The organism is Paenibacillus filicis (assembly GCF_038070315.1).
GTDB classification, from domain to species: domain Bacteria; phylum Bacillota; class Bacilli; order Paenibacillales; family NBRC-103111; genus Paenibacillus_G; species Paenibacillus_G filicis.
Genome location: NZ_JBBPCC010000026.1, coordinates 1 through 56124, shown reverse-complemented (window position 1 = coordinate 56124; position 56124 = coordinate 1). Strand labels below are relative to the sequence as shown.

Genomic DNA, 56124 nt, shown 5'->3' with positions numbered 1-56124 from the left:
ACCGGTTCCCCCCTCATCCTGCAGCGGCTAACTTGAGGCCGCTTCATCCTATTCAATTGTACCAAAAACAGTCCTTTTCTCATAGAAGCGTTTCTTTCATACGTAAGAATTCGAATTATTAGGTCATAAATATAATCATATTTCATATATTGCGCATTAATTACTTATTAAGTATACTATATTAAGATTAATAGAACCAATTATATAGATGCGAGGAGTGGGGATCGATGGAACGGGAACTGGCACTGGAGATCGTCAGAGTGACGGAGCTGGCCGCCTTGTCGGCAGCCGCCTGGATGGGCCGCGGAGACAAGCATCAGGCGGATGGAGCGGCTACCGCGGCGATGAGAGCGATGTTCGACTCTGTTTCCGTGAGAGGCACGGTCGTGATCGGAGAAGGCGAGATGGACGAAGCGCCCATGCTATACATAGGAGAAGCCGTCGGCAACGGCCAGGGGCCTGAGGTAGATGTAGCCGTCGATCCGCTGGAGGGCACCGAGCTGGTTGCCAAGGGGCTCAACAATGCGCTGGCCGTCATCGCGATAGCCGGCAAGGGTCAACTCCTGCATGCGCCCGATATGTATATGGAAAAGCTCGCCGTTGGCCCAGCCCTGACCGGCAAGCTAAGCTTGGACGATCCGCTGGAGACAACGCTCCATAAGGCGGCCGCTATCCTGGATAAGCCGCTCCGCAACTTGACGGTCATGATCCTAGACCGGGACCGGCACCGCGAACAGATCGAGACCTTGCGCCGCGTCGGGGTCCGGATCAAGCTCCTGAGCGATGGCGATGTGGCCGGCGCCATGGCCCCCGCTTTGTCCGAGTCGGGCATCGACCTGTATGTAGGGTCAGGAGGCGCCCCCGAGGGCGTATTAGCCGCCGCTGCGCTGCGCTGCCTGGGGGGCGAGCTGCTCGGCAAGCTGCTGCCGGCGGATGAGGACGAACTGGCACGCTGCCAGGCCATGGGCATCCATGATCCGTCCAGGCTGCTCAGCATGGACGATATGGTCGGTACCGGTGATGTGATTTTCGCGGCGACAGGCATTACACCCGGCGAATTTCTCAGCGGCGTCCGGTATACGCCGGACCATCGTGCCGATACACATTCCATCGTCATGCGGGCAAAAACCCGCACAATCCGCTTCATCCAATCCAGCCATTACTTGCCTCATAAACTGCTATTGAACGATATTCTAGAGCTCCAGCATTGATCTTGACCGTTCCTGTGTTAATATTTAGGTTAGTGAATTATTGACCAGGAAGAAGGTTAACCTCATGAGCATTTTATTTTTCACGGCAGTCGGTCTGTTCGCTGCCACCTTCGGCAGCCTAGTCGGATTGGGCGGAGGCGTCATTATTGTGCCGGCGCTTGTCTATCTCGGTCCTTTATTCGTGGGACAGACGATATCTGTCTCCACCGCAGTCGGCACGTCGCTGGCCGTCCTGATCTTTACGGCTCTGTCCTCGACCTTGACCTTCGTCAAGCAGAAGCGCGTAGACTTCAAGAGCGGCTGGCTGTTCATCATCACCTGCGCTCCAGGAGCGATGCTCGGCTCTTATGTGACCCAGTTTGTCAATGCCGATTCGTTCCAGCTCAGCTTCGGTATCTTCATGCTGCTGATGGCCATTCTGCTGATCGTGAAAGGGTACATCAAGCCGCTCAAAGTGCAGTGGAGCGTCAACCGTACCTATACCGATGGTAAAGGCGAGACTTACGAGTACGGATACAGCCTGCTGCCCGCGCTCACGATCGGTCTGGCGGTCGGATTTCTCTCCGGTCTATTCGGGATCGGCGGGGGCTCTCTTTTCGTCCCGGCAATGGTGCTGCTGTTCCGGTTTCCTCCCCATGTCGCGACGGCAACTTCCATGTTCGTCATTCTGCTGTCTTCCCTGATGGGTACGTTCACCAAGATCTCGCTGGGCCAGGTCGATTACTGGATGATGATTTGCCTCGCGCCCACCGCTATCATAGGCGGCTGGCTGGGTGCCAAAATTGCCAGCAAGCTGAGCAGCGACAAGCTCCTCTGGGTGCTGCGTATCTCCTTTGTCATCATCGCGGTCAAGATGATTTTGGAGGGACTTCATATTTTGTGACCGTATAAAACTCCCCTTCCTCTTCCACACTAAGAAAAACACTGGAGGAATGGGGGAGTTTTTTTGTTGCCACGAGCATTGAAGCGCTGGGCCTGCATCGTCGCGGGCTGCCTGCTGCTTACCGCCTGCACATCCCTTCCCGCGCCTTCAGGAGCGCCTCTGCCCGCTTCTCCAGATGCAGCGGCTGCTCCACTCGAAGAGCGATTGTCACGCAGTCAAGCCGTTCCTGACGAGCGCCAAGCCGGTTCCGCTCTTGAGCAGCCGAGCGCCCACCAGCCGGCTCCTCCTACAGGTGAATCCAAAGGCCGCTCCAGCTCCGCATCAGAGTCGCTCACGCTGATCGGCCCTCCGCTGCCCGCCGGGGGAGGGGCCAAGTCGCTGCAGACCCCAGAGACGGCTCAGCTTCCGCTGTCTCCCGAGCCGCCTTCTGCTCCTGTCCCAGAGCCGGAAGCATCGGTCTCCAAGATTTCGGCTTCCAAGGGCATCAAGCAGGCCGCACAGAAAAGCTCCAAGTCCCAGGGCCTGACCTTGTCCCAGCTGGCCCGGAAATACCCGGAGTTTCTGCTGCTCCATGGGCGCTCCAGCAACCGGCAAATCGCGCTGACCTTTGACGATGCGCCTGACGCTACGTATACGCCACAAATCTTGGATGTTCTAAAGGCTCATAAGATTCGCGCCACCTTCTTCCTGATCGGCTCCCAGGCCGAGAAGCATCCGGCCATCGTAAAGCGGATTGTGCAGGAAGGCCATGTGATTGGCAATCATTCGTATTCTCATCCTTTGTTTACCAAGCTGTCACAGGATAGCTTCCAGCAGCAGATCACCAGAAGCGAGTCCATCCTGAATCCGCTCATCGGCTATACGCCCAAGCTAATCCGACCGCCTTACGGTGAAATTAGCGAAAGCCAGCTGCTCTGGGCCTCGGAGCACGGGTATCTGGTAGTCAACTGGAATGTCGATTCGCTGGACTGGAAGCAGCTGAGCGAGGCGCAAGTCATGCGCAACATTCTCGATCATGCCAAAGCCGGCTCCATCGTGCTTCAGCATTCTGGCGGAGGCCACTCTCAGAATCTAAGCGGTACGGTTCAGGCGCTGCCTAAGGTCATCGAGAAGCTGCAAGGCCAGGGCTACCGGATCGTCACGCTGCCCGAGCTGCTCCGCGTCACGAAGGGGAAAAAGTAGCGTTAGGCAGCTTCAAGCGGAGCTTTCAACGGCAAGAAGCACAGAGGCGGCTGAACCGCTCTGTGCTTCTTGTGACTCATGGGAGGATGATGATTTTTAGTATCGATTTCATTATCCACGAATACGCAAAATTTAATTTCATCGCTCGCACAACCGGTAAAGAAGACGTGGCGATGCCAGATTCAGACGGCCACAGATCGTTTTCTGGGGATTACGGCCAGATGGCTGTGAACCCCGCCCTGGGCTTTAGCCCACAGGCTTCTGGTCCATACCTGGTGTCATCCGGTACCAGCACCAGGTGAACAGCAGAGTCTGACTGAAGCCGCCCCCGGCCCAGGCTGCGCCGCTCGATCCCTTCAGCGATCACACCAGCCTGCCGGTTACCCGAGAGATTGACAACCCTATTAGTTGTAACTATAATGATTACAACAGAGAGGTGGTACCATGCAGATCAGCAGCAGGTTTTCCATTGGAGTCCATATCCTCTCCTTGCTGGCAATCAACCCAGCTGAGCACAATACCTCGGAGTGGATCGCGGGCAGTGTAGGCACGAATCCGGTTATTATTCGCCGTGTACTGGGTCAGCTCAAGAAAGCCGGGCTTGCGAATGTCCGGGCTGGCAGCGGAGGCGCCACCTTGGCGCGAGAGCTCGAAGAGATCTCCCTGCTGGATGTTTATCGCGCGGTTGATGTGGTGGAGGAAGGGAATTTGTTTCACATCCACAATCACCCGAATCCGGCCTGTGAGGTGGGTGCCAACATCGAGCAGGTGCTGCGGCTGCTGCTTTTCAAAGCGCAAGATGCGATGGAAGGCGTGCTGGCCGCGGTGACGCTGAGGGAGCTTGTAGATGTGTTGGCTCTGGAAATTAAAAAGAAGAACGCGGCCCATTAAGCGTTCTTCTCCGCCCTCGTTGTAACATATACAGTTACAACGAGTCTTGATTTGAATAATCCCCTCTCTTGTTGGTAAGTCTACATCCTATTCCATTGGAGGTTTTCGTCATGAAAATTGGAGTTATCGGAGCAAGCGGCAAAGCAGGCCGCGTCATCGCCCAGGAAGCCGCGTCCAGAGGACATGAAGTAACGGCTATCGTACGTCAAGCTGCGTCCGTAGCAGATATAGGACTGAAAGTGCTGGAGAAGGATGTCTTTCAATTGACCGCGCAGGACCTTAGCGTCTTCGACGCCGTGGTGAACGCATTCGGCGCCGCTCCAGGACAGGAGCATCTGCACGTGGAAGCCGGGCGTTCCCTGATCGCCGCGCTGCAAGGCGCCCCGCATACCCGGCTGCTGGTCGTTGGCGGAGCGGGCAGCCTCTATGTCGACGAAGCCAAAACCGTCCGTGTTGTCGATACACCCGAATTTCCGGAGCTGTACAAGGCTACGGCGCTTAACCAGGCCCAGAACCTGCAGGATCTGAAACAGAGCGAGGGCATCCGCTGGACCTTCGTAAGTCCGTCAGCCTTCTTCAATCCCGAAGGCCGGCGCACAGGCGCTTACCGGACGGGGCTGGACCATCTGTTGGTCAACTCCGGCGGAGACAGCTACGTCAGCTACGCCGATTATGCCATCGCGATTGTGGACGAGATCGAGAAACCGCAGCACGAGCAGGCTCGCTTCACGGTCGTCTCCGAAGCGTAAGCCGACTTACTGTCAGTGTAGGTTATAACAAAAACACCGCTCTAGCACCAATGAGCTGCACCTCCAATTGTTAGTTATGTCTAACAATTGGAGGTGCAGCTCGTCATGCTCCAGCGGTTTTTTGGCGATTAAGGATGCTGCTTGCTCTCTTGCTTGGTTCGACAAGCTACCGTGAACAACCTCTATCGATGCCCGCCCGTCCGACAGCTACTGCGTTATCCCCTCGCTAAGATGAGCGGCTCAGGCTCGCCGCTACATCAACGATCAGGTCCTCCTGCCCACCGACGGCCTTGCGGCGGCCCAGCTCCAGCAGGATGTCGCGCGGATCGACGCCGAAGCGCTTGCCCGCCCGCTCCGCGTGCAGCAGGAAGCTGGAGTAGACGCCGGCATAGCCCATCGCCAGGCTGCCCTTGTTGATCTCCGGCACCCGGTGCATGACCGGGGCCACCTTGTCCTCGGCGAGATCCATCAGCTTGTACAGATCGATGCCCAGGTCGACGCCCATGCGGTCAAGCACCGCCACCAGCGCTTCGGTCTGCGTATTGCCTGCGCCCGCACCGAGGCAGCGTACGCTGCCGTCGATCCGCGTCGCGCCTTCCTCGATCGCGATCAGCGTATTGGCCACCGCCAGCGACAGGTTGTTATGCGCGTGGAAGCCGATCTCGCAGGACAAAGCGCCGCGCAGCGCCTTCACGCGCTCGCGCACCTGCTCCGGCAGCAGAGCACCGGCGGAATCGGTTACGTACACCGCCTGCGCGCCGTAGCTTTCCATGAGCCTCGCCTGCTCCACCAGCACCTCGACCGGCGCCGAATGGGCCATCATCAGGAAGCCAAGCGCTTCCATGCCCAGCTCCCGGGCTGCATACAGATGCTGCGCCGACACGTCGGCCTCAGTCACATGGGTCGCAACCCGCACAAGCCCTGCGCCGAGCGCATGCGCCTGCTTCAGCTCCTGTACCGTGCCGATGCCCGGGAGCAGCAGTACCGCGATTCTCGCCTGTGTGCACGCGGCGACAGCCGCTTCGATCAGCTTCATCTCATCCACAAGTGAGCGGCCGTACTGGATCGTCGATCCGCCAAGTCCGTCGCCGTGGCTGACTTCGATATCATGAACACCGGCCTCGTCCAGGGCTCGGGTAATTGTGCTCACTTGCTCCACCGTGAATTGGTGGGCGACGGCATGGCTGCCATCCCGAAGACATACCTCCGTGATGCGAATCGGTTCGCTGCTGTTTCGCTTCATCAAATCCGCTCTCCTTCCCCCGCTTGAGCTGTGGTGAGCCGGCTGCGAGCAAACTCTTCGCCGACCTTCACCGCCGTTGCCGTCATAATATCGAGATTGCCGGCATAGGGCTCGAAGTAATCGCCAGCCCCCTCCACCTCAAGGAAAATCGTCACCCGATCCTCATCGAACAAAGGCTCCTGCTTGAGCCGGTAGCCCGGCACATAGGCCTTCACCTTGGCTGCCATCTCATGGATGGCGGCAGAGATCGCATCCCTGTCCATCCGGCGCACCTGGCAGTAGACGGTATTGCGCATCATAATCGGAGGATCGGCCGGATTGAGGATAATGATCGCCTTGCCCCGGTCCGCCCCGCCAACCTCCTCCAGCCCGCGCCGCGTCGTGGACGTGAACTCGTCGATATTGGCCCTTGTGCCAGGCCCGGCGCTGCGGCTGGAGATCGTCGCTACGATCTCTGCATAGGTCACATCCGCCACTTCATTCACCGCGTGCACCATTGGGATCGTCGCCTGTCCGCCGCAGGTGATCAGATTGACATTGGGGGCGTCCAGATGGGCGCTGAGATTGACGAGCGGACTGATGAACGGACCCCGCGCCGCCGGGGTCAGGTCGATCGCCAGCTTGCCCAGCTCCTTCAGTACCTTGGCATGGCGCACATGCGCCTTGGCTGAGGTCGCGTCGAAGACGATATCGGCTATCCCGGGATTCTCCACGATGGCTTCTATGCCGTTCGCATAAGTGGCATACCCGCGGGAGCATGCCCGCTCCAGTCCTTCGGAGGCCGGATCAATCCCAATCATCGCCGTCAGCTCGAGCAGCCCGCTCCGCTCCAATTTATACATCAGGTCCGTGCCAATATTGCCTGAGCCGAGAATGGCCGCTTTGACTTTGCTCATAGAACGTCTCTCCCTCCTGCCGTCAGAACGTAGGGCCGATGCGGTTAATGCCGAAGTCGTACTGCTTCAGAATCTCCGCCTTGGTCCTCTTGCCGTTTGCCACATCGAGCACTTCCTCATAGATGCGGTTCCCGACCTGCTCAATCGATTCTTTGCCTTCGATGATCGTGCCTGCGTTCATGTCCATATTGTCAGCCATCGTTTCGAACATACGCGAATTCGTCGCAATCTTGATCACCGGGGCGATCGGAGAGCCCGTCGGCGTGCCGCGGCCGCTCGTGAACAGCACGACCTGCGCGCCACCGGCAACCATGCCGGTCAACTGCTCGATATCCTGTCCAGGCGTATCCATCCATACGAGGCCCTTCTTCCCGGGGCGCTCCGCATAATCGATCAGCTCCTGCAGCGGACGGGTCCCGGCCTTCGCAGCCGCACCCAGCGACTTCTCCTCTAGCGAGCTGAGGCCGCCCTTGATATTGCCTGGCGTCGGGTTGCCCGTGCGGATATCGACGCCCATCATGATCGCTTTCGCTTCCATGGCCTGAATGACCTCATACACCCGCTTGCGCACCCGGTCGTCTACCGCGCGGTTCGCCAGCAGATGCTCGGCTCCGATAATCTCCGACGTCTCGGCGAGGATCGCCGTGCCGCCCCGGTCTACGAGCAGGTCGCTGACCGCTCCGACTGCCGGATTCGCCGACAGGCCGGAGCAGGCGTCCGACCCACCGCATTCCGTCGCAACGATCAGCTCGGAGATATCGCACTCCACGCGGCGCTGCATCGAAGCCGCCTGCACCATGCGAGCCGCCACCTGCGCCCCGCGGGCGATTGTCATCAGCGTGCCTCCGTTTTCCTGGATGGAGACCAGCTCGACGGGCTTGCCCGTCTGCTTCGCAATCTCATCAGCGACGCTGCGGCCCTGATGCGTCTCACAGCCCAGTCCCAGCACGACAACTCCGTAGACGTTGGGATTGCTGCCGATGCCCACATAAGTGCGGAACGTCTGCTCATAATCCACGCCTACCTGGGCACAGCCATGCTGATGAATAAATGATACCGTCCCCTGCACCAGATCCGTAATTCGTACCGCCGATTGCGTCGCACAGACGATCGTCGGCAGAATCAGCACGTGATTGCGCACCCCGACCCGACCATCCTGGCGCCGGTAGCCCCAAAACTTCGTATTAAGCTCCAACTTGATCCCCCCGTCCCCGTTTGCCATCCAGATTATGGACATGGACATGCTCTCCCGGCTGTATAGCGCGGTTCGCCATCCCGATCACTTCCGCATACTTGAGAATATCCTCGCCCTCTGCAATCGTTCTTACGGCGAATTTATGGCCGAATGCGATCGGTTCACGCAGAATCACGGTGAGATTCATTCCCTCTGTCTGCAGCTCTACAGCAGCCTCCGCCGGAATATCCTCCAGCGCCGTCGCCACATTGTCCTTCTGCTTCATCAGAATAGCCCGGTAGTTGTTATCCGTTGTACTCATGCTTCTCCGCCTCCAATCCCTCTCCAGCTTCTTCGTAATGTGCTGCTTATTCCATTTCTCGGTTTCAAGATTCTGCCGGTCTTAAGCTGTCCCACTATCTGCGGCGGGACCGTCATCGCCCAGCCCGCTCGCCTAGCTGCCGACGCTCCGGGTTCCGGGCATCACGCCCGGAGGCTCTGTGATCAGCACCTCCTGGAGAAAATGCACCGCCTTCCCAAAGCCCTCATCCAGCGACATCAGCCCGTCCTCATGCTCGATGCTGATGGCTCCGGCATAGCCGGTCATCCGCAGCGCGCTGATGATCGCCTTCCAGGTCTCGGGCCCGTTGCCGTAGCCCACTGTGCGGAACGCCCAGGAGCGCTCAGCCAGCTCCTTGTACGGCTTCGTATCGAGCACGCCGTTCAGCCGGTTATACCGGTGATGAATGGCCGTATCCTTCGCATGAAAATGATAGATCAACTTGCCGAGATGCAGGATGCACTCGACCGGGTCCATCCCCTGCCAGAACAGATGGCTTGGATCGAAATTGATCCCGACGCCCTCTCCGGCCGCTTCGCACAGACGCAGCGCCGTCTCCGTGTTGTACACCACAAAGCCCGGATGCGGCTCGATCGCGATGCGGACTCCCTGCTCCCGAGCGAAGCTCCCCATCTCCTGCCAATACGGGATGACCTTCTGCTCCCACTGCCACGTCAATGTATCGAGAAACTCCGTCGGCCATGGGCACGTGATCCAGACGGATCGCTGCGACGTTTCGGATTCGCCCGGACAGCCGGAGAAGTTTACGACTGTATCGACACCCAGCTCCTTGGCCAGCAGAATGCTGTTCACAAAGTCCTCATGATGCGCCTCAGCTATCTCCGGGTTCGGGTGCAGCGGATTGCCATGACAGCTTAACGCACTGATCGTCAGGCCGTGCCGCCTCAAGGTATCCTGAATCCTCGCGATTTCCTCCGAGTTGCCCAACACTTCCTTCGGGTTGATATGATGAGCGCCGACAAAGCCGCCCGTGGCAATCTCGACCGTCTGGATGCCCTGCTTGGCTACGTGCGCCAGCGCATCCTCCAGTGAATAAGTTCGAAACAGCTTCAAAAACAAGCCGAGCTGCATGCTTACACATCCTTTGTCATCCGTATAGTCGAGCCTGACGCGCAGCTCGCTCGTTCGTCGATTCCTTGTCCCGGAACGGGCAGGCGGGTTCGGCTCCTGCCTGGCCCGATTCAATAACTCGGTTGGGCGCGCCTTCCCACGCCTTATCCTTGATGAACGCCCAGCAGCTCACTCACCGCAAGCTTTCGTCCTCCCGCTCGGGACGACTCCACGGCGGCGCAGGTCAGGGCGAAGCTCTTGATATTATCCGCGAGCGAAGTAAGCGGCTCGCGCCCGTCGCGTACGGCTTCCATGACATCGTTCAGCGACGACTCGCGGTCGCCGTACGCCGCCTCCGGCAGCTCGACCTCGGATGACGCTTCCGCTCCCTCCGGCCACAGCAGCAGCCGGTCGTCGCTCAGCTCAAGCATCCCACGCTCCCCGTAGACGCGGATATCACCATTCCAGGTCGTTTCCCGGCCCCGGCTCACCCAGCTGCCGAAGTAATTCACCTGCACGTCATCCTCGAACCCGATGATGACGCTGGCTGACGGATTGCCGTTGAACCAGCTCCAGTGCGGCCGGAAGCCCTGGGCGTACACATCGAGCGGCTCCTTGTTCAGCACAAACCGCATCAGGTCAAAATGATGGAGCGACATATCCTCCAGCAGTACCTCATCCATCTCGTTACGCCAGCCAGCTACCTGATGAGCCCGTCGAAACGCATACTCGATATAGCCGACCCGGCCGATGGCCTGCTCCTGCAGCAGCTTCCGCAGCGTCTGGATACACGGCCTCCAGCGGTAATTCTGGCTGACCGCTATCTTGCGGTCGTATTGCCGGCTACGCTCATAGAGCTCGGCCGCCTCGCTGAACGTATGCGTCACCGGCTTCTCCAATAGCACATGCAGTCCCGCCTCCAGCGCCTGCAGCGCGAGCGCCTTATGCGTCGACGGCGGAGTGACGATCAGCGCGATATCCGCTTGCACCGCCTGCAATGCGCTTTCCAGACTAGCGAACAGCCGATCCTCAGGCAGGCCGGTGATAGCTGCTGCCGCCACAAGATTATCCGGTACCACATCGACGACTCCGGCTAGCTCGGCCTGCCCGCTGCCCAGCAGCACCTTCAGCCATGACTGCCCAAAGCGTCCTGCTCCGATCTGAATAACCTGAATTTTACCCATACCGTTGCCTCCCTCTTGCTGTTGAACTTCCCTGTTGAACTTCCTTCTTGAACTCGTTATATAAAAACACCGCGCTCGTCGAACTTCATCTCCTCCAGCTCGCCGGTCACTTCCACATGCTCCAGCTCCACAATTTCCGGCAGCAGTGCCTCCGATACATACATGTGCTCGATATGCAGCGTATTGGCGATGCGGATGACCCGCGCCTGCTCCGGCACGACGCCCCAGCTGCAGCGCAGCGCCGTCTTCATCGCCTCCAGGTCGCTCGCCACGACGATCGGGATCATCGCCCGGTGAAGGAACGTGCTCGTGATCACATTTTCATTGGTCTTGTGAAAATCGATCTTGTCGAACAACCGCTTCGTCGTCAGATCGGCCAAGCCGATGCCAAGCGCGTTGCCCTGCGTCTCCTCGCTCAGATCACCGGCGACGATATAGCGGATCGCGGGCGTCTTGGGCTCCTGCTCCCCGAGGATGCGCATCCGGCCGATAATATTCGTATCCATGCCGGTGCCGCTGTAGCTTTTGCCGATGCGGTCGACATGCAGCACATCCAGCTGCTGAACCGGCAGCTTCGGCATCAGCGAGGCCGACAGCTTGAGCAGCTCGCGCTCCCGCTCCTCGATCTGCGGAGTCGGCACCGCCTCGATCTTCGCCGTCTGCTCGTAGGCATTCTCCACGATGCCGATACCGCACAGAATGTTCGCCTTGGCAAATACGACCCGGGACACCTCCGGCATATAATCGCGGATCCCCCGTATCCCGTAATCATGCAGAGCCAGCGCCTGCTTATGCTTGCCCAGGCCGATGGCAGCCATCTTCATAATGCCGCTCTCGATGCCGATCGGCGACTTGAAGTCCGTGTGCACCTTCACCCGGCCAATCACGATAATGCCGTCGCCCTCCGATGCGTGGCGGTCGATATAGACCGGGATACCCCGCTCCGTCTCGCCGATCTGCACGACCTCCATCGACGAGAGGATCGGCACCTCGCAGTACGCCTCGGTGACCCCGAGGCTGGCCAGCACCTTTACCTGGCCCTCTGCCGTCGCCCCGCCGTGGCTGCCCATCGCCGGGATGATGAAGGGCTCTGCGCCGAGCGACTTCAGCTTGTCGGCTGTCGCCTTAAGGATCAGCGCGATATTCGCGATCCCCCGGCTTCCCGCGGTCAGCGCGATCCGCATACCCGGCCACACCGCCAGTGCGATGCCCGCACGGTCCAGCTGTGCGCTGACCTCACCCTCGATATCCGTCAGCGCCGGACCTTCGAACCGCTGACGGATCGGCGCCATTTTAGGCAGCTTCATCTTCGCTTCCTCCTTCCGTATTGACCCTGCCGTCCTACAGTCCGATCAGCTTGACAGCCAGCTTCATCGCATGCTCCATCGCGCCCGGATCGGCCGTTCCCCTGCCAGCGATATCGAAGGCCGTTCCATGCGCCGGAGTCGCGATCACGACCGGCAGCCCTCCGCTGACGGTGACGCCTCGGTAGAAGCCCATCAGCTTCATCCCCGTCTGCGCCTGGTCATGATACATCCCGACGAGGCAGTCGAACAGGTCCGTCTTCAGCCGCAGGAAGATCGTATCCGCAGGATATGGGCCTTCCGCCCGAATGCCCTGCTCCCGGGCCTCCTGCACCGCAGGACGAATCTCCTCGATCTCCTCCATCCCCATCAGGCCGCCGTCTCCGGCATGCGGATTGAGCGCGGCGACCGCGATACGCGGATTGTCGATGCCCGCCTTGGTCAAGGTGCGGTGCGCGAAGCGGATGATCTGACCGACGCGTTCCTGGGTCACCAGGCCGCTAACGTCCTTGAGCGGAATATGCGAGGTGACCCGCGTCACCCATAGATCATCCATCACATTGATCTCGCTGAAGCCCTCCTTGCAGCCGAGCAGCGATGCGAAGAAATGCAGCTCGTCCTGGAAGTGGAAGCCGCCCTTATGCAGCGCCTCCTTGTTGATCGGCGCGTAGATGACACCGTCCAGCTTCTTCTGCTGCGCCTGCTCGAGCGCATAGATCAGCGTCTCCCCCGTCGCCTGACCGGACCGTAGCGACAACTGCCCCGGCGTGTACTCCTCAGGGGACAGGTTGCCCAAGTCGATGAAGCTAAGCTCCTCCGGCGCTTCAGCCGCCTGGGCTGCATCCGTAATCGTGCGGTATGGCAAAGCCTCCCCGGCAACCTCCTGCCCTTGCTTCAGCACGCGCTCATCCCCGATCAGCACCCAGGTGGCGAGTTCGCGTATTGCAGGGTTATGCAGCGCCTTGACGGCCAGCTCCGGGCCGATCCCCGCCGCATCGCCCAGAGTAACTCCTATGACCGGTTTCGTTTTCATATCCATCACGGCTCCTTCGTGTTCTTGCGAATGATCCAACTTCATCGGATTTATGTGTACCGTCTGTATCCCTCGGATAGCTAAAGCAGCCCCATACCATACCTACCCATCCTATATTTAACCTTTGACCGCCCCGGCTGTAATGCCTTGAATGATATATCGCTGCATCGCCAGGAAGAAGACGATCACGGGTACAATCGCCATCGTGAGCGCTGCGAGCGCCAGATGCCATTGGTTCGTATATTCGCCGAAGTAGACGTAGGTCGCGAGCGGAATCGTCTGATTCGCCTTACCTGTCAGCATAATGAACGGCAGCAGGAAGTCATTCCAGATCCACAACGTATGCAGAATCGCAATCGTCGTCGTAATCGGCACAAGCAGCGGTAGCAGGATACGGAAGAACACGCCCACTGTACCGCTTCCGTCGATGGTGGCCGCTTCCTCCAGCTCCAGCGGAATCCCCTTGATAAAACCGTGGTACAGAAACAAAGCGAGCGGAATGCCGAAGCCCCAATACATCACCACCATACCGGGCAGCGAGTTAATCAGGTTCAAATCCCGGGCGACCCTCACCAGCGGAATCATCATCGTCTGGAACGGAATGACCAGCGAGGAGAGAATCAGCAGGAAGATCACATGACTCACGACCCCTGGACGCCGGACCAGCTGATAAGCGGCTGCCGAGCTGATGAGCAGAATCCCGAGCACGCTGCCGACCGTGATAATCAGGGAGTTGGCGAAGACCCCAGGAAAGTTGACCTGCTTCCAGACGATCGAGAAATTATGAAAGCTAAAGTGCTTCGGCAGCGCAGCCGTAGACGCCAGCACCTCGTTGTAGTCCTTGAACCCGTTCACGAAGGTCAAGTACAGCGGGAAGAAGAACAAGACGCCCAGTGCGATCATCGCCAGCTCGAGCAAGAATTTGCTGCCATTGTAGCGGGTGTTCATTACATCTCCACCTCCTTGCGCTTCATAACGAACACCTGGACGACCGTAATCGAGGCCAGCACGACGAAGAACACAACGGCTTTGGCTGAAGCATACGTATATTCATTTTTGGTGAAGGCGTCCAGATAAATATGCAGTGCGAGCGATTCTGTCGATCCGAACGGCCCGCCCTTCGTCAGGGCGAAGTTCAGGTCGAACACCTTGAAGCCATGTGAGATGCCGAGAAACAGGCACACCGTCATCGCAGGCATGATCAGCGGAAGAATGATGCTGCGCAGCCGGTACCAGCGGCCTGCCCCGTCAATTTGCGCCGCTTCCAGCAAATCTGCCGGTATCCCCTGCAGCGCTGCCAGGTAAATGACCATCAAGTAACCCGCGTAATGCCACACGCTGACGAGAATGAGCGCCCAGAAGGCATAGTCCGGCAGGCTGAGCCAGTTTTTCTGGAAGATCTCGATGCCGGTGATGCTGGCGATTTGGGGAAAGCCCTGCGTGATAATAAATTGAAAAATAAATCCGATAATCAACGAGCCCACGACATGCGGCAAAAAGAATACCGTTCTCAATAGGTTTTTGGTTTTGAGCGCCATATTCAAGATAAAAGCAAGCGCAAAGCCGGCAACATTCGCGAGAATCGTACTGACGAGCACATATTTCAGCGTAAAGGAGAAGGATTTCATAAACTCCGTATCGGTGAGCAGCCGCTCGTAATTCCGCCAGCCGGCCCATTTGATCGTGCTGCTGATCCCGTTCCAATCCTGGAACGAAAACACAATCGCTCTCAGAAACGGCCAGATGATAAACAAAGCGAAAAACAAGACAGCCGGGGAGACAAAGGCGATATAGATCAACAGCTTTCTAGTTTGCGTTCGTGACATGAATATACTCCTTTTCCCCGTTATCCACGCTGTGCCGCTGCCGCCCGCTGGGGCTGACACCAGCGGCGCAGCGGCTAGCCTGCGTAGCTCTTACTTTTTCAACGCGGTATTCCACGATTTCTGTACTTCCTCGAGCGCCTTCTCTCTCGTTAATTGCCCGCCGACATAGGCCTGCAGCGCCTTGGTGAACTGGACATCCATGCCGGACGGCCAGAGTGCGTACGCCCAAGGAATCGTCTGGTTGTTCTCCACATACACGCTCATATCCGTAGCCAGTGGACCGAGCTCCTTGGTCGCCTTCAGATCCTTGAAGGCTGGGATCAGATGCATGGACTCTACGAGGTACTTCTGTCCGTTCTTATGCAGCCAGGTGAGAAATTTCTTCGCTTCCTCCAGCTGCTTGGAATCCTTGTTGATCACGTAGTAAGTCGGAATATCCACCGGCAGCTTCGTGTCGCTCGGGTTATCGGTCAACGGCACCGCGAACATGCCGAAGTTGAGGTTCGGGTTCGCTTTATTAATCAGATCGATCGTCCAGACGCCCTGTTGCATCATCGCCGTCTTGCCTGCTGCAAAATCCGCCACCTGATTATCGTAGCTGACACCGACTGATTCGGCGCCCCGGCCGTACTTGGCGGTCATGTCCAGCAAGTCGAAGAAGTTATTCATCAGCGGCACATCCTGCACCTTGGCCGTTCCCCCGCTGATATTGCCGATCAGGCCGGTCGGGTCCTTCGCATAAGCGAACGGCAGGTTAAACAGATTGCGTCCCAGCACGAAGTATTCCTTGTACGCTTCGGAGTATGATTGGATCCCCGCCGCCTTCAGCTTCTCATTCGTTTCCTTGAGCGCGGTGAGCGTCGTAGGCACCTTATCGATACCGGCCTTGGCGAACAGATCCTTGTTATAAATAAATCCGTAGCCCTCCAGCGCCGTCGGGAAACCCAGCTTCTTGCCGTTAATCGTCATGCCTGGAAGCGCGTAATCCATCACCTGGCTCATCCAGGGCTCATTGGACAGATCAAGCAGCCGCTCGCTCCAGTCCCGGATGCCGCTGAAGCTCTTGGTGAAGAAAATATCCGGCTCGTCCCCGGAGGCGAATCTCGTCTTCAGCGCCGTGTCGAGGTCGCGGACGACTTGGACTTCAATATTGACGTTCGGATGCTCCTTCGTGTAATCCGCTGCCATCTGCTTCACTTGGTCCGTAACCTCAATCTTGCCCTGAACCAGCTTAAGATTGACCTTCGGCGGAGCCGATGGGGCGGATGAAGCGCCTTTATCCGCCGGAGCGGGGGCTGGCTGTCCGCCGCCCGCACAGCCGGACAGCATCGAAAGCGTTACCAAAACAGAGGCTGCTAGAAACATGCTCTTCTTCATGGATGATCCTCCTACAGGGTTGAGTGGGTGACTGGCTATGTCTTTATTGTAGAGAATCGGGCCTTGGAACGGCATGGAATATCCTCGCCAAAACAAGGAATTATTTCGCCTCATGAAGTTTGCGGTACGGTGAGGGAGACACCCCCACCTGCTTCTTGAACACCTTGCTGAAATAATTCTCATCCTCGTAGCCGAGCTGATTCGCAATCTCGGCGACGGAAAGACTTGTACCGGACAGCATCGACTTGGCCCGCTCGATCTTCAGATCGGTCAAGTACATCACGATCGTTTTCTGATAGGTATCCTTGAATTTCTTGGATATATACTGGGGGCTGAAGTGGAACTGCTCCGCAAGCAGCGTCAACGTAATTTCTTCATAGAAATGCTGATCCAAATAATCCTTGATCTCTTCGATACTATGACTGGCGCCGGACTTCTGATAGAGGCTGTCCATCAGCAGATGCATCTGGCTGATGAGCACCCGTCTCCATTCATCCAGGTCGTTGATCCACAGCGGGAGGGACAGAGACTGCGGGGGCAGGCTGGATTCGGAAGCCAACCGGCTCCAACGCCCGAGCAGCAGATTGGCCTCCATCGTGCATTCCTGCAGCTCCCTCAGGCGCAGCGAGCCCCTCCGCCGCAGCGCGTCCGCATGCTTATTCACCAATTCCGCCGCAAAGGCCTTGTTACAGGCTTCAATCGCCTTGCGGAGCAGGAACTGCTCGCTCGCCAGATGAGGGAGTTCACCGCTCGGCGCCCCTCCATTCCGGCTACTGCCGGTCAGCACATCGCTGTCCAGCAGACCCCGCCTCGCTTCGCCGATGACGGTATGGATCTCCTCCAGCCCGGCCACCGCCGGGGTCGTTCCGACCAGCATCTCCAGGCGCAGCGTGTGCCGCCAGGCCTGCTTCAGCCGCTCCAGGTAAAAGGAATGGCCAGCTCCCTGCAGCCCCGCAGCCGTTCCTTCCATGAACAGCAGCCACTGGTAATCGTCCAGCCGGCACAGATAGCTCGGCACGTCGCTTCCAAGCGCGTACAGCGCGATATTTTCCAATGCGAACGAGAACAGCTCGTCATCCATCATGAACCGCTCGTTTAACACCTCCAGCCGGTTCTTGGGCAGCAGCAGCACCGCCCTCAGCGGCTTGCCTCCCAGCCCACACTTCTCCGCCGTGCTGCGAATCGAGGAGGTCAGCGGCACCTCGCCCCGGAAATACGCCGCCAGCTTCTTCTCGCCAAGCACCGCCTCCGCCCTGCGCACGAGGAAGTTGCGGTCGACATCAACCTGCTTCAGGTCCGCCGCCTCCCGCCACGCCTGGATCGCCTTCTGCAGCGCCTCCTCCACATCCTTGCGCCGGAACGGCTTCAGAATATAATCCACGCCGTTGGCCCGGATCGTCGCCCGGGTGTATTCGAAATCCCCGTACCCGCTGATGACGATGACCTGAGTATCCAGCCCTTCCTCACGGATTTTCTCCAGCAGCTCCAGCCCACCCATCAGCGGCATCTTCATATCGCAGAACATCACGGCGGGCTGACTGCGCTTCAGCAGCTCCAGAGCTTCCAGGCCGTTCGCCGCCATCAGCCGCTCCGTCACGCCGTAGCTCTCCCAAGACACAGACAGATCGATACCCTCCCGGACATGCGCTTCGTCGTCGACTATCAGAACCTTCATGCTAATTCCCCTCCTGAGATGAAATGACAAGTACAATTTCCGTTTGTTCATAAGGCCGGCTGACAATCTCCCAGGTGAACGCCTCCCGGTACTTGAGCCTAAGCCGCTGCAGCACATTAATCAATCCGATGCCCTCCTGCTCCCCTGGCGGCGACAGCTCCTTCTCGAACCGCTGCTTGAGGTGCTGGATGGTGGATGGATCAATCCCCTTCCCATTGTCGATAATCCGGATCACCAGCGAATCTTCCAGCGTAATGTCCAGCCAGATGGAGCCTTGCCCGCTCCCGTCCTCGATACCATGCACGATGCTGTTCTCAACCAGCGGCTGAAGAATCATTTTCGGTACGAGCACCTGAGCTGCGGCCGGCTCGCATTGAATCGTATACGTCAGATGGTCCTTAAACCGAGTCTCCTGCAAGGACAGATAATCCTGAATATGATCGATTTCCATCTGCAGCGTGACGGTTTCGGTATCCAGATCCATGCTGTAGCGGAGGATCGCGCCGAGCTGCGAGATTTTATCATTGATTTCGACGATCTGATGGCGGAGCGCCTCGGTCCCGATCCATTGCAGCGTGTTGTACAGAAAATGCGGGTTGATCTGCGCCTGCAGCATCTTGAGCTGAGCCGTCGACAGCTCGATCCGCTGCTGGTATTCACGGATGATCATCTCCTTGAGATTCCGTACCATCGTCTGGAACCTCAGCTCTAGAATGCCGAGCTCGTCTTCACGCGTCTTGAACCGCTCGACATCGAACTGGCCGATTTCTACACGGATCATATTGCGGATGAGCCGCTTGATCGGGGCAATGGTCGAATACGTGAGGATGAACGTAAATAGAATGACGAACGCCACCGCTATGAACTGAATCGCGATCGAGCGGTCGAGCGTTTGCCTCGCGGTCTGGTTGATGAATGAGGACGGGATGAACTTGACGATGGTGAGCGGTGTACCGAGATAGCTGTCGGTGACGGCCAGAAATACGCCCGGCTTTCCTTGAAACTCTCCGTACCAGTGGCCTCTGGGCTCTCCGCTCTCGGACCGACGAAGACTCGTGCCCAGCGAACGCGCATCAACCGTCTCATCGGACGTGTAGATCATCTGCCCGTCTCCCAGGAGCATGAATAATTGCTCATGCGTCTGGTCAAGGAGCTGCGCACCGATCCGGCTTATTTCCTCCATAGAGAAGCAGATCGACAGCAGCCCCAGCACCGTGGACTTCGGATAATCGATCAGCTTGCGGTGGACGATCAGAAAAGCGCTTCCATTCAAGCGCTGCGTCTCGTAGCTCGGCAGAACACCCCAGTCCTCCTGACTGCGGGAAGGAAGCTTAAGCTGGGGGGACACACCCCAGACAGCAGGGTTTAATTTGACATACTGCTGGCCGCTCATCGCACTGAAGTAATTCACCAGCTTGATCTCCGGCCGGCTGTAATATAAGGAATCGACCTGCCGGTCGATGTACACCGTATGTTCGGCCCCGGGCTTCTCCAGCCACATGTAGCTGATCAGGCTCTGATCGTAGTACCAGGAGACGGACGTTTGATTCAGCTCCTGCAGGTACCGCTTCAGGTTATCCAGGCCGATATTCATCGTCTTGCGGTTCAACTCGATCAGATTCTCCTCTAGCGCAGCGGACGTCGAGCGGTATGAGATCAGATTCGAGCAGATAAAGGGAATGACGGTAGCAAGCAGAATCCATACGAGCATTTTGACTAGCAAGCTGCGCTTATACATGTTGGCCACCCATTCCAAGTTAGTTTTGAAAGCGTTTTAATATTATAGCAAACTCGTTTCATCAAAGTTAATGTAAAATATATGCTGCAATCTGGATTATTTTAATTAGTTATGAAAATAAGAACAGTCTGTCTTTTAATTCGATATTGACACTCTCTCTTTGTTATCCTTACAATATAATGAACCATACAACCGCTGCAAGTTAAGGAGGGGATTATCATCCGAAAAGGTGAGAAGACCAAGCAGTTTGTCATCGAAAAAACAGCTCTGCTGTTGAACCAACGCGGCTTTTTGTCCACCTCTTTGGCCGAAATTACGGATGCCACCGGCCTGCAAAAGGGCGGACTCTATAATCATTTCAAAGATAAAGAAGAGCTGATGCTCGAATCGTTCAAGCACTGCTGCGCGCTGGTGAATGAACAGATGGAACCGGTCATGGCCTCCCAGCCGACATCGCTCGGGCAGCTTACTGCGTTCATCGATTTTTATTGCGGCCTGGACTTCCCTGGAGGCTGTCCGATCGTAAACGCCACGGTGGAAGCACATGCGGTATCGCCCCCGCTGTATGAGCAGGCTGGGCAGGCTATGGATAATCTGTTGGCGTTTATCGGCGAGATTATCCAATCAGGCATATCCTCGGGCGAGATTCGCGCGCAAGTGATTCCTAAGGATGCTGCCCTGTTCATCCTCTCCGCCGTGGAGGGAGGCTTAGTGATGCACAAGCTCTATCCGGGCAACTCCTCGATCACAACGGTGAGAGAGCAGCTTTTCCGCTACATTGAGAGCGAGCTGAAAAAATAGAATTGGACTGATCTTGAAAATAAAGCAGCAGCTGTCTTGGACGAGAAAATAAAGTCCTAAACTGCTGCTGTTTTTTTAGCCTATTGTATCCGTTAGCTTAACAGGAAATCTTCCCCATTAATATATTTTATAAAATAATCTTGAATAACTGTTGGAAAACTTTCTGCCAAAGATTGTTGTTCGATTGGATTTAAAGAATGGAATGCGAAAGTCCTTATTATTGACCATATAAAAAAAGCATCTAATAGCTCTAAATAATTTTCTTGTAGTTTATTTACTTTGCTATATGATGCAATAAATATTTTCCTATTTTCAACTGAAAGATGCAGAAATGTTTCAGCAATATCAAATAAATAAAAGCCATAACCACAATTCGAAAAATCTATTGGCCGAGGAATATCTCCATGAAACACATAGTTACTCTCATGAAGGTCAGAATGAATAACTCCCCAGTTACTCTGTAATCGTTCATGACTTTGTATCACATTTGCTATTTTATGTGCTGACTCTTCCACATAGACAAACGCTTCGCTTGACATAAGTTCTAGATTTACCAACTGTTTTAATTGATTGAGTGATGAAAATAAATGATCAGAATTATATATTGGTCTATTAAAGCCTTCAGGTACATTCCACTGCATAGAATGTTTATGTAGAGCCGCCATTAAAAGAGCCAAATTTGCAGTTTCACTTCTTGTTGGCTCCCTGTTAAGCACTTCGCCATTAACCCAATGATGAATAGTCACAATCAATTTATTATCGCTATGATCAGTTGATATATCTATTACCAGATCACCGTCAAGATTTCTTACAGGAGAAGGTACTACGAGATCTGTATCTCCATCTAAAGCTTCGAGCCAAATGAGTTCTGATTCGATATTTCCCTTTGATTTAATGGAACTCGTCGAGATATGGATTTTGAGAAGAAACTTTCGATTATCATCATTTGTATGAATTCGGAATGTAACATTATCACTTTTCCCAAGGTAAACAAGTTTCTCACAAATGATCGGGTATTGAATTAACGCTTCTTTCGCAACCTTCGTATACTCTTCTTCAGAAAGCATAGTATTCACTCCAATTGCCATCATTTTATTTCATAATATTACCAGAAAAATTCCTTGTATCGTGACCTAGATTGATTATAAATAAACATTACTGCCTGTTAGTTGAACGACAAACCAGACATATATATCAAATAACTTATTTTTAGATTATGTAACCAAGGCAGCGACCAAAACCGAAAGGGCACTCGACTGGCAAGGACTTGCTGAACAGCTACATCAAGGTTTAGATCGGGGAACGCGGCAACATCCATATCGTCTACTGATGCATTGCGAAATCGAATTCGGGAGTAGGCCAAAATAAGGCTAAAACGCTACTGACATACTGTTGTCAGTAGCGTTTTTTTTAAATCGGAATAAGTAAACATAAAGGAGCGGAAGATAAGTACGAAGTATTCTGGCCCAAAATGATAGGATACGGTATTGTATTATTTATTATTTGGAAGAATGATATCTCGTGAATTTTGCTTCTGTACGCATCATTACCGACAACGTGGATCGTCTCGTCGAGTTCTATGAGAAAGTCCTAGGTGTTTCGGCGGAACGCCCCGCGCCCGTCTTTGCCGAACTCGTTGTGCCATCGTGCACCCTGGCGATCGGCCACTCCCAGACGGTGCAACTGTTCGGCGCTGGTTCCGCAGTGGCCAACAATCACACTATCATCATCGAGTTCCGCATCGACGATGTCGATGCCGAATACGAGCGCTTGCAGCCGTTTATCAACGAGTGGGTAAAGGAACCAACCACGATGCCATGGGGGAACCGTGCTGTGCTGTTTCGCGATCCCGACGGCAATCTGGTTAACCTCTTCGCGCCGGTGACCGAGGAAGCGATCAAACGGTTCAGCGGTAGGCATTGACAGACAGCTGAAGTGAGTTTGGCCTCAATTTGGGGAGTGGCAACAAGTCGTATGAACCCGAATGGGGCAACACGACTACCCAGGTGTATATACTTATGGTAGGAACTACTCCAATTTGTGATCATTATCATTTAGTCTGTAACAATTTTCATGGGCAAGTCAAAGGAGCTGCCGCGGCAGCTCCTTGATCGTATATATAGAGTGCATCAATCAACCTTATTCCCAAAGGACCCAGACATTAAAATCCAAGTTTAGTTACTATCTGTTTGTTCACTTAATTGCTTATTGACCTGCAAATCTTCGAGTAGGTTGTTTAACTTTTGGTTTGCCCGCTGGTAGGCGTCAGATCCTAAAAATAAGCAAGTTGGCGGGTTGTCCGATTCCACCAACTCGATAAAAACTTCGGCAGCTTTTTCTGGATCACCAATTGCTTGCCATGTTTCGCTTCAAATTTTTTTATTTCATCATGGAGAGAAAAATAATCGGCGATTTTATGATCCGCTACAACCAGGGATTCGGCTGTATTAAATTCGGTTCTAAATCCCCCCGGCGCAACAACCGTTACATGGATTCCCATCGATTTAACATCTTGGGCTAAAGCATCTGACAAACCAATAAGAGCCGATTTGGTGGCAGCATAAATACTCCATCCCGTGTGCGGAGCAAGTCCAGCGATAGATGAAATATTAATGATGTGACCATAGCGTTTCTTCCTCATGTAGGGCAAAACACTTTGGATCACGTAAATGCTGCCAAACACGTTAACTTCGAAGCTTGCTAGGATATCCTGTTCGGAAAGCTCTTCGATAGCTCCACCAATTCCGTATCCAGCGTTATTGACCGCTACATCTATTTGTCCAAAATGCTCGTAGGCCAATTCCATGGATTGAGCAATGGAAGCGGAATTTTTCAAATCAACTTTAAGCGGCAAAAAACGTTCCTCTGAAACCTGACCAACAGCTTGTTTTACTGAAAAAGATGGGGACCATCACACATTAATTCCTTCACTTCATCTCATTCAAGATTCCAATGCCACAGTCCCTATATGCAGAATTCAAAAGCCCTCCTTATGTATAGTTGCTCAAGGAGAAAAAATAGTGATTTTGGGCAACGAAAGTTATACATACGGCGTTTGCGATTATTTGGCTGTTTCTTTAGATGTGCCGATATCCGGACAAGCGATCAAGCCTTCATCGGAAGCTCCCTTTTTGTCAATCCGACTTGACCTTGACGCAGGTGAAATCTTTGAAGTCATGAAGGAGACCCATCTGTTTCCCGAAAGTATAGAAAATTATCCAAAAAGCTTATTTGTTGGGAAAATGAACAATAGTCTTCTGGATGCAGTGATTCGGCTAGTAAGACTATTGGAAACTCCAAGAGATATATCAGCATTAGCGCCATTAATCATTAAAGAAATCATATATAGGCTACTTATTGAAAAAGAGGGGGATGTTTTCAAGCAAATTGCCACAACCGGTAGTCATTATGCAACGATTGCAGAGGTAGTCGAACGGATTAAAACAAACTTCAACAAACCTCTACGTATTAATGAATTAACGGAAATTGCCAACATGAGTTCTTCGTCTCTATATCGTCATTTCAAGCAAGTTACTGCGATGACTCCCGTTCAGTATCAGAAACAGCTGCGATTGCAAGAAGGGCGGCGCCTTTTAATGACTGAAAACTACAACGTCGCAAATACCGCTTTTCATGTCGGCTATGAAAGTCCATCTCAATTCAGTCGTGAATATGCACGGTTATTTGGGTGTTCTCCGACTGCCGATATTTTGCGGATGCAAAATAATTAAAACTGTGCACCCTACCACCGTTACTCAACCGTACAGATTATGCTAAAAGAACCGACGATAAAGTTCTCGTCGGCGTTCTCCGCACAGCGGACGTATAGTTGAGTGATTGATGCTTTTCCATGTCCTAACATGCCTGGTATCTCAGTTTTTCTTTATCTTTCTTTTACTTGATCGCCCAGTGTAGTCTTATCTCCTGAATTGAACTATCATCTGCCCAGTTGTAAGTCTCTTCCCGATAAAGCTCGAATCCGTATCCCTGCCACATATCGATTGGTTCAAAGCCTTCTCAGCCATCTCGATATGCCCGGATGCGGATCCCTGTGCACCGGATCCAGCTCGTGCAGCGCCGGCAGTCTTGCCGCGGATCAGCCGACTGGTCGTGACACGCTTTGGGCGCTATTGCGCCGCTTTTCACGGCGGAGGATGATGAGAACCGTGATCGCTCCAGCGATCGCCAACAACGGAGATGCCATACCAGCGATGGGAAACGACGACGTGCCATGCGAGAAGATGCTCAAGTCCCAGAGTCCGTGCAGGAACATGGAGGCTACGAGCGATCCGGTAGACCGCCGGGCGAGATAGAAGATCGAACCGAGGCCGAAAGCCATCATCACCTGGAACAGGGCGCCCGCCCCAAGGCCCAGGAACATGTCCGGCAGGTGGAAGACTGCGAACATCCCAGATGAGAGCAGCCAGACCCCGGTTTCGCCGAATCGGCTGCGCAGAGCGACTAACAATTGACCTCGGTGGATCATCTCCTCATTAAAGCCGACCAGGATGCTGCCGACGAAGAGATACAGCCACATCAGGGGCGTAACACGGGTGAAATCGGCGATCAGCATGTTCACGATCGCGATGACTGTCATGATAATCGGGAGCGTCATCGTCCATCGAGAAAGCTGCCGCTTTTCAGCCAGACCGGGGCGCCACCATCCGTAGATCGTAACTACTGTGAAGGCTAGCACGGCACCGCCGAACATTGGTGCTACGTACCAGAGAAGAAGGGTCTGCTCACTCTCACCTATTCGCGGGTAGTCGACGCCGTTGAGCACGAAGATACCGTAGAAGACTGCGATGTAGAGGAAATATCCGAGAACCCCCCATCGTACGCGGGGACGAATTCGAAGGGCGGGATTCGAAGATTCTTGCAGCATTTTCCTGTTATTTGACATTATAAACACTCCCACTATAAATTAATATTTTGTTTTCCTAAGATTTGAACATCGACTACTTCAAGAGCTAGAAGTATCATGTTGTGGTGACAACGGTGTCTACTCCCGTTCATTGTATCTCTTGACTTAAGCAGCCCTTTGCGATCGCAGAAGCGCAGCTTCCTTCCCGTCTTCGCGGTCAGCTTGATTGAAAATGTCTTCTCTATCATTCTCAGCCCCTTTCAAGCGTTACTATAGCACTTGACGCGACGTCAGGAGCAAGCGTTTCTTTGATCTTATCAATGAGGAAAGGAAGCATTGGCGAAATTCTCTCCCTTTTTATTTTCCCTCAGTTTTTCTCGTGATAGGCTTGTCCAAGTTTCCCAAAGACTTAACGGACATGACAGAAATATACTCCGGTGCTTTGCCGACAACATCAATTGGGAATTGTTCTAGTTAGGTTCCTTCCTCATTATTCCAAAGACCATGCTCGTTAACTTAATTAAACCCGTCCTTGATGAATCCTCGGTTAATGATAAAGTGGATCAAAAGCTCTTAAAAAGGCAGCGGCGTCTGGAACATGGAATAGCATGTTCCAGACGCCGCTGCCTTTTTGGGCTACGCTTGTCAGTTATAAAGCTTATCTACCCCTCCGCCAATGCTTGGATCCATAGAAGATCATAACTGGCAGCAACACCTCCCGGTAGGCTGAACTTCTCCTCGTATTCCTTATACATGCTGGCGAACAGAAGTCGCGAACTGAGGCCGCGCATAGGAACAGCCTCGGAAGTGCTGGCTCCCATCGCTTTGACCGAGTGAAGAAAATCTCTGGCTGAAGCATACGTTTCCCTCTGAATCGAGCGTTCCCATTGGATACATGAAAATCCTGCTGCCGTGAGCAAGCTGTTCCATTCCTCTGTCGATAGAAACTGCAGGCCGTGCCGCTGCGGCTCCATGCCATGAGCTCGATAAACGGCATGAAAAGCCTCATGCATCTCGCAGAATGTGTCAGGCCCAAATGTGCTAAATATGAGCGAGCCTCCAGGACGAAGCATCCGCCGAAGGTGACCCAGTGTTTGCCTAGGATTGCTAAGCCATTGAAAGCAGGCGTTGGAGACGATGAGATCGAACGAGGAGGTCGTAGCATCTTTCGCCCACACTTCAACATCAGCATGAAGAAAGCGTACACGATCCGAATTCAGTGTTGGGATGCCATTAAAATTCGCCTCATCTGATAGGACACGTTGTTCAGCCAATCGGATCATCTCGGGCGCAATATCAAGTGCAGTCATACTCGCACTGGGCCATTCCGTTACTAGAATCTCGGTCAGCGTCCCCGTGCCGCAACCGATCTCAAGCATACTGAGCCTATCTATGTCGCTTTTGTTCTTCCACCCTAAGAGAGATTTTGCAAGCCGATCCGACATCAAACGCTGAACATGAGCGTGAGCGTCGTACGAATTTGCACTTCGATTAAATTGACGCCGGATATTACTAATCCTGCTGCTCATGCCACCATCTCCTCAGTTTATTAGCTATTTGGTCTTCCCTTCCCAAGAACGGAGCATGCCCGCAGGCAGGTATCGTGAATAACTTTGCTTGCGGCAACTGGGCCATCAGCTCCAATGCAGCGCCGTAAGGACAAATCCGATCCTCAGTCCCGTGCACAAGAAATACCGGACAGGTGATGCTCTTCATTTGAGACAAGCATTCCTCGCTTCGCAAGATTTGAAGACCTGCGATTAGCGCTGGGGTTGTCCAGCTGCCGATTGGGGGAAGGCTTTCGCCTAGACCGGCCTCCCATTCGGCCTCCGTCAATAGGAGCTGTCGGAACTTGGTTTCAACATCTTGCCGGTTCTGTACGAGCCCTGTCATCATCTTCCTAACGTATAGATCTGCCCAACCGAGATCAGACTCCTCTTTGGACCTCGTAAATCGGGCAGTGGCCCCGAGCAACACCAGGCCATCAGCGAACCCTTGGAGCGCTAGCCGCAGTGCCAGTAAACCGCCGAGAGACCATCCCCCGATCAATAGCGGACCGTGGAAAGCTCTTGTCCTGCAAGCCTCTCCATCCAAATACAGCAAGTTTTTGACTGCGATTTCAGTCAGGAGCAGCAAGTTCTCTGGAGAATCAGCCTCCCTGTAATCGACAGAAACATGATGAAAATCCGGAAGTAACTAGCGAATCCGATCGAAAACTGCATCCGGCATACTCCATCCGCACAACCATAACATGGTGCCGCTTGTCGCTGGCTGAGTTTTCACGGAATCAACATCCAATGCCATCATGGACTCAACACCCCTAGTCGAAGTCCGATGTTGTGGATGTGTGCGGCTGCATCGGTCAACTCCTTATCCATGTGAACGGCTGACAAGGAAAAGCGAAGGCGCGCTGTGCCATCAGGCACCGTAGGCGGACGGATGGCAACCGCTAGAATCCCTTCTTCTTCTAGAGCTCCGCTGAAGCGCAAGGCCGTATCGTTATCGCCCACGATTAAAGGTACAATAGGAGAGTCGCCATCACCGATGCTAAACCCGGCGTCACGAAGCGAGGACCGAAATAACCGGGTTGCCGTATGAAGCCTTTCTCGACGCCAGTGTTCCTTTTGTACCAAATCTAACGACATGGAAATGCCAGTTACGATAGAAGGGGGCAACGCCGTTGAATAGATGAGTGGCCTAGCCTTGTTCACCAGCCATCGAATTAGCGTGCGTCTGCCAACAATATAAGCGCCGTAGACACCGAAGGATTTGCTTAATGTTCCCATATGAATATCCACATCTCCCTGCAGCCCGAGTTCATGACATAATCCTTCGCCTCGCCCCCCGTAGATCCCCCCACTATGTGCCTCATCCACCATGAGCATCGCTCCGTACTCGCGTTTGAGCGCAGCCAGTTCACGCAATGGAGCCTGATCACCATCCATGGAGAAAACAGCGTCCGTAACAATCAGCTTACGCCGTTTATCCCGATACTTATTCAGTAGCATACGCAAATGTTCCATATGATTATGACGGTACCGAGCATGCTCCGCACGGCTTAATACAATGCCATCCACCATACCTTGCATGGTTCAACTGATCGCTGAACACAACATCTCCTCGGCCTACTAGTGCACGGATAACTCTTGAATTAGCCATATATCCATTAGCAAAAACTAGCGCAGCTTCGCAGTTCTGCCACTCAGCCAGTGCTTCTTCCAGACGACCATAAGACATCTGGTTACCTGTCACATGACGTGAAGCTCCTGAGCCAGCTCCTTCCGTGAGCAGCGCCTCGTAATGGCTGCCGTGACAACAGTCTTCCTTACGCCGGTGTCCGTTCCTGTCACGAATAATCCGCGTATCGTTTCCATATTCACTTGGTTCATGTAACCAGGCCGCCTTCCGTGACGTGAAGGATGGATTGCTCCAAAATATCGGTCATGGCATCAAGTTCCGCTTCAGTACTGACAAGCGGAGGGATGAAGACAATCACATTGCCGAGCGGTCTCGTTAGCATGCCGAGTTCTCTGGCCCGCAAGCTCGTGCGAACGCCAATTCGTTCTGCCCAATCGTACGTCTCCCGTGATGTCTTGTCGCGTACGAGCTCGATTCCGATCATCAGTCCTTTTTGCCGGATTTCACCCACATGCGGGCGATCTTTGAGCGCTGCGAGCTTCTGCTCAACAAAGGATGCCTTAGCTTTTACTCCTTCGACCAGGTTGCGCTCTTCAAACAGCTTCAAGCTAGCCAAAGCAACGGCACAGCCGAGTTGGTTCCCCGTGTAGGAATGACCATGGAAAAATGTTTTCTGCTCTTGGTAATCGGCATAAAACGCTTCGTACACCTCGTCCGTCGCAAGCGTCGCTGCCACCGGCAAATAGCCGCCGGTCAACCCTTTCCCGATCACCATCAAATCAGGTGAAACATCTTCGAGATCACAAGCGAACATAGCCCCCGTTCGACCGAAACCGGTCGCCACCTCGTCAGCGATGAGCAGGACGCCATACTTGCGGCACAACTTAGCCATCTGGCTTAAACAGCCTGGCGGCATGACGATGATGCCACTAGCCCCTTGTACGATCGGCTCCACAATGAGAGCCGCAATTTCATCCGCCCGAGTCTCGAGCAAATGACGTAGTGCGGTTAGCGTATCTTCCGTTGCTTTCGCCTCGCCGCCAACATGGCGATAAGAGTAGGGATATGGAATGACGTGGGAAGGAAATAGCATGGGGCGAAACACGTCATGGTACAGAGGGATCGCACCGACACTCACGGCACCAACGGTATCTCCGTGGTACGCTTGATTCATCGTGATAAACTTTGTTTTCCCCCGTATTCCCTTGTTATGCCAGTATTGAAACGCCATTTTGATCGCGATCTCGACACCGGTCGCTCCTGAATCGGAGTAAAACACTTTGTTTAGCCCTGCCGGAGTGATCCCCACCAGCTTTTCTGCAAGCTCGATGGCTGGCACATTGGCCATTCCGAGAAGGGTGGAATGGGCGACTCGCCCTAACTGCTCCGTGATGGCCTGATTGAGCTCCGGCACGTTATGTCCATGTACGTTGAGCCATACGGATGAGAAACCATCATAATAAGCGCGTCCTTGGACGTCATACAGCATGATGCCTTCGCCGCGTTCAATAATAAGCGGATCCGAGTTATTGTAATCCTTCATTTGAGTAAAAGGATGCCATAAGTGCTCCTTATTCATGGCAGCGAGCCGTTCGTAATCCGTTATCACCCATGATCACCATCCTCTAATTATTTAATTGTTAACCATAAATCATATTTTTAGGTTAACAATCGGATTTGGTCATTTTAGCAGACCCGGACGCCTCTGTAAAGAGAATTCAGAGTGTACGATTCAAGATAGGCATCACGAAAACTTCAACAGAGGAGAAACGAGCTACCCAAAAAACAAAGGTATCCAACATCAAAAACCCTTCTGCATGGATCACAGAAGGGTCAATCTGGAACTATTTCTTTGGATCATCTCTCAGACGATACTTTTCTCCCGGTAATTACCCAAGCACGAGACGCCCGAGCGTTACTCCCACCACTTTGAGGACGGGTATTCCGGCGATCCTATCGTTACCGTTTCGCCTATTCTTGGTGTTATCAGCACTGTATTCCGCTGTTCAGCCGCCAGTTTCGCCCGCTCTATAGGGTCCGTCCAGCTGTGCAGCGCTAAGGTGAACGCTCCCCAGTGAATAGGTATCATCCGTTTGCCTTGCACATCCTGGTTGGCTTGCAGCGATTCTTCCGGAGTCATATGAATATTCGCCCATTGTTCATCATATTGGCCCGTTTCGATGAGCGTCAGGTCAAATGGTCCGTACTTATCGCCAATTTCCTTGAAATGCGGCCCGTATCCACTATCTCCGCTATAATAGATGTTCGTTTCTTTACCCGTCATAACCCAGGAGCTCCATAAGGTAGCCCCGCTGTCGCCTCTGCCACGGCCGGAGAAATGTCTGGCCGGCGTGCTAACGAACGTCAGTCCCTGGACCGTCTCCTCTTCCCACCAATCAAGCTCTTTGATGCGGTCAGGATCGACTCCCCACTTCGTCAGATGCCCGGAAATCCCTAATGGGACGATAAATTGCTTGACCTTGCCTTTCAATTTGCGAATGGAGCCATAGTCCAGATGATCGTAATGATCATGCGAGATGAGGACGACATCAATTTCCGGCAATTCCTCGATCTCTGCCGGCAGCTTGTCGCTGTAACGCTTGGGACCGAAGTAAGGCACCGGAGAAGCATAGGTTCCGAATACCGGGTCTATTAACACCTTCACTCCGCTTGCTTTCAGCAATAGCGTTGAATGTCCGAACCAGACGACTTGATCCTCCGCCTTTTCCGCGAAGGCCTTCGCATCAAAGCTATCAACAGGGAGGCTTCCTTTCGGTCTGCCGTTCGGATTCCCTTTTACCGTTTTGATTAGCGCATCGGCGGTTTCTTTTAAGCTATAATCCATAGGTGTTGGAATTTGATTGCGAAACTTCCCGTCGACAAACTGCGGGGATTGTTGAATTTTCCTCTGGCTTTCGGCCGAGCTTTTGCCGCCAAGCGGCGGATAAAAGTACACGATCAAAAAGATGGCTAGAGCGGCTATGATCACTATCATGAATACTTTCATCCCGTTAACTTCCCACTTTCTTATTATTTAGGAATAATGAATCCAAATCTTTTACATTTTACATGTTAAAGTCCACTTTAAGTCAAGAGTTTTTCATCAAAAATAACGAATCCTCGTTGCATTATTTCATTGAGCGAAATAATGCAACGAGGATTCGCGACATGTTAGCTTATTGGCGGCTCCTGTTTCTCGATATATTCGAGAAAACTGTCTTCCGGGTTTCCTTTTTGAATGTTATTATAAACCTCCAGCTTCTGACTAACCGCTTCAAAAGCCTCGTTAAGCACCTGCTGCTTTCTTATAATCTCCGCTTGATGCGCTTCCAGTATGGCCCTTCTTTGTCCGATCGTGGCTTCTCCCTGTTCGGCCAGCTCCACAATTTCTCTGATCTTCGCTATGCTCATTCCCGTTGCGCGGAAACAGCTCATGAGTCGAATCCAGTCCAAATCCTTTTTATCAAATATACGGTTGCCATTTTCGTCCCTGCGAATGTTGGGCAGTAGTCCTTCTTTATCATAGAAACGTATCGTATGTGCGGGACAATTCAATTGCTCCGATGCTTCCTTAATGGTAAACAATGCGCTCACTCCCCCCAGTATACATGGCAAAAAACACTGATTGCGCCTCTGCGCAATCAGCGCTCTCGTCTCCGTTCCGTTCTCGCAATTATATCACAAGCCGCCCTATTATGCTTGATGTAAGCTCCGATTCGATAAGCCTTGTCTTAGGGCTGATGGAGGGGAACCAAACCTTTTCTTCCATACCTTGGAGAAATGAGAGACATTTTCGAAGCCTGTCGCCAAGCAAACCTCCGTAACGGATAACTCCGAATGGGTCAATAATTCCTTGGCCTTATCCAACCGGCGGTTACGAATCCATTGAAAGGTAGGTTCATTATAAATTTTTCGAAACTCCCGCTTGAATGCAGACAAGCTTTTGCCAGATAAATAGGCTAAATCCTGGAGGGATACGGGATTCAAAATGTTCTGTTCCACGACCTCGACAATGCTTGTGGGCCGAAGCTGCTTGAGCTTCAAAATTTGTTGCATGAGTACTGGATCTGCATCCAAAATATTGAACAGCAGCTCCAGCATTTTTAATTTTAATAATTCGTCTTGTATCCCCTCAGAAACCTTGAAATACGGTTTCAGTGACGCCAAATAGCTTAGCAGGCGCTCATTGACAGGAATCACGCTAGCGGGTATAGATTCGTTTCGCTCGACGGATGAGAATTGGGACATCTTAACAAACTCATGAAGCAACTCATCCTGTAAGAAAAACATCATATATTCCAATATATGCTCCGAGTTCTCTTCACCATATTTCTCATATTCGACTACAGTCGCCTTTTGCAAGAGCACCATTTCATTTTTTCTTACGGTATGCTCCTCTTCGCCATTTTTGACAATATAGACCCCTTCTAGCACAAATAATAGAACATGTTCCTGTAGGAACATACGCCCGCTTTGGACACCCGTGTATAAGCAAGCCCCTACGACTGTTAGCCCTCTCATCTTTAGCATATCAAGGCTGACTAAGTCCTTAGGTACTTTCACTATTTTGCCTGGCATCCCCTCCATAGGCTCACCCCTACTTATAGATTGTCCCCGTCTTATCCATTTCTTACTGTTTTATTATCTTAGCAGTTAACAACGTTAATCGCTTTGCTATGAAGTCCATTTTATTTGTTAGTTTAGCCCTCATATCCGTATTCATTCAACCTTATTGAACCCGGTGGCTGGGTCCTTGTCAAATGAACCAAATAAAATGTTTCAACTAAATATTGGGAAGCTTAAGGATTGAATCCATCTAGCCTGGGGAATCTGGAGCTTGAAGATGATCGGTGACGATCTTGACTTGATCGTACTCTCCTGCCAGAATTGCAGCAAGTCCTGCAATTGTAAACTTAAGCCGTCGAGTTGTAGGGTTGCGGCCATGCAGATCCTCCTTCAATATAACAATTTTCGAATCTTCCTTGTTGGTACTTTGTGATATTAACTTCCCACTTAATGATAATAGAATACCTCATATGGGCAAAACTGCAAATCCTCCCAATGAGGATTTTAGCCGTAAAAAAAGAAACCTTTCTTGGGTAATGGAAGTAGGAACCAACCATTACATAGAAGAGAGGTTTCTTTAGTTCAAGAAGTCAAAAGTTAAGGCGAAGGCTTGGCTCGGCCCTTGAGCTGTGTTCTAGCTGTACTTGCCCAGCGCCTTGAAGGCAAGATCTTTGATGACCAGATCGTCGAGCGGCGGATTGAATAAACCGGCCCGAATATCGCGATAAATTCGCTCCAACGGATTCGAGCGAGACAGGCTGGAGCCACCGCAGACCCGCATAGCGCGGTCCGAGATGCTAATCGCACTATTCACTGCCGTGTACTTGGTCAGCGCAAACTCCGGCTTCAGAGCAGCCCGTTCCCCCGGCTCCTCATCCCAGCGGCGAGCCATGGAGTACAGCAGTATTCTCGCCGTCGTTAGCTCCGCCTCGATCAGTCCAAGATGCTGCTGAATAAGAGGAAGCTCCCCGATTGGCATGCCGAGACTGTCCGGCTGATACGTGCGGGCGAACTCAACGGCGTAGTCCCGCGCTGCAGTCGCCAGCCCGAGATAGCAGGCCGAGATGAACATGAGAAAGCCGTGCCCATCCTGCGGCTGCTGTTGCTGCTGACCTTTTGGTGAGATGGAGACCACAGATGCCTCTGGCACAAATACGCGATCTAGCAGCAGATCATGACTGCCGGTGGAACGCATGCCAAGCGTATCCCAGGTTTCCTTCATTCCAACACCCGCCTGGCGATCCACGTAGAATTCTCCCGTTGCAGCTTCTCCGTCGATCGATGCGATGACACTGAAATGATTAATGTTCGGCAGCAGCGTGCTGAAGCTTTTGCGTCCGCTCAGCAGCCAGCCGCCTTCAGAGCGGACAGCCGTTGTGCGCGGCTTTGCGCCACGGCCCGGACTTCCGATCCCAGGCTCGCTGATATAGCCGTTGTACAACTCGCCTTGCTCGACCGTCAGCTTGCACAGTCGAGCAAACAGATGCTCCGGCCAGCGACGCGTCGTCCTCAGCTGCAGAATTAAACCGAGATGCCAACCCAGGGAAAGGGCTGTAGAGCCATCTCCCCTGGCAATGTTCTCCAGAAATTGGACAAGCGAGAACAAGGAGATTTCGTCGCCACCGAATTCCTTCGGCACTGTAAGCTTCAGGCAGCCTGCCTGCTTTAAATCCTCGAAATTATCGAATGGAAAAGAACCCTCGCGATCATGCTGGGGAGCACGCTCAGCGAATCGGACTGCCAGCCGCTTCGCCAAGCTGATCAGCTCAGCTTCCTTGTTGTTATCTACTAAGATTTCCTCACTGCGTATACTTGTCATACCGATTACCTGCTGCGGTAATCGGTAAGGGCGGTTTGGATTTGGTCCAGATGCCCCTGCAGATGGTTGATTTGCCCGGCAATCACCTGTGCAAGTGTAATCAGTCCGTTCTCCGGATGCGCTCCGGTACGCTCCCATGCCTCATCTTTGATTTGCTCCAGCAGCTCGCTGTTGGCAGCACGAAGCAATCGGAAGCGCTCCAGCGCAGCCGCCAGATCGAGCGCTTCATAATTCAGCGAGTCGGTCCAGTTGTCCTGCTCGAAAGGCTGTATAGCAGGGGCCTTCTCCGAGAGAATATTCCGTACACGGAACGATACAGCCAGCTCCGCATCCGCCAGATGAACAGCAATCTGCTTGATCGACCACTTCTCCGGCAGACGATGGTGCAGCAGCTCCGCTTCACTTAAGCCCTGTACCGCTTGCGCAAGTGCCTCTCCTCCTGCTTTGTACGTTGCGACCAGTTGCTCTTTACTCAGTTGTGTCATAATCTGTTTCCTCCCTAGGTGTGTTGGATACATTCGATTCTACAGACGCTTGTCCAGCTTGCTGACGATGTAGTTGCCGACGAACTGGAACAGCTGCACACAGATGACAATGACGATGATGGTAAAAGCCATCGTATACGTCTCATACCGCTGGTAGCCGTAACGGAGTGCGAAGTCGCCGAGTCCTCCCCCTCCGACAAGCCCTGCAACGGAAGAGTAATTCAGAAAGCTGACGAGAATAATGACGATGGAATTGACAATGCTGGACCGAGCTTCTACATAGAGTACGCTCCATATGATTCGCGGCCAGCTGGCCCCCATCGATTCCGCCGCTTCAATAAGTCCCCTGTTGATCTCCAGCAGACTCTGCTCGATAAATCTGGCAAAGTACGGCGTAGAGGCAACTACGAGCGGTACGATGACCGCTGTCGTCCCGAGCGCTGTGCCGACGATCAGCCTTGTGATAGGAATGATCGCGATCAACAGCACAATAAACGGGAAGGAACGAACAATATTAACGAGGCCGTTAAGAATAATATAGGTCCGTGGCGCCTTGAATCTGGAGCCTGGCCGGATAAAGTAGAGTACGGTTCCGAGAGGGACGCCGAGCATGACTGTAATGGGAATGGAGATCAGCAGCATGTACCAGGATTCGCCGAACGCTATCCAGAAATCGGGCATCGCCTTGGAGATCTGATGGATCATCTCATCCATGCAAGCTCCCCCCTACTTCTTCTGCATAAAAGTTCTCACTCTTGAACAAGTAGCTGGCTATTTTGGATTTCGGCACATAGTTGCTGTTATTCATTTCAAAGTCCTCCACGATAACCCCATGCTCCATGACCGCCACTTTATTGCAGATCGCCCGGACCACATCCATCTCATGGGTCACGATCACAATCGTAATGCCGAGCCGGCGGTTAATATGCGCCAGATGCTTCAGGATATCCCCTGTAGTCTGCGGATCGACCGATGAGGTCGGCTCATCGCACAGGAGCACCTTCGGGTGGTTGGCAATCGAGCGCGCGATAGCCACCCGCTGCTTCTGCCCGCCGCTTAGCTTGGCCGGATAGGCGTCGATCTTATCGGCAATATCCAGAATGCTCAAGCATTCCTCCACGCCCTTGCGTCGCTCTGCCTTGTTCATGCCGGCTATTTTCAACGGGAAAGCCACATTATCGAAGACCGTCAGATTATTCAGCAGATGAAAGTGCTGAAAGATCATGCCGATCGATTGCCGCTCCTGGCGCAGCTGCCCCTTGCTTAGCTCGGCGAGCTGCTTGCCATCTACGATGACCGTGCCGCTGTCAGGACGCTCCAGTAAATTAATCGTGCGCAGCAGGGTTGATTTGCCGGCACCGCTAAAGCCGATAATCCCGTAGATATCTCCCTTTTCGATCTCGATGGAAACATTGTTAACTGCCGCCAGGGTGCCAGCTGGTGTGTCAAAGCTCTTATAGATATGGCGAAGTGAAATCATTCGCTGCTCACCTCCATTTTGTGCACCTATGGCCGGGGCAGGCTTCTGCTAGGTTGTGGCCTGCGCATACCGATTAGGAGGAACTGGCAGGCCCAGCTGCCCCCGCAATGTCTCTGCACGGTAGTCTGTATGATAGAGGCCGCGGCCTTGCAGAATAGGGACAACCTGATCGACAAAATGATGCAAGCCTTCCGGCACGATGGGACCAGAGCTGACGATAAAACCGTCCACAGCCTCTGCTTCGAACCACTGTTGAATGGCATCCGCGACATGCTCGGCCGTCCCGACGAACGGATTATGCCCCGCACGCGTCGACATCCGAAGGGCAAGACCTCGTAATGTCAGATTCTCCTTGTGCACAAGCTGAGCGATTCGTTCTGTCTCTGCCTGATAGCCATCCGTCAACAGCCCGTCCAGATGGGGCGCCAGCTGCTCATCCAGATCGATACGGGCGATCGCCGCAGGATCCAAGTAACGTTCCAGCTCCTTCAGCGCTTCATCGATATCGATCAACGCGTCGATCTCGTCCTGCTTTTGCTGCGCTTGTGCAGCGCTATCGGCCACAATCGTACTGATTCCAGGCAGCACCAAGAGCTCATTCGGATTCCGGCCAAGCTTGGCCGCCCGCTCCTTAATATCATGATAAAAGCGCTTTGCTTCCTCGATGCTAGGCTGGTGGGTAAATACAATTTCCGCATGTCTGGCGGCAAAGTCCTTGCCCGCGTCCGAGGAGCCGGCTTGCACAATAATCGGCCGGCCCTGCGGCGTACGCTCCATGCTGAGCGGACCGCGCACGGAGAAGTGCTCGCCCTTGTAATTCAGCGTGTGCAGCTTGCTGGCATCGAAATATACACCGCTGCTTTTGTCACGCAAGAACGCGCCTTCCTCCCAAGAGTCCCAGAGCCCCTTCACGACATCCAGAAACTCGGTTGCCACCCTATAGCGCTGGTCATGCTCCAAATGGCTGTCACGGCCGAAATTCTCAGCGGTGCCCGGAAGTGCAGTCGTGACGACATTCCAAGCGGCCCTTCCCCGGCTGATATGATCCAGGGAGCCGAACAGGCGGGCAACATGAAAGGGCTCGTGATACGTTGTAGACAAAGTCCCGACAAGCCCGATCCGCGAAGTCGCACCTGCCACAACGGAGAGCAGCGTAAGCGGCTCTAGCCGGTTTATCAGATGCGGGGCGGTATGATCGTTAACGTATAGGCTGTCCCCCACAAATATAAAGTCGAGCTTGCCCTCCTCCGCCTTGCGTGCGGCAGAGACAAAATAATCGATATTAATGGAGGCATCCGACCAGTATCTAGGATGCCGCCATACCGAGGTGTGGCTGCCCCCGATACTGAGTGAGCTTCCCAGCACAAGGCGTCTTGCTTGGCTCATGTTTACTAGCTCCCTTCTACCAGGCGTAATAAATACTTCCTTTGTCAAAACGTGTTTGATAGAATTGTTTCACAGCATCGGAATAGTACGCCTTCTTCAGTGCCTCGATCTTTGGCGAGCCGACTAGCTCAGGACGCGTCGCAGCAATGATGTAAAAATCCTTCACTTCAGCACTCTCAAGTCCAAATGCACTCTCAAGCTTCAATCCGCCGTTCGCGCGCTGGCTTTGGAAGAGGAACCCTGCGTCGAGATCGTCAAGCGCACGCAGCAGCAGGCCTGTCTCCAGCGTCTTAAATTTGAATTTGTGGGGATTATCCACAATATCGGACGGTGTAATCTTCGTAACATCCAAGCCTTCTTTGATTTTAATCAGCCCGGCATTTTGCAGAATGAGGAGCGGACGTCCGCCATTCGCCGTGTCGCCAGGAATGCTGATTGTTGCCCCATCAGGCAGATCTTTGAATGAAGCGTACTTTTTGGAATAGATACCGTTAGGTGCAAACGTCGTCAGGAAGGCCGGAACAAGATTGGTGTTATTCGCTTTGTTAAAGGCATTCAGAGCAGCCGAATGGTTACCGAGGACGGCATCATAGAGGCCCTCAACCACTTCCTTGTTCGCGATGATGATGTCCGTTGGCACTTTGAACTCCAGCTTGTAGCCCAGCTTCTCAACTTCCTTTACCAGAATAGCTGCCACCTCATCATTATGGTTCGAGCTATTGGCCAGCAGCTTAATCACACGATCCTCAGGCTTCGTATTGCTAGCGCCAGCTCCATCCCCCGATTTTTCAGGCTGCGTCTTGGCAGCGGAAGGCGTGTTGCTCGTGTTTGAAGCCTGTGAACCGCAAGCGGAAATCAGAATTAATGTCAAAATAGATAAGAGGATGGAAAAGGCTGACTTTTTCATTTATAGTTCTCTCCTTCAAAGGTATGGTCTGAAAAAAGCACGATGATGTGAACCTCTCCTTCGAGGAGTACGCCCATCCTAATTCCTATTTATCCGCTACGAATATTTATAGTATATCAGATTTATTTCATTATAAAAGACTATGTTTTGTAATATGTATCATTACACTTTTTAATGATTGGGACACCATAACCATAAGTTTCAGGGTAGATTGATCTCCCAGATCGTTCATGTCATACTAGAAATGGAAATCACTCCATATTGTAATCCCTATTTGTTATAATGAATTTTCATTAATATCTTTAATGAAAGAGGTGATACATAATTTGGATATTCAATACTTCATTACGTTTCGCGAGGTAGCACGCTGTCAAAACCTCACTAGAGCCGCCGAAAAGCTTGGCTACGCACAGCCTACGGTAAGCGTGCAGATTCAGCGGCTGGAAAATCATTTTGGCGTAAAGCTGTTTGAACGCAGCAGCAAGCGGCTGAAGCTGACCGCCAGCGGCGTGCAGATGCTCGCTTACGCCGATCAAATCGCCCAAGGCTATCACCAGGCCAAGGAGACGTTCAGCACAGGGTCCAATGTGAGTCTGGCGATCGGAACGACGGAGACGCTGGCCGCCTTTTTCCTTCCACCTTATTTCCAAGCTTTCCGCAACCGCTATCCGCAGGCCAATGTCGTCTTCTTCCCGACCTCGGATCATGAAATTATCCGCAAAATAAAAAGCAATGAGTTGGACATCGGCTTTGTGCTGGACATGCCTGTCACTGACCCGGAGCTGAGCTCCATCAGCGTTCGCAATGAAGAGCTGATCTTCATCTGCTCCAAAGACCATCCCCTGCACGGACGAAGCGACATGAGTATTCGCGAGCTGGAGAACAGCCCCTTCATCCTCACGGAGAGGGGCTGCTGCTATCGCAGTGCGCTTGAGCGATCCATGAACGATAAAGGCATTTCCTATCAGGTGGTATCCGAAATGGGCAGCCTCGAGGGCATTAAACAATGCGTGCTGTATGGGATGGGCATCGCGATGATTCCGAAGATTGCAGCCAACGATATGTTAATCAAAGAACAGTTATCCGCCTTCTCCGTTCGGGAGGACACACTAGCCTCCTTCTACACGCAGATCATTATCCATAAAAACAAGCATATATCCGCCCCGCTGCGCTATCTCATCGATCTTATTGGCGGCAGCAGCAGCCTGGATACTGGATCGTAAACAAACAGCCAGAGCAAATGAATATTTGCCCTGGCTGCATGGTGGATCTATAAATTGAGGTATAGCCGATAAGAATCATCCTGGTGGCGCGGACTTGCTCAGACTAGGAGGAGGATGAATCGCTAACGCTGTTTACTACAGGCTCTGGGTTATTTCGTCGATGATCTTGTGAACATCGCCTTTAAAAAGGCCACCATGATAGCAGAGAACCGTCTCGATCGGATATGCCTTGAGCTTGCGGAGCGACTCCAGCGCCAGCTTCATATCTGGCGTTACGGCCGGATTCGGACCTTGCAGGTTCCCGCCATCCACGACCAAAGCATCGCCAGCAATAAGGGTCTTGCTCGGCTCATGGTACAAAGCGATATGTCCTGGTGTATGCCCTGGGGTATGGATCACGGTTAGCCCCCCGCCGAAAGGCAGCTTCTCCCCATCTGTAAGCACACGGGTCACATTCTTGACTTCTCCTGAGAAAGTAGTTTCAAATGCGGAAGCGAGGTCCTGCGGAAGACTGGCAATAAGACCTTCCTTACGCTCCCCATTGAATTTGATCATCGGTTTCAACCCATCGATATAGGGCTGGTCCTCCCCATGAGCATACACATCGATGCCTTCGCCCTTGAACTGTGGCAACCCGCCTACATGATCGATATCCTGATGGGTTAGAATAATGGAATGAGGGGCCGAGTCATCAATTCCTGCTTGGGTCAAAAGCTCCGTGATTGGACCGTAAGAACCAGGCATCCCGGTATCAATCAATACATAGGTATGCTCATCACGGATCACTACCGGGTTGATGACAAAATCATGCTCACCCATCTTAAGGGTAAGCTCCAGCATTTCAACCTGATCGTTAATTTTCATGTTGGGCCAAAGCGGAATGCTCTGGCTCACCTCCTTAGAATTCAATCTATAAAACTTACAAGTTCATTATATGACTTTGCAAGTTTTCACGTCAAATCCTTTATTGACCACATCAAGAGAGCATGTCAGAATGTCTAGGGGTGGTACAGTTGGAACAATTCAAAAGACAGCAAATAATCGATACAGCCATGTGTATTTTCAGAGAAAAAGGATATTTCGCGGCCTCCATGCAGGACATCGCAGAAGCCTGCAGCATGGCCAAGGCCAGCATATATAAAGTGTTTCCTTCAAAGGAAGATTTATTTACCAGCGTATTTGTTGAGGTACACAGAATCCTGTTCGAAGAAACCAGGGAGCTTGACCGCATGCTTCGGCTAGAGGGGCTTCCACCCAAGGAAGTGCTGCGTCGGAAGATTGAATTTCAGATGCAATATATGCTTGAAAACTATTTTTTCACCAGCGAGTTTAAAGAGCTTCCGATAACAACCAATGAGAACTTTCTGATCGAATGGAGAAAGAAACGCGCCACATTGCTAACCTTGCACCACGACTGCTTCTATGAAGCATATGGCGAGCCCATTGCTCCCTTTCTCGGGGATGTTGTCGCCATCTTCCGCGGCATGATCAAAGAATACTTGTCGCATGCGATTCAAGCTGTGATCGCAGTTCCCATGGCCCAATTGGCCGGCTTCATCGTGGATCGGCTGGATACGGTCATCCGCGATTTGATCGCAAGCAAGGCTGAACCTGTGCTCAAGACATCCAGCGCCTTCTTCAACGAAATCAATCCGCTAGATCACTTCACCCGGCAGGCCAACCTGGAGGAATTTCTGAAGTTTTTTGCCGAAAAAATCCATAAGTTGCCGCAACCCGAGCATATTCGGAAGGAACTGCTTGAGGTGATAGATCTCCTGCAGGGCGAGCTGGCACAACCTAGGCCCAACGATACCTTGCTTCGGGTATACACCACTTTTTTAGATTCCGTCAGCGACTTGCGACCTTACCTTCGCCAGCTCGGTCTCATGCTGAACCATACCGCAATATCCAGGTAAAATGCTGGACTTCGCTATTTATTTAGATTAGAGCTCTTTGTTCAGCTCTGCCTTTTCACTGCTCCAATCCCACAGCTCAGCCGCACGACCGAGATCATAGGACTCTTCGGAGGATGCAATCTCCTTCTTGCCGTCCCAGTACGTTCCACTTTTCACTACTTCACTTAATACCAGCTGAGCAAGATCATGGCCGGACTGCTTGGTTGAACGAATGCCGGAGCTGACGAAGCGGAACAACGGCATGACATAATTCCAGGCAAACCGCATGACGGGCTTGTAGTCTCTGGCCAGTGCCGAGCCTTTGCCGGGCATCATGCCAGGGTTAAAGGCCACAACCGAGATGGATGGCTTGGACTGCTGAACCCGGCGTGACAGCTCATACGTAAAATACAGGTTGGTCAGCTTGGAGGTCGCATAGCGGACCATTCCCTTGGAAAAGTCGTTCAGCTCGTGCAGGTTCTGGTCCGAAGCCGTAGGATCGGCCATCGTTGCCGGACTTGCATAGCGGACGGACATCCCCGAATTGCCCCTCGATTGATGCGTGTCACTGCTGACAACAACGATACGGCCCGGCTCTGCCAGCTGATTATAGAGCAGCCGCACGAGCAGGAAATGACCCATATGATTGACGCCAAAGGTTGCCTCCAGGCCATCCGCTGTTACTTGAGTACCCTGCACAAAAGCAGTCCCGGCATTGCAGACAATGGCATGGAGCGGCGGAAGATCCGCCTTCGTGTATTGATCTGCGAATTGCTTAATCGACGAGAATGAGGACAAGTCCAGTACTCTTGCAGATATATGGGGATTACGGGTATCCCGAATCAACGCTTGCACCGCTTCGTTTCCTTTTTGCTGACTGCGCGATGCGATGACGACATGCCATTCGGTTGAAGAGCTGGCCATAACTTTGGCCGTTTCAAACCCGAGCCCTGTATTTCCCCCTGTGATAATAACCGTTTTGGCTGCTTTCTTCATTAATCATTCACCTCTCCTCGATTTATCATTCATGCCTGTTGAATAACAAATCTATATCTCAAAGGGGGTGTCCCATCATGTTTAACCGTCATATCTCTTTTTTTGAAGCTTCCTCACAAAGCATATCGTTTGAATTTGGATGTTGGAAGATTTCACGAAAATGATCAATCTTGAATTCAATGATTGTTTGAATATCAGACAATCTGGCAATTTCGCTTTGAATTTTCTGCTTATGCTCCTCTAGAATGGACAATCTGGCAGGGATGCTTTCATCACCGGCATTCGTCATTTCCCGAAAATGCTTCATTTCCTCTAAGGTCATTCCGGTTGCTTTCAATCGAGTTAAAAAGATAATACCTTGAATCTGTTCCCGGCTATAGATCCGATGCCCGTTTTTCTTCCGGTCCGCATAAGGCAGTAATCCAATTTTCTCATAATAACGAATCGTATCTTCCGTTAGTCCAGTCAATTGTGCAGCTTGCTTGATGGAGGTGACAAGCTCCGGAATTTCCTCGACAAGAGTAGCCCATTTAGCCTTACCAGGGAACTGGTCCATTTTCGTTAAAGAAACCTCCCGTTGGTCCTTCTTCTGGAAGCGTCGCGAGATGAACAATAACTTGGGCCGCTTGACTGGCCTTCCGATAGCCTCGGTTTCCTGTTAAATCTGTAGACGTATACCCAGGATCGGCCGCATTGAATTTCAACGGTGAATGTCTAAACTCCTTGGCAAACATTAAAGTTAAGGAGTTAACCGCTGTTTTGGAGCTAGGATAAGCCAATATGTTGGCATTCGCGAATTCGGCCGAGAGATCGCTCATCAAGGATAAGGAACCGAGCCCGCTGGATACATTGACAACTCTACCGGCTGGAGCCTTGATCAGCAGAGGCAGCAACGCTTTGGTAACGGCGAACAGACCGAAGAAATTCGTCTCAAACGTCTTTTTCAGATCGGATAATTCGAGCTGGCTCGGAGAAACGCCTCCCTCAAATGCAGCTCCCGCATTATTAATCAGGACGTCAAGCGAGCCGAATTCCTCAGCAATGACTTGGGCTGCAGCATCAATCGTAGCCTGGTTTGTCACGTCCAATATAAGAGGGCAGGCCTTCAAGCCCTCCTCTGTCAGCCGAGCTGCCGCTTCCTTTCCTCTCTCCTCGTCACGCGCTCCAAGCAGGACCGTAAATCCCTGAGCTCCTAATTGTCTAGCTGTTTCATATCCGATTCCTTTGTTGGCTCCGGTAATCAGCACTGTCTTTGTATGCGGCATGGTCTTTCCTCTTTTCATGTAGGATGTCAATGAAGTATCGTGACATGTTAAATGTACAACTTGGAGTGTACTCCAAGTCAAGAAGCCAGATTTACGGCAGTATTTCAATGTTTTCCTAAAATACTTACGTTTAGTATCACGGCTTCCCTCACCGTGTAGAGTCACACATGCTACTCAGAAGAGGGCCGAAACGAAGTCCACGAAGAGAAAAACCCGCGCAAAGCCTTGTGAAATCAAGGTTTTGCGCGGGTAACTCCAACAAGCTGAAGCGGTTCACAACCACTTCAGCTTGTTTAAGATAAAGCCTATCAATGATTACCAAGGTAAATGATTTTCGAGATAAAAGAATTGTCCGCTCGGACCGTCATCCGGCAGCGTCGCCGCGATAATACTAGTACGGCTTCCTTCCACCGCATCGATGTCCGCCTTAGCTCCTCCGAGTGAGGTATTCACCCATCCCGGATGAATGGAGTTTACCTTAATCGCCGTATCCTTCAGTTCATGCGCCAGATGGATCGTGAATGCATTCAGCGCTGTTTTCGAAGCGTTATAGGCAAAGGTTTTGATGCCGTAAATAGGCGCGCTTGGATCGGCGTGCAAAGTCAGCGAACCCAGCACACTGGACAAATTCACGATACGGCCTGCCTCCGACTTGCGGATGAGCGGCAGCAGCGTCTGGGTCAGCAGGATGGGAGCGAAGAAATTCACTTCGAACGTCTCACGCAGCTGCTCAGCAGGCTGCGTGCTGGTTTTGTTCACAATCTCCACGGATACACTTTCCGCATCCAGCAGAACTCCTGCGTTATTGATCAGGATATCCAGCTTGCCGTATTGCTGCTCCAGATGCCGGTACACCGCGAGATGATCCTCATGTACATTCACATCGCAGGCGATAGCCTCTACGTTCAAGCCTTCCTGCTTCAATTGCGTAGCTGTCTCCTGACCTTTCTGAAGATCACGTGCGCCGATGACTACCGCAGCTCCCAGCCGGCCTAGGCCGCGAACGGTCTCCAAGCCGATCCCCCGTGTACCTCCTGTAACGAAAGCAACTTTTCCTGTCAAATTTTGCGATGCTGTCATGTGTATCGTCTCCTTTTATTGGGGTTGTTAGGATTTGTACTCATAATTAGAACGATCATTCTCAAAAAGACAAAACTGGGGGTTGGCAGTATCAAAGAATCCGCAAATTTTTTATTGGGAACGATCATTCTAATTTAAACAAAAAAATTTGTTTTACTTATCGAGCGCTGCCAGACTAGCGTCGGCGATCCGATGCAGCTTCTCTTTCCCCGCCGATGTCCGGCCGAGTACACGAATGCCCACCAGCGAATTATGCAGGCTCTCCGCCACCAGCTCAGGATCATGATGGGCTCCCCACTCGCCAGATTGCTGTCCTCTGCGGATGATATCTGCGATGAGCTGTTCTTCTCCCTGGAACCCTTGACTGGTTTTTCCATCAATTTGTTCGTCCGTTGGAGCTAGCTCGATAGCCGAATTGACGAATAAACATCCCAAAGGCATATCGTCGCCTTTCTCGATCATAAAGTCGAAAATGAAACGCAACGCCTGTCTGGCGGAGTTGCCGCGAGAAGCTTCCGACTTCAGAGCAGCGCTCATCAAATCTCCGTAACGATCTAACGCTTTTAAGTACAGTGAATGCTTGTCACCAAAGGTATCGTACAGGCTTCTGCGATGAATCCCCATATGCTCTACAAGATCCTGCAGAGAGGTCTTCTCATACCCTTGCTCCCAGAACAATAGCATGGCTTTATGAAGCACCACGCTCTCGTCAAACTCTTTGCTTCGTGCCATCAGCTCTCCCTCCCAGACCCATCATAGCATTTTGGGAACGATCAGTAAAGAATGCTCACGAAGCAATTTCTTCTATATCTCCGATTAATCAGCCAGCAGCGATACCTTCTCCCATGCCACGACTTCGTCGACACGCTTGCCGAGTGCATTTCGGATGCCATAGGTCGCCATCGAGCCTACCGGGAAATGAAGCGGCGGATTCTCGCTGTTAATCATGGCGATCATAGCCTCAACCGCCTTAGCCTGGTCGCCCTTCTTCAGCGAATCATAGCTCTTGTCGAAGGCTTCATATACAGATGCATATTCAGGCTTAGTGTCCGACAGCATGCGCGACGTTCCCATAAACTCGGTTTGGAAGACGCCTGGCTGTACAATCGTCGTCTTGATTCCGAAGGCGGCCAGCTCCGCGGCCATCGCTTCGGAGAACCCTTCTACGGCAAACTTCGACGCCGCATACAAACTGAACGCCGGAACTGCCCAAACCCCGAAGATCGAGGAAACATTCACGTAATGGCCAGATTGCTGCTGCTTGAAGATCGGAAGAGTGGCCCGAATCACATCGAGCGTGCCGAATACATTCACATCGAATTGATGCCGGATCTGCTCATCCGTGTATTCCTCCAGCATACCGAATAATCCGTAGCCCGCATTATTCACGACAATATCGATTCGTCCGAACGTATCGACCGCCTCTTGGACAGCTGCCTGGATCTGCTCCTTGTTCGTTACATCGAGCGGGGCGATGTGGATGCGGTCAGGGGCCAATTCCTTAAGATCAGCGATCGCCTCCACATTTCGCGCAGTAGCGACAATCTGATCTCCCGTAGAGGCCAATTGCTCTACGAATTGACGTCCAAACCCCGTCGAGGTTCCTGTTATCAACCATACTTTACTCATATTCATTCACTCCTTATAATAGGTTTCATCGCAATAAAAGACAGACCGTTCATTTTTTTATTATAATCACGTTTACCCTCTTAGTCAACCGCCAACTTCCAGTTGAATATCCCGTCATGTCTGATCATTTCCCGTCTTGCCCACTTCCATCTGATCCGCCGCCCCCCGTAGCTGCCGCCTTCACCTCACTCCACGAAGTGCAGCCGCAGGGTGGCTTCATGCATAAAAACCCGCGGAAACCTAATGCCTCAAAGTTTCCGCGGGTTTTATTTGGCTTATCCAGATCCTATGTGTGTTATCAGGCCGTCCGGGCGCGCTCCAGTCCCTGAACCTGCTGCCCGAGCACAATCGTCGGATCGAACGTCTTCGCTTGCTGTCCGATTGACGCAAGCAACTTCTCACAACGGACAGGCTTAAACGCAATAACCGTAAGCCGAATCAAGGGTGGTTTGCGACTTCTAATTAGAGAGCTTGCTCGGCTCAATAAAAATCAGTTTCTTTTTCCCATATTTGTAATACTCAAATTTAACTGCGTAACGCTTGTTTTTTTCTATTAATTGATGAAGTTTCGGATCAATTGAAATAGCTATCATCTGGCTACTTAGATCTTCGACGATTATACGCTGTTCGTATATTTCAACTACCTGACATCTGAGTAAGTAGTCGTCTTAGACATTTCTGCTAAGAATAATACGCATAAAGTAATGACTAATAGAATGAATAGATTCTTTTTCAGCCGAAAACACATCCTTTATTTGTGAAATCAAATAAATGGAATGATATACAATGCTTCTGTTGTGCCTGCCTGGCAGTCACATCCTATGTCTGTTGAGTTTGACTCGACATTTTAAAACATAGCTAGAAGCAAGCTTCAACTTCTGAATGAACCTTTTTTCTGACACGACTAGACCTATCAAGGTGAGAAGCATCCCGAGGAAGGCCGTCATCGTGATCGACTCGTTTAAAAATAAATAAGCAGCCCATACCGTAACGATTGGGGTCAAATAAATATACACGCTTGTTTGAATAATGACTCTCGATGTAATCGCAGATGGTGGCGAACTCGGAATCCCGCTCTTGTCCTTGTTCCTCTAGCTTCTCCGTCGTATCCGAGTAATCCTGCAGCAGCTGGCTAATGAGAAATAAAAACAGCTCTTCTTTAATAAAGTCGGATTCACCCCTAAATATCATGTCATGCAGCTCCTGCAACACCCCGGCAAGCTCGCTGCGGTAAAGGACATTAGGCGAAAAGGACGGCAGAAATTCCTTGCCTGTAATTTCTCTGACTATCCTCTTCATGCTATCCGGTTGTATCCCGATGCTGCGATAATCCAAAGCTTTCCCATCGATTTGTTCGCATGAATGAATATCCCGGGGATTAAAAATCATAATATCTCCAGGATTTAAAATGTATGCTTGATGGTTGCACAACATGTAACGCTGGCTATTTTCTATAAACCCAATGACATAATGCTCATGAAAATGGCTCGGAAAGTTCTGCATGACCCCCTGGAACCTATAGGCTTCCACTTGCAGCTCCGGATCATAATATGCCGTTCTGATCTCGCCAGGCATTCCATCCCCTCCTTCGTTGCATTCACCATACCAAAGTTCATCCCTAAAAAGATTGAAATATATTGCTCAACGCCATCACCATTAAAAAAGAGCCTATAAACACAAACAATACAGCAGAGACAACTGCTGTATTGTTTGTATGGAAGCTATAATATTAATATCCCATATCCTTTAATATCTTAGATAACGTCCTCAAGCGTTCGCCGATTAATTCATCGTCGTCGCTGAGCGCTTGGTTGAACAGCTTGATATCTTCATTGATTCGCTCATTGTCCGTGCAGACCTCCACGGTCATCGCGTCCCCTTGCAAGCCAACCCGATCGATGACAGGCTGCTGTGGGTCGTATAAATGCTCATATCTGTAGGCCTCGCGGAAATGCTCCAGGGACCGGCAGATCAGAATGGACAAATCAAGCACGCGATGAAGTGGAAGCTCCTCCGACTGCCTGGACCATTTCTCTCCCGTATATCTCCATACTTTGGCCGAAATATCGACCTTTCCTCTATCATTCCACTGGGCGAGTCCTAGGGAAAGACCTTTCGCGTCTGTATTCCCGGCCATACGGCCGTCAACCTTCTCGTAATTCTCCGCCACGACAACAGGCTTATGCTTTAACGTAGTAGGTATTTTCATGCTTTCCCCCTCTTTCCTTGTACCAGTCCGTTTATCGATTACTGAACGACTAAAGTCGGTTTCATCTTATCTTGGATTTCATCGTTAGTCAAATCCGTTTTTGGACAGAATCAAAACCCGTCAATGGCTCCATTGACGGGTTACTTTCTTGCTGTTCACAGCCTGATGAGGACTGCCTATTCATCTGTTTCTTTTAGCGGCTTATTGTATCCTCGATCCCCGAAGGGCTGCAGCTTATCAAGCCACGGCTTTAAAATTTTCTTGCGTTCCCAGCGCATATCGGTCACCTTGTCGGCTTCCTTCTGCTCCAGTACCTCATAAGTGAACTTGTCGGCCCCAAATTCCTTCCATTCCTTCTGCAGCTCCGCGTTCGCGAATCTCCCTTGATCCAGCTGCATCTGAAGGGTTAACCATTTATTTTTCAAGTTCGGATAACTGTCCACATAGATTTTACCGTTGACGTTGTTTTTAATTTGGGCGACGCCCATATAAGTCTTAATTTCCTTGTACTCCTCAAGCAATTCCTTACGCTTATTTTTATCCATACCCTTTCTCTCCTAATCGTAGATAATGAATAATCATGAACCTTACAAATACCGGGCGATAATGCGAACTAACTTGGCAGGGAACTCCTGTAAATTCGTAATATCCAAAAATCGATCCTGACCATAAATATCACTGATGACATCTTTGTCTTGGCCTATCGCGGCGGCAAGGAATGTGATGCCTTTCCGTTCATACTCCTCGATCGTCTGCTGCATATCGGAGACGGCATAGCTTCCGGTATAGTTATCCATGGCTTTGGGCTGTCCATCGCTGATGCTCACGAGCAGCTTGGTCTGCTGCGGTGAGACAGCCAACCGTTCCGCCATAATTCTGAGAGCCATGCCATCCCGGTTATTGCTTCTGGCCTGAATCCTCATAAGCCTGAGCCGGTCGCTCGCATCCGGCTTATCAAAGTCGGCATAGGCAAAGATCGACATTTGCTCCAGCCTAGATACATCCGCCGTATCGCCGTAGATCAAGACGGGAATATCACAGATTTGGCAAAATTCATAAACCGCGATAACCGCTCGCTTGGCGGCTTCCAATCTCCCGAAAGCCGACATGGAGGCGGATTCGTCCACTCTTAGACCCACCACGAGGGATGGAGCTTCCGTCGGCGGACGCTTCTTGGCAAAATACCGATAATCCCCGTAAGCGACACTGTCTGCTTGAAACTTGCTGCCATAGTAGCGGTTCCTCGCAAATTCGGAAGACACTTCATGCTCCAACAGCGGCAATGTCTTTCTGGCGATTTCCTGCACGATCGGCATCAGGCCCTTGCTTAGACTGGCGTATTCCTGTTGATGTTCCGGATCGGCATCCGGCCGGTGAACGATAAGCTTTACCTTCTCATGAATCGTATCGGAGACAAATTCCCTTGAGCTGCGATTCAAATTTTTACGGAATTCGCGTTCCTTTTGTTTCGCATCCTCCGACATCGATTCAGGATTTGCCTGATGATACCGGGGAGAGCCGTCCTCCCCCGTATCCGAGCTTTCCATCTCGGTGGTGTCATCGGATACAGGGGAAGAACTTTCTTCACTATCTGCAGACTTTTTGAGCGAAATCCCCTCATCTTCTACCTGATCGTCATGGTCAAATTCCGTGACGTCAATATCTCCCCAGGTCTTGATCTCTATGGCGTCGTTATTTTTTCGTTTTTTTTTACGTCGATCGCCACATTGTCTAGTGCCTTGATTAAATCTTGCTTCCCAAGCGCTTCTTCCAAAATCTTAATTTCCTCAGCATCGGTCGTTATTTTGTAAATGACCTTATGATACAGGGAATCTTTGGCTGAGGCACCGCTGGCAACCGCATCTGCCCAGTAGAAGAGCGAACGCATACCGGCTACGCCTTTGATGGCATTTGCCCGGGCCGTTTTGTCCAAAATCATTATGGTATCTGCCAAAATGCTCAGCATCTGTTCATCTTGATACCCTGTTTTGGACATCGTACGTTCCATCATAACTTCCTTGGTGGGCAGATCCATCTTCTCCGAGTGCTGTACTCTGTCTCGCAGTGCTTCATTAAGCGGCCTAGCTCCGGCATAGCTGCGGTTGGTCGTGATGACCGCGATGAAGTCCGGATGCCGACGTATCACTTCAGTCGGAAGATTGATGCTTCCATCCAGCTCCAAAGCGGAGTTAAGCGCCATCAGCACTGCGGCATCGCGAATTACGTTGGGTTCTTGGATTTCCAGCAGGTAGCCTTCCTGATAAGCTCTGACGATCTCCGATGGGTAAAACCGGTACTCGACCGCTTCGCCGTCGGAGTGTTCCGCCGCAAGCTTCAGCAACTGCTTGATCTTGAGCTGTGCTTGTTCCTGGGTCATCCCTAATGCGTTCATTAAAATGTCAGTTGCGCTTTGAAACCCATCGCTCTCATACAGTGCTTTTAGAATCGATTGTTCCTCAGGCTCTAGCTGCTCCAGCCGATCCGAAGAAATGACCGGCAAGATAGCCCCGATAATATCCGATTTATCCATATCGGCGAAGCAGGTCACCTTCGTATACGGCAATCCGAAATTAGCCGATAATGCTTTGGCTAACTGTGTTTTACCGGAGCCTGCATCGCCTTCTAACAGAATGTTGGCAATTTTCATTTCCCCGCGATTCCAATTGCGCTTGATTTCTTGACTAATGCGCTGCTCTTCCTCGCTGACTTTATGAGAATGCGGTTTTTGCCAGACGCGCTTCTTCTCGGATTCGGTCAGTTGTCTCTCAGGCGACAACACATAAGGTTCAAGGTCAGTCATTTCGTTCTCCTCCTTCTATCATGCTGCTGGACCGCTTTCCGCTTTCTTTCTTTTCTCAAACACGAGGGGGAGCAGCAAGGCCGCACCGGCAATCGTCAAACCGCCGCTTACGATGTAGACCGACAGCAAGGAAAAGGATTCCTTCAGATAGCCGGTTACGAACATTCCCATGACCATCATTCCCATAAAGACAGGCATGATCGCTCCCGATACACGGCCGATAAAGGCCGCTTCCGTGTTCCGTACGAGCAGCGTCTGGATGCCGCCTTGCACACAAGGGTAAACTAGACCGCTGAACACCAGTAGAACGATGGTCAGCCAAATCATCGTGGACGCCCCTATGCCAATCGTACAGACGGCCGTAACTAGCAAGCCGAACATGAGCAGCAGCTGCGGCTTCACCTTCTTGGCGATCCCCATGATCGCAGCTCCGCCGACGAGCATAGCTGCTCCATTGGCCATAACGAGCCATTGCAAAAATTGTTTGTCCTGTCCCAATTTCTCGATGACTAGGAAAATCTGAAGCGGCTGAATCAAGCCGGAGGCCAATCCGACCGCCGCGAAAGTCATGCTTAACGTTCTTAAGGATTTATTAGACCCGATATATCGTAGTCCGGCCGTCAATTCCTTCCTAAAGTTCCCTGAACCGTCGGACTTGGATTCTTCCGTGTCACGAGGCAGCGACGACAGAATAAGGGAAGATCCTAAGAACAGAATTGCGGTGAGAATCAAAGCTACGTTAACTCCAAACTGAATGAAAATAAATGTTCCGATAACCGGCCCCAATACCGTGAATATAGCGACAACGGTTTGGGACAGCGCCATCACGCCCTGCATTTGCTCCCCTGGCACATGCCGCTTATACAGCTTCATCGCCGATGGCTGAGAAAATTGGGACAAGCTGGCGGAGATAAAGGACCCGATAAGAAGTGCAATCCATCCCCCGTTCATAACGGTAAGCAGGACAGCGACCACAGACAAGGCAGACAACAAATCACTCCATACCATGGTCCGCTTCGGCCGCCATCGGTCGGCAAAGGTCCCTCCAATAAGACCGAATATAAAGATCGGAGCGAATTCCGCCACCGAAATCAGTGATACATAGACCGGATTATTATGCGTCAATTCCGTAACATATAGAAGGACTGAATAATTCCGGATCCATATTCCCAGCTGCAGCAGTACCCGGGAGAGTATAATCGTTCGAACATAACGATTCGCAAACATGCTAATACCCCATATCCTCTAAAATTTTTGATAATGTGCGCAAACGTTCGCCGATCAGCTCGCCGTCGTCATTGAGCGCTTGGCTGAACAGCTTCATATCTTCATGAATTCTCTCATTGTCCGTACAAACCGCGACCGTCATGGCATCCCCCTGGAGAGCCACACGATCGATGACCGGCTGCTGCGGATCATATAAATGCTCATAACGATAAGCTTCTTGAAAATGTGCCAGCGACCGGCAGATCAGAATAGACAAATCAAGAACGCGATGGAGAGGCAGCTCCTCCGATTGCCTGGACCACTTTTCCCCCGTGTACCTCCATACCTTGGCCGAAATATCGACCTTCCCCCGATCGTTCCACTGGGCGAGTCCCAGGGAAAGACCTTGCGTGTCCGTATTTCTGGCCAATCGGCCGTCAACCTTCTCGTAATTTTCAACCACAACAACAGGCTTATGCTTTAACGTAGTAGGTATTTTCATCTTTCCCTCTTCCTTTTCTCGATTTACTAAATTACTTATTTACTAAATTACTACTTGATAATATCTCGGATTTTATCGTTCGTCAAGCCGTTTGGGAAATAAAGATGAAAGCTATTTGCTTTTAGACAAAACGAAATAGCCAGTCGCCGATTGATTTTCGACGACTGGCTGCATACACTTGTATGATGTTTTGATCCTTGTACCTTATTACATACGGGGATTAGTTCCGTTCATCTTCTGGTGGATTTTTAAATAGGTGCGTTGGATCATAACTCATTTGTTAGACTTCTCCTTGCCAGGGTCCTGAGTCAACCTCCAGTTGTCGTACACTACCGCTTGTAGATGCCTTGTACGAGCTCCTGATTCGCCTTAAAGCGGAACAGAAACAAATTGTGCACTCTATGGGGACTCGTATTGCACAGATTACCTTGAATACATTTACGTTGATGCTGTCGGTGAGCGAATGAAGCCAGGATATATTGCTCAAAACTTCCCACTTCTTTTAGAGAAACATAATTTCCGCCGAATCAGATATCATGATTTACGTCATAGCTGTGCAAGTCTACTTTTAGCAAATGGTGTAGGAATGAAAGAAGTTCAAGAGTGGCTTGGCCATAGTAATTACTCAACCATAGACAATGTTATTCGCATGTGAACTATCGAAGATTTCTTAAGTTAAGGTGACGAATGAAGCTTTCATTCTAAACAAATAAGGGTCCATTAGATATGATATCTAATGGACCCTTATTTGTTTAATTGATACCGGCGAGAGGACTCGAACCTCCACGGTTTCCCACTCGATTTTGAGTCGAGCGCGTCTGCCATTCCGCCACGCCGGCACATAAATTAAATCTTACCTGCCATGAGGTACTTTCAAGAAAAAATGGCGTGCCCTAAGAGATTCGAACTCCTGACCTTTTGATTCGTAGTCAAACGCTCTATCCAGCTGAGCTAAGGGCACATATTACTAACTAAATGATACTGGTGCCGAAGACCAGGGTCGAACTGGTACGGTGGTCACCCACCGCAGGATTTTAAGTCCTGTGCGTCTGCCGATTCCGCCACTCCGGCGTAAATATGGAGGCGCCACCCAGACTCGAACTGGGGGTAAAGCTTTTGCAGAGCTCTGCCTTACCACTTGGCTATGGCGCCATAATAATTGGAGCGGAAGACGGGAATCGAACCCGCGACCCTCGCCTTGGCAAGGCGATGCTCTACCGCTGAGCCACTTCCGCAAATTAAAACTGGGGATCTAGGATTCGAACCTAGGGGTGACGGAGTCAAAGTCCGTTGCCTTACCGCTTGGCTAATCCCCAATGGATTAGTAAAAAATGGGGCGATCGATGGGACTTGAACCCACGAATGCTGGAGCCACAGACCAGTGCGTTAACCCCTTCGCCACGACCGCCATATGAAATTTGTTTGGCAGGGGCAGCAGGAATCGAACCCACACCAAAGGTTTTGGAGACCTTTGTTCTACCTTTAAACTATGCCCCTATGAAAGTGGTGGAGGCTGATGGATTCGAACCACCGAACTCGTCAGAGAACAGATTTACAGTCTGCTGCGTTTGGCCACTTCGCTAAGCCTCCGGGTAAAACTATGGTGCCGTCGAGAGGACTTGAACCCCCAACCTACTGATTACAAGTCAGTTGCTCTACCAGTTGAGCTACAACGGCACGTATGGTGGCTCGGGACGGAATCGAACCGCCGACACGAGGATTTTCAGTCCTCTGCTCTACCGACTGAGCTACCGAGCCTTACGTTGAATCAAAAACTTAATGGCGGAGCCGACGGGATTCGAACCCGCGGTCTCCTGCGTGACAGGCAGGCATGTTAGGCCTCTACACCACGGCTCCACACATATGAAGAATTGGTTGCGGGGGCAGGATTTGAACCTGCGGCCTTCGGGTTATGAGCCCGACGAGCTACCGGGCTGCTCCACCCCGCGTCATCATGCAAGTAATACTATGGTGGAGGCTGACGGGATCGAACCGCCGACCCTCTGCTTGTAAGGCAGATGCTCTCCCAGCTGAGCTAAGCCTCCATGTTGGTGACCCGTAGGGGATTCGAACCCCTGTTACCTCCGTGAAAGGGA

58 protein-coding genes, 14 tRNA genes and 1 pseudogene (1 of these 73 only partly in view) are annotated in these 56124 nt (G+C 51.9%); 12 read left to right on the top strand and 61 right to left on the bottom strand.

What is annotated here, in order from left to right:
• On the bottom strand, positions 1–17 hold the 5' portion of the coding sequence (locus tag WMW72_RS29765; RefSeq protein ID WP_341419214.1) for a helix-turn-helix transcriptional regulator. It extends 649 nt beyond the left edge of the window; 17 of the gene's 666 nt are visible here — the first part of the coding sequence; its start codon is at positions 15–17; its stop codon lies beyond the left edge, outside the window.
• A 210-nt stretch (positions 18–227) separates the two neighbouring features.
• On the opposite strand from WMW72_RS29765, the gene glpX reads away from it, so the two are divergent.
• From glpX to WMW72_RS29735, 6 genes are all read left to right on the top strand, one after another.
• Positions 228–1211 carry a class II fructose-bisphosphatase gene (glpX, locus tag WMW72_RS29760; protein WP_341419213.1) on the top strand — a complete coding sequence of 328 codons (984 nt, stop codon included), beginning with the start codon at positions 228–230 and terminating at the stop codon, positions 1209–1211.
• 64 nt (positions 1212–1275) lie between these two features.
• A complete protein-coding gene (locus WMW72_RS29755; RefSeq protein ID WP_341419212.1) occupies positions 1276–2094 on the top strand; it encodes a sulfite exporter TauE/SafE family protein in 819 nt (272 codons plus the stop codon).
• A gap of 66 nt (positions 2095–2160) precedes the next feature.
• Positions 2161–3276 carry a polysaccharide deacetylase family protein gene (locus tag WMW72_RS29750; RefSeq protein ID WP_341419211.1) on the top strand — a complete coding sequence of 372 codons (1116 nt, stop codon included), beginning with the start codon at positions 2161–2163 and terminating at the stop codon, positions 3274–3276.
• 86 nt (positions 3277–3362) lie between these two features.
• Positions 3363–3578 (top strand): hypothetical protein, encoded by a 216-nt coding sequence (locus tag WMW72_RS29745; protein WP_341419210.1) that lies wholly within the window; start codon positions 3363–3365, stop codon positions 3576–3578.
• Between the two features lie 142 nt (positions 3579–3720).
• Entirely contained in the window at positions 3721–4167 is a 447-nt protein-coding gene (locus WMW72_RS29740; RefSeq protein ID WP_341419209.1) for an Rrf2 family transcriptional regulator, read from the top strand.
• A gap of 110 nt (positions 4168–4277) precedes the next feature.
• A complete protein-coding gene (locus tag WMW72_RS29735; RefSeq protein ID WP_341419208.1) occupies positions 4278–4916 on the top strand; it encodes an NAD(P)-dependent oxidoreductase in 639 nt (212 codons plus the stop codon).
• A gap of 226 nt (positions 4917–5142) precedes the next feature.
• Here WMW72_RS29735 and dmpG read toward each other — a convergent pair whose 3' ends face one another.
• The 13 genes from dmpG to WMW72_RS29670 all read right to left on the bottom strand — a co-directional run bounded on the left by dmpG (position 5143) and on the right by WMW72_RS29670 (position 19786).
• On the bottom strand, positions 5143–6159 hold the full coding sequence (gene dmpG, locus WMW72_RS29730) for a 4-hydroxy-2-oxovalerate aldolase (protein ID WP_341419207.1): 1017 nt from the start codon (positions 6157–6159) through the stop codon (positions 5143–5145).
• The gene (locus tag WMW72_RS29725; RefSeq protein WP_341419206.1) at positions 6159–7055 is read right to left on the bottom strand and encodes an acetaldehyde dehydrogenase (acetylating); all 897 of its coding nucleotides are present in this window, start codon (positions 7053–7055) and stop codon (positions 6159–6161) included. The genes dmpG and WMW72_RS29725 overlap by 1 nt, the downstream gene beginning before the upstream one ends.
• A 22-nt stretch (positions 7056–7077) precedes the next feature.
• A complete protein-coding gene (locus tag WMW72_RS29720) occupies positions 7078–8292 on the bottom strand; it encodes a UxaA family hydrolase (protein WP_423227618.1) in 1215 nt (404 codons plus the stop codon).
• Positions 8240–8551: a UxaA family hydrolase gene (locus tag WMW72_RS29715; protein WP_341419205.1), complete on the bottom strand. Its 312-nt coding sequence runs from the start codon at positions 8549–8551 to the stop codon at positions 8240–8242. Before WMW72_RS29715 ends, WMW72_RS29720 begins: the two co-directional genes overlap by 53 nt.
• 132 nt (positions 8552–8683) lie before the next feature.
• Positions 8684–9661: a sugar phosphate isomerase/epimerase family protein gene (locus WMW72_RS29710; RefSeq protein ID WP_341419285.1), complete on the bottom strand. Its 978-nt coding sequence runs from the start codon at positions 9659–9661 to the stop codon at positions 8684–8686.
• 143 nt (positions 9662–9804) lie between these two features.
• The gene (locus tag WMW72_RS29705) at positions 9805–10824 is read right to left on the bottom strand and encodes a Gfo/Idh/MocA family protein (protein ID WP_341419204.1); all 1020 of its coding nucleotides are present in this window, start codon (positions 10822–10824) and stop codon (positions 9805–9807) included.
• Between the two features lie 56 nt (positions 10825–10880).
• On the bottom strand, positions 10881–12131 hold the full coding sequence (locus WMW72_RS29700; RefSeq protein ID WP_341419203.1) for a nickel pincer cofactor-dependent isomerase, group 22: 1251 nt from the start codon (positions 12129–12131) through the stop codon (positions 10881–10883).
• 34 nt (positions 12132–12165) lie between these two features.
• On the bottom strand, positions 12166–13161 hold the full coding sequence (gene pdxA / locus WMW72_RS29695) for a 4-hydroxythreonine-4-phosphate dehydrogenase PdxA (RefSeq protein WP_341419202.1): 996 nt from the start codon (positions 13159–13161) through the stop codon (positions 12166–12168).
• Between the two features lie 117 nt (positions 13162–13278).
• Positions 13279–14109, bottom strand: coding sequence for a carbohydrate ABC transporter permease (locus WMW72_RS29690; RefSeq protein WP_341419201.1), 831 nt, complete (start codon positions 14107–14109; stop codon positions 13279–13281).
• A complete protein-coding gene (locus WMW72_RS29685; RefSeq protein WP_341419200.1) occupies positions 14109–14987 on the bottom strand; it encodes a carbohydrate ABC transporter permease in 879 nt (292 codons plus the stop codon). The genes WMW72_RS29690 and WMW72_RS29685 overlap by 1 nt, the downstream gene beginning before the upstream one ends.
• A gap of 90 nt (positions 14988–15077) precedes the next feature.
• Positions 15078–16364 carry an ABC transporter substrate-binding protein gene (locus tag WMW72_RS29680; RefSeq protein WP_341419199.1) on the bottom strand — a complete coding sequence of 429 codons (1287 nt, stop codon included), beginning with the start codon at positions 16362–16364 and terminating at the stop codon, positions 15078–15080.
• Positions 16365–16464: 100 nt separating this feature from the next.
• Entirely contained in the window at positions 16465–18039 is a 1575-nt protein-coding gene (locus tag WMW72_RS29675; RefSeq protein ID WP_341419198.1) for a response regulator transcription factor, read from the bottom strand.
• Position 18040: 1 nt separating this feature from the next.
• Positions 18041–19786, bottom strand: a complete 1746-nt coding sequence (locus WMW72_RS29670; protein ID WP_341419284.1) for a sensor histidine kinase — start codon at positions 19784–19786, stop codon at positions 18041–18043.
• Between the two features lie 177 nt (positions 19787–19963).
• Here WMW72_RS29670 and WMW72_RS29665 point away from each other — a divergent pair, with 177 nt between their 5' ends.
• Positions 19964–20578, top strand: a complete 615-nt coding sequence (locus WMW72_RS29665; RefSeq protein WP_341419283.1) for a TetR/AcrR family transcriptional regulator — start codon at positions 19964–19966, stop codon at positions 20576–20578.
• Positions 20579–20670: 92 nt separating this feature from the next.
• Here WMW72_RS29665 and WMW72_RS29660 read toward each other — a convergent pair whose 3' ends face one another.
• Positions 20671–21669, bottom strand: coding sequence for a phosphotransferase enzyme family protein (locus tag WMW72_RS29660; RefSeq protein WP_341419196.1), 999 nt, complete (start codon positions 21667–21669; stop codon positions 20671–20673).
• A gap of 430 nt (positions 21670–22099) precedes the next feature.
• Between WMW72_RS29660 and WMW72_RS29655 the strand changes: the two genes are divergently transcribed.
• Entirely contained in the window at positions 22100–22501 is a 402-nt protein-coding gene (locus tag WMW72_RS29655) for a VOC family protein (RefSeq protein ID WP_341419195.1), read from the top strand.
• A gap of 349 nt (positions 22502–22850) precedes the next feature.
• On the opposite strand, the gene WMW72_RS29650 is transcribed toward WMW72_RS29655, so the two are convergent.
• The gene (locus WMW72_RS29650; RefSeq protein ID WP_341419282.1) at positions 22851–23414 is read right to left on the bottom strand and encodes an SDR family NAD(P)-dependent oxidoreductase; all 564 of its coding nucleotides are present in this window, start codon (positions 23412–23414) and stop codon (positions 22851–22853) included.
• An 85-nt stretch (positions 23415–23499) separates the two neighbouring features.
• Here WMW72_RS29650 and WMW72_RS29645 point away from each other — a divergent pair, with 85 nt between their 5' ends.
• Positions 23500–24309 carry an AraC family transcriptional regulator gene (locus WMW72_RS29645; RefSeq protein ID WP_341419281.1) on the top strand — a complete coding sequence of 270 codons (810 nt, stop codon included), beginning with the start codon at positions 23500–23502 and terminating at the stop codon, positions 24307–24309.
• A 365-nt stretch (positions 24310–24674) separates the two neighbouring features.
• Here WMW72_RS29645 and WMW72_RS29640 read toward each other — a convergent pair whose 3' ends face one another.
• The 15 genes from WMW72_RS29640 to WMW72_RS29570 form a co-directional block, all read right to left on the bottom strand.
• Complete coding sequence (locus tag WMW72_RS29640) at positions 24675–25481, bottom strand: CPBP family intramembrane glutamic endopeptidase (protein WP_341419194.1); 807 nt, start codon at positions 25479–25481, stop codon at positions 24675–24677.
• Positions 25482–26104: 623 nt separating this feature from the next.
• A complete protein-coding gene (gene bioC / locus WMW72_RS29635) occupies positions 26105–26971 on the bottom strand; it encodes a malonyl-ACP O-methyltransferase BioC (protein WP_341419193.1) in 867 nt (288 codons plus the stop codon).
• A complete protein-coding gene (locus WMW72_RS29630) occupies positions 26955–27545 on the bottom strand; it encodes an alpha/beta fold hydrolase (protein WP_341419192.1) in 591 nt (196 codons plus the stop codon). The genes bioC and WMW72_RS29630 overlap by 17 nt, the downstream gene beginning before the upstream one ends.
• A 200-nt stretch (positions 27546–27745) precedes the next feature.
• Complete coding sequence (locus WMW72_RS29625; protein WP_341419280.1) at positions 27746–28465, bottom strand: aminotransferase class I/II-fold pyridoxal phosphate-dependent enzyme; 720 nt, start codon at positions 28463–28465, stop codon at positions 27746–27748.
• 225 nt (positions 28466–28690) lie between these two features.
• On the bottom strand, positions 28691–28831 hold the full coding sequence (locus tag WMW72_RS29620) for a hypothetical protein (protein ID WP_341419191.1): 141 nt from the start codon (positions 28829–28831) through the stop codon (positions 28691–28693).
• Positions 28828–30159 carry an adenosylmethionine--8-amino-7-oxononanoate transaminase gene (bioA, locus tag WMW72_RS29615; protein WP_341419279.1) on the bottom strand — a complete coding sequence of 444 codons (1332 nt, stop codon included), beginning with the start codon at positions 30157–30159 and terminating at the stop codon, positions 28828–28830. The genes WMW72_RS29620 and bioA overlap by 4 nt, the downstream gene beginning before the upstream one ends.
• A 336-nt stretch (positions 30160–30495) precedes the next feature.
• The gene (locus WMW72_RS29610; RefSeq protein ID WP_341419190.1) at positions 30496–31575 is read right to left on the bottom strand and encodes an MBL fold metallo-hydrolase; all 1080 of its coding nucleotides are present in this window, start codon (positions 31573–31575) and stop codon (positions 30496–30498) included.
• 176 nt (positions 31576–31751) lie between these two features.
• Positions 31752–32174 (bottom strand): MerR family transcriptional regulator, encoded by a 423-nt coding sequence (locus tag WMW72_RS29605; protein ID WP_423227617.1) that lies wholly within the window; start codon positions 32172–32174, stop codon positions 31752–31754.
• 99 nt (positions 32175–32273) lie between these two features.
• On the bottom strand, positions 32274–33167 hold the full coding sequence (locus WMW72_RS29600) for a helix-turn-helix domain-containing protein (protein ID WP_341419188.1): 894 nt from the start codon (positions 33165–33167) through the stop codon (positions 32274–32276).
• Between the two features lie 613 nt (positions 33168–33780).
• Entirely contained in the window at positions 33781–34965 is a 1185-nt protein-coding gene (locus tag WMW72_RS29595; protein WP_341419187.1) for an acyl-CoA dehydrogenase family protein, read from the bottom strand.
• 5 nt (positions 34966–34970) lie between these two features.
• Positions 34971–35450, bottom strand: a complete 480-nt coding sequence (locus WMW72_RS29590; RefSeq protein ID WP_341419186.1) for a DinB family protein — start codon at positions 35448–35450, stop codon at positions 34971–34973.
• A 39-nt stretch (positions 35451–35489) separates the two neighbouring features.
• Entirely contained in the window at positions 35490–36164 is a 675-nt protein-coding gene (locus WMW72_RS29585; protein WP_341419185.1) for a methionine ABC transporter permease, read from the bottom strand.
• The gene (locus WMW72_RS29580) at positions 36157–36930 is read right to left on the bottom strand and encodes a methionine ABC transporter ATP-binding protein (protein WP_341419184.1); all 774 of its coding nucleotides are present in this window, start codon (positions 36928–36930) and stop codon (positions 36157–36159) included. The genes WMW72_RS29585 and WMW72_RS29580 overlap by 8 nt, the downstream gene beginning before the upstream one ends.
• 48 nt (positions 36931–36978) lie before the next feature.
• A complete protein-coding gene (locus tag WMW72_RS29575) occupies positions 36979–38316 on the bottom strand; it encodes an LLM class flavin-dependent oxidoreductase (RefSeq protein WP_341419183.1) in 1338 nt (445 codons plus the stop codon).
• A gap of 16 nt (positions 38317–38332) precedes the next feature.
• Positions 38333–39223, bottom strand: a complete 891-nt coding sequence (locus tag WMW72_RS29570; RefSeq protein ID WP_341419182.1) for a MetQ/NlpA family ABC transporter substrate-binding protein — start codon at positions 39221–39223, stop codon at positions 38333–38335.
• A 326-nt stretch (positions 39224–39549) separates the two neighbouring features.
• On the opposite strand from WMW72_RS29570, the gene WMW72_RS29565 reads away from it, so the two are divergent.
• Complete coding sequence (locus tag WMW72_RS29565; protein ID WP_341419181.1) at positions 39550–40446, top strand: LysR family transcriptional regulator; 897 nt, start codon at positions 39550–39552, stop codon at positions 40444–40446.
• A 135-nt stretch (positions 40447–40581) separates the two neighbouring features.
• Here the strand turns inward: WMW72_RS29565 and WMW72_RS29560 are convergent, their stop codons facing one another.
• On the bottom strand, positions 40582–41310 hold the full coding sequence (locus tag WMW72_RS29560; RefSeq protein ID WP_341419180.1) for an MBL fold metallo-hydrolase: 729 nt from the start codon (positions 41308–41310) through the stop codon (positions 40582–40584).
• Positions 41311–41432: 122 nt separating this feature from the next.
• Here WMW72_RS29560 and WMW72_RS29555 point away from each other — a divergent pair, with 122 nt between their 5' ends.
• Entirely contained in the window at positions 41433–42362 is a 930-nt protein-coding gene (locus tag WMW72_RS29555) for a TetR/AcrR family transcriptional regulator (RefSeq protein WP_341419179.1), read from the top strand.
• Positions 42363–42389: 27 nt separating this feature from the next.
• Here WMW72_RS29555 and WMW72_RS29550 read toward each other — a convergent pair whose 3' ends face one another.
• The 15 genes and pseudogenes from WMW72_RS29550 to WMW72_RS29485 all read right to left on the bottom strand — a co-directional run bounded on the left by WMW72_RS29550 (position 42390) and on the right by WMW72_RS29485 (position 54028).
• Positions 42390–43337: an SDR family NAD(P)-dependent oxidoreductase gene (locus WMW72_RS29550; RefSeq protein WP_341419178.1), complete on the bottom strand. Its 948-nt coding sequence runs from the start codon at positions 43335–43337 to the stop codon at positions 42390–42392.
• Positions 43338–43425: 88 nt separating this feature from the next.
• Complete coding sequence (locus WMW72_RS29545) at positions 43426–43893, bottom strand: MerR family transcriptional regulator (RefSeq protein ID WP_341419177.1); 468 nt, start codon at positions 43891–43893, stop codon at positions 43426–43428.
• A complete protein-coding gene (locus WMW72_RS29540) occupies positions 43874–44602 on the bottom strand; it encodes an SDR family oxidoreductase (RefSeq protein WP_341419176.1) in 729 nt (242 codons plus the stop codon). Before WMW72_RS29540 ends, WMW72_RS29545 begins: the two co-directional genes overlap by 20 nt.
• A gap of 315 nt (positions 44603–44917) precedes the next feature.
• A complete protein-coding gene (locus WMW72_RS29535; RefSeq protein ID WP_341419175.1) occupies positions 44918–45682 on the bottom strand; it encodes an SDR family oxidoreductase in 765 nt (254 codons plus the stop codon).
• 153 nt (positions 45683–45835) lie between these two features.
• Positions 45836–46414, bottom strand: coding sequence for a TetR/AcrR family transcriptional regulator (locus WMW72_RS29530; protein WP_341419174.1), 579 nt, complete (start codon positions 46412–46414; stop codon positions 45836–45838).
• Between the two features lie 84 nt (positions 46415–46498).
• Positions 46499–47311: an SDR family NAD(P)-dependent oxidoreductase gene (locus WMW72_RS29525; protein WP_341419173.1), complete on the bottom strand. Its 813-nt coding sequence runs from the start codon at positions 47309–47311 to the stop codon at positions 46499–46501.
• A gap of 298 nt (positions 47312–47609) precedes the next feature.
• Entirely contained in the window at positions 47610–47753 is a 144-nt protein-coding gene (locus WMW72_RS29520) for a hypothetical protein (protein WP_341419287.1), read from the bottom strand.
• A 370-nt stretch (positions 47754–48123) separates the two neighbouring features.
• Positions 48124–48327: a hypothetical protein gene (locus WMW72_RS35710; protein WP_423227616.1), complete on the bottom strand. Its 204-nt coding sequence runs from the start codon at positions 48325–48327 to the stop codon at positions 48124–48126.
• A 148-nt stretch (positions 48328–48475) separates the two neighbouring features.
• Positions 48476–48886, bottom strand: a pseudogene (locus WMW72_RS35705) (AraC family ligand binding domain-containing protein); the annotation flags it as partial.
• 154 nt (positions 48887–49040) lie between these two features.
• Positions 49041–49520 carry a DUF6530 family protein gene (locus WMW72_RS29510; protein ID WP_341419171.1) on the bottom strand — a complete coding sequence of 160 codons (480 nt, stop codon included), beginning with the start codon at positions 49518–49520 and terminating at the stop codon, positions 49041–49043.
• Between the two features lie 176 nt (positions 49521–49696).
• Positions 49697–50065 carry a GIY-YIG nuclease family protein gene (locus WMW72_RS29505; RefSeq protein ID WP_341419170.1) on the bottom strand — a complete coding sequence of 123 codons (369 nt, stop codon included), beginning with the start codon at positions 50063–50065 and terminating at the stop codon, positions 49697–49699.
• Positions 50066–50107: 42 nt separating this feature from the next.
• Entirely contained in the window at positions 50108–51067 is a 960-nt protein-coding gene (locus WMW72_RS29500; protein WP_341419169.1) for a vWA domain-containing protein, read from the bottom strand.
• Between the two features lie 134 nt (positions 51068–51201).
• Positions 51202–52320, bottom strand: a complete 1119-nt coding sequence (locus tag WMW72_RS29495; protein WP_341419168.1) for an AAA family ATPase — start codon at positions 52318–52320, stop codon at positions 51202–51204.
• 18 nt (positions 52321–52338) lie between these two features.
• On the bottom strand, positions 52339–53547 hold the full coding sequence (locus WMW72_RS29490) for an MFS transporter (RefSeq protein WP_341419167.1): 1209 nt from the start codon (positions 53545–53547) through the stop codon (positions 52339–52341).
• 1 nt (position 53548) lies between these two features.
• Complete coding sequence (locus WMW72_RS29485) at positions 53549–54028, bottom strand: DUF6530 family protein (RefSeq protein WP_341419166.1); 480 nt, start codon at positions 54026–54028, stop codon at positions 53549–53551.
• Between the two features lie 463 nt (positions 54029–54491).
• On the opposite strand from WMW72_RS29485, the gene WMW72_RS29480 reads away from it, so the two are divergent.
• Positions 54492–54683: a tyrosine-type recombinase/integrase gene (locus WMW72_RS29480; protein WP_341419165.1), complete on the top strand. Its 192-nt coding sequence runs from the start codon at positions 54492–54494 to the stop codon at positions 54681–54683.
• 105 nt (positions 54684–54788) lie between these two features.
• Here WMW72_RS29480 and WMW72_RS29475 read toward each other — a convergent pair.
• From WMW72_RS29475 to WMW72_RS29410, 14 genes are all read right to left on the bottom strand, one after another.
• Positions 54789–54867: transfer RNA gene (locus tag WMW72_RS29475), tRNA-Leu, on the bottom strand.
• A gap of 45 nt (positions 54868–54912) precedes the next feature.
• Positions 54913–54989, bottom strand: a tRNA-Arg gene (locus tag WMW72_RS29470).
• A gap of 21 nt (positions 54990–55010) precedes the next feature.
• A tRNA-Leu gene (locus WMW72_RS29465) sits at positions 55011–55099 on the bottom strand.
• 7 nt (positions 55100–55106) lie between these two features.
• Positions 55107–55180 (bottom strand) — tRNA-Cys (locus WMW72_RS29460).
• Positions 55181–55188: 8 nt separating this feature from the next.
• Positions 55189–55263, bottom strand: a tRNA-Gly gene (locus WMW72_RS29455).
• 9 nt (positions 55264–55272) lie between these two features.
• A tRNA-Gln gene (locus WMW72_RS29450) sits at positions 55273–55344 on the bottom strand.
• A 16-nt stretch (positions 55345–55360) separates the two neighbouring features.
• A tRNA-His gene (locus tag WMW72_RS29445) sits at positions 55361–55436 on the bottom strand.
• 15 nt (positions 55437–55451) lie between these two features.
• Positions 55452–55525: transfer RNA gene (locus WMW72_RS29440), tRNA-Trp, on the bottom strand.
• Between the two features lie 7 nt (positions 55526–55532).
• Positions 55533–55618 (bottom strand) — tRNA-Tyr (locus tag WMW72_RS29435).
• 11 nt (positions 55619–55629) lie between these two features.
• Positions 55630–55705 (bottom strand) — tRNA-Thr (locus WMW72_RS29430).
• 5 nt (positions 55706–55710) lie between these two features.
• Positions 55711–55786 (bottom strand) — tRNA-Phe (locus tag WMW72_RS29425).
• 22 nt (positions 55787–55808) lie between these two features.
• Positions 55809–55885: transfer RNA gene (locus WMW72_RS29420), tRNA-Asp, on the bottom strand.
• Between the two features lie 15 nt (positions 55886–55900).
• Positions 55901–55977 (bottom strand) — tRNA-Met (locus WMW72_RS29415).
• A 20-nt stretch (positions 55978–55997) separates the two neighbouring features.
• A tRNA-Val gene (locus WMW72_RS29410) sits at positions 55998–56073 on the bottom strand.
• Between the last annotated feature and the right edge of the window lie 51 nt (positions 56074–56124).

Coding starts and splice junctions, on each gene's coding strand:
- glpX (WP_341419213.1), top strand. CDS start 228: ATGGAACGGGAACTGGCACTGGAGATCGTCAGAGTGACGGAGCTGGCC.
- WMW72_RS29755 (WP_341419212.1), top strand. CDS start 1,276: ATGAGCATTTTATTTTTCACGGCAGTCGGTCTGTTCGCTGCCACCTTC.
- WMW72_RS29745 (WP_341419210.1), top strand. CDS start 3,363: ATGATGATTTTTAGTATCGATTTCATTATCCACGAATACGCAAAATTT.
- WMW72_RS29740 (WP_341419209.1), top strand. CDS start 3,721: ATGCAGATCAGCAGCAGGTTTTCCATTGGAGTCCATATCCTCTCCTTG.
- WMW72_RS29735 (WP_341419208.1), top strand. CDS start 4,278: ATGAAAATTGGAGTTATCGGAGCAAGCGGCAAAGCAGGCCGCGTCATC.
- dmpG (WP_341419207.1), bottom strand. CDS start 6,159: ATGAAGCGAAACAGCAGCGAACCGATTCGCATCACGGAGGTATGTCTT.
- WMW72_RS29725 (WP_341419206.1), bottom strand. CDS start 7,055: ATGAGCAAAGTCAAAGCGGCCATTCTCGGCTCAGGCAATATTGGCACG.
- WMW72_RS29720 (WP_423227618.1), bottom strand. CDS start 8,292: ATGTCCATAATCTGGATGGCAAACGGGGACGGGGGGATCAAGTTGGAG.
- WMW72_RS29715 (WP_341419205.1), bottom strand. CDS start 8,551: ATGAGTACAACGGATAACAACTACCGGGCTATTCTGATGAAGCAGAAG.
- WMW72_RS29710 (WP_341419285.1), bottom strand. CDS start 9,661: ATGCAGCTCGGCTTGTTTTTGAAGCTGTTTCGAACTTATTCACTGGAG.
- WMW72_RS29705 (WP_341419204.1), bottom strand. CDS start 10,824: ATGGGTAAAATTCAGGTTATTCAGATCGGAGCAGGACGCTTTGGGCAG.
- WMW72_RS29700 (WP_341419203.1), bottom strand. CDS start 12,131: ATGAAGCTGCCTAAAATGGCGCCGATCCGTCAGCGGTTCGAAGGTCCG.
- pdxA (WP_341419202.1), bottom strand. CDS start 13,161: ATGAAAACGAAACCGGTCATAGGAGTTACTCTGGGCGATGCGGCGGGG.
- WMW72_RS29690 (WP_341419201.1), bottom strand. CDS start 14,109: ATGAACACCCGCTACAATGGCAGCAAATTCTTGCTCGAGCTGGCGATG.
- WMW72_RS29685 (WP_341419200.1), bottom strand. CDS start 14,987: ATGTCACGAACGCAAACTAGAAAGCTGTTGATCTATATCGCCTTTGTC.
- WMW72_RS29680 (WP_341419199.1), bottom strand. CDS start 16,364: ATGAAGAAGAGCATGTTTCTAGCAGCCTCTGTTTTGGTAACGCTTTCG.
- WMW72_RS29675 (WP_341419198.1), bottom strand. CDS start 18,039: ATGAAGGTTCTGATAGTCGACGACGAAGCGCATGTCCGGGAGGGTATC.
- WMW72_RS29660 (WP_341419196.1), bottom strand. CDS start 21,669: ATGATGGCAATTGGAGTGAATACTATGCTTTCTGAAGAAGAGTATACG.
- WMW72_RS29640 (WP_341419194.1), bottom strand. CDS start 25,481: ATGTCAAATAACAGGAAAATGCTGCAAGAATCTTCGAATCCCGCCCTT.
- bioC (WP_341419193.1), bottom strand. CDS start 26,971: ATGAGCAGCAGGATTAGTAATATCCGGCGTCAATTTAATCGAAGTGCA.
- WMW72_RS29625 (WP_341419280.1), bottom strand. CDS start 28,465: ATGGAACATTTGCGTATGCTACTGAATAAGTATCGGGATAAACGGCGT.
- WMW72_RS29620 (WP_341419191.1), bottom strand. CDS start 28,831: ATGAACCAAGTGAATATGGAAACGATACGCGGATTATTCGTGACAGGA.
- bioA (WP_341419279.1), bottom strand. CDS start 30,159: ATGAATAAGGAGCACTTATGGCATCCTTTTACTCAAATGAAGGATTAC.
- WMW72_RS29610 (WP_341419190.1), bottom strand. CDS start 31,575: ATGATAGTGATCATAGCCGCTCTAGCCATCTTTTTGATCGTGTACTTT.
- WMW72_RS29600 (WP_341419188.1), bottom strand. CDS start 33,167: ATGGAGGGGATGCCAGGCAAAATAGTGAAAGTACCTAAGGACTTAGTC.
- WMW72_RS29595 (WP_341419187.1), bottom strand. CDS start 34,965: ATGACAAGTATACGCAGTGAGGAAATCTTAGTAGATAACAACAAGGAA.
- WMW72_RS29590 (WP_341419186.1), bottom strand. CDS start 35,450: ATGACACAACTGAGTAAAGAGCAACTGGTCGCAACGTACAAAGCAGGA.
- WMW72_RS29585 (WP_341419185.1), bottom strand. CDS start 36,164: ATGGATGAGATGATCCATCAGATCTCCAAGGCGATGCCCGATTTCTGG.
- WMW72_RS29580 (WP_341419184.1), bottom strand. CDS start 36,930: ATGATTTCACTTCGCCATATCTATAAGAGCTTTGACACACCAGCTGGC.
- WMW72_RS29575 (WP_341419183.1), bottom strand. CDS start 38,316: ATGAGCCAAGCAAGACGCCTTGTGCTGGGAAGCTCACTCAGTATCGGG.
- WMW72_RS29570 (WP_341419182.1), bottom strand. CDS start 39,223: ATGAAAAAGTCAGCCTTTTCCATCCTCTTATCTATTTTGACATTAATT.
- WMW72_RS29560 (WP_341419180.1), bottom strand. CDS start 41,310: ATGAAAATTAACGATCAGGTTGAAATGCTGGAGCTTACCCTTAAGATG.
- WMW72_RS29555 (WP_341419179.1), top strand. CDS start 41,433: ATGTCAGAATGTCTAGGGGTGGTACAGTTGGAACAATTCAAAAGACAG.
- WMW72_RS29550 (WP_341419178.1), bottom strand. CDS start 43,337: ATGAAGAAAGCAGCCAAAACGGTTATTATCACAGGGGGAAATACAGGG.
- WMW72_RS29545 (WP_341419177.1), bottom strand. CDS start 43,893: ATGGACCAGTTCCCTGGTAAGGCTAAATGGGCTACTCTTGTCGAGGAA.
- WMW72_RS29540 (WP_341419176.1), bottom strand. CDS start 44,602: ATGCCGCATACAAAGACAGTGCTGATTACCGGAGCCAACAAAGGAATC.
- WMW72_RS29535 (WP_341419175.1), bottom strand. CDS start 45,682: ATGACAGCATCGCAAAATTTGACAGGAAAAGTTGCTTTCGTTACAGGA.
- WMW72_RS29530 (WP_341419174.1), bottom strand. CDS start 46,414: ATGGCACGAAGCAAAGAGTTTGACGAGAGCGTGGTGCTTCATAAAGCC.
- WMW72_RS29525 (WP_341419173.1), bottom strand. CDS start 47,311: ATGAGTAAAGTATGGTTGATAACAGGAACCTCGACGGGGTTTGGACGT.
- WMW72_RS29510 (WP_341419171.1), bottom strand. CDS start 49,520: ATGAAAATACCTACTACGTTAAAGCATAAGCCTGTTGTCGTGGCGGAG.
- WMW72_RS29505 (WP_341419170.1), bottom strand. CDS start 50,065: ATGGATAAAAATAAGCGTAAGGAATTGCTTGAGGAGTACAAGGAAATT.
- WMW72_RS29500 (WP_341419169.1), bottom strand. CDS start 51,067: ATGGAAAGCTCGGATACGGGGGAGGACGGCTCTCCCCGGTATCATCAG.
- WMW72_RS29495 (WP_341419168.1), bottom strand. CDS start 52,320: ATGACTGACCTTGAACCTTATGTGTTGTCGCCTGAGAGACAACTGACC.
- WMW72_RS29490 (WP_341419167.1), bottom strand. CDS start 53,547: ATGTTTGCGAATCGTTATGTTCGAACGATTATACTCTCCCGGGTACTG.
- WMW72_RS29485 (WP_341419166.1), bottom strand. CDS start 54,028: ATGAAAATACCTACTACGTTAAAGCATAAGCCTGTTGTTGTGGTTGAA.
- WMW72_RS29480 (WP_341419165.1), top strand. CDS start 54,492: ATGAAGCCAGGATATATTGCTCAAAACTTCCCACTTCTTTTAGAGAAA.